Here is a 56165-nt window from a genome sequence, read left to right as displayed (position 1 = left end):
CATATAAGCGGTGAGAGGCACGGCGGGGTCGATATGGACATTTTCCATCGCGAAATTGTCGGCGGGGATGACACTATGCTCCTCCCAGCCGATAAAACCGCGCGCATAGTCGCCGGGTTTGAAGCCGGGATTGCGGGACTCGATCACCCGGCCCAGCACCATGGTCGGGATCAGGCCGCCCAGCGGCACGGCGGGCAGATAGCTGTCCTCCTTCTCGTCCAGCATTCCGCGCACGGCCGGATCGATGGCGAAGACCAGATTCTCGGTCAGCACCTCGCCGTCCTTCAGCGGCGCGATATCCTGTTCGATCAGGGAGAAATTGTCCTGCACCGGCACGCCGGAGGGGCGTGACGCCAGCACGATGCGACGGTTCTTCATGGGTCAGGCCTTTGGCTGCATTAGAGGACGGGCGGTTCGGCACCCGGTTTGCCGGAAACCAGATGGTCGACATATTTATGGAAAAACTGATTGCCGCGCTCATTGCGGCCGAAGATGACGGACTTGATCGCGCCTGAGGCGAGGCCCTTCTGAACCTGAAGCCCGACGCCGTAATCCTCCTTGTCCACGACATCGCGCAGCCAGTTCATCATGTCCTCGATCGCTGCCGCGTCCGCTTCGTCGCGGGGCGGATCACGGCGGATGAAGAGCAGGTTGGTGGTGTTCTGATGCGGCGTCGGACCAGGGATCAGCTGCGCCACCTGGGTAATTTCCGGTGCGAAGAAGATGGACACATTGGGGAAGATGGTGCGGACGAAATCATAGCCGCTATTTTCGATCTGCCCCCAATTGTCGCGGGGCGCGGCGCTCAGCTTCTCCTTGATCGCCACCTGCGGATAGCCGACGCGCATGTGCGGCCCCAGCGCAGTGAAATGCATGATGTTGCTGAAGCTGCGCGGATGGATGGTTTCAGGATGGGCGGCCGCGAAATGATAGCCCTCCAGATAGCCGTCATAGGCGATCTTCCAATTGGGACCATAGATGCGGCGCGACCCGCAAAAATGCCATTTCTCAAGATTGTGGACGGCGAGGTCCTCCATCATCCCGCCCAGATGCCCTTCGATGTCGATCTCCATGCCCGGCGTCAGGCAGACCCAGACGATCCCCGCCGCCTCGACGCAGGGCAGAGCGGTCAGACCGCGATCTTCCTTGCAGATCGGGCCGAACTTGCCGGGATCGGCAACGCCGATCAGCTTGCCGTCATTGGCATAGGTCCAGGCATGATAGGGACAGGAAAAGCGCTTCTTGTTCCCATGGCCTTCGGGCTGGAGGATCATGCCACGATGGGCGCAGACATTCATCATCGCCGCCACGCCGCCGTCGCTCCTGCGGGTGACGAGGATCGGCTTGCCCATCAGCTCCATCGCCTTGAAGTCGCCGGGCTGCGGGATTTCCGCCGACAGCGCGGCGAGCAGCGGCAGCTTCAGGAAGATCGTCTCCATCTCCCGGTCGAAATAGCCGGTGTCGGTATAGGCGGAGGCGGGCACTTCCATGGTCGATTCGGCGCTGTCGGTTGTCCCGGTCTCGACAAACTCCAGCATTTTCGCCGCTTCTGCCCCAAGCGTCTCATAATAGCCCATGCGCAAACCTCTGCCTTTGTCCTTCTGCAAGCAGGCTATCGGCAAGCGGCGCCCTACGGAAACTCTCCATCGTCATAGGTCGGGTGATTTTCTGTGAATTTGGCTAGTTGCCCGGCCTCGTCCTCCTCTTCAGCCTGCTAGATCGAACGGTCGCCGGGGCGCGCGTCATGCGCTACCATGGGCGGCAAAACAGACGATCAGGAGCAAGTGATGGCTGAAAGTGATCCGCGCATTAAGGGCGAACCGTTGCCCCGTTGTCCGGGGATATCGGTGCACGACCTCATGGCGGCGGACAGCAACCCGGTGCCGGAATTTCTCTATCGCGACGAATATGAGAATCTGGGGTCGAAGCCGATCCCGACGTCACGCTACACCGACCCTGCCTTCTTCGAGCTGGAAAAGGAGAAGATGTGGCCGCGCACCTGGCAGTTCGCGGCCCGCGAGGAGGAAATGCCCGAGGCGGGAGACCATGTCGTCTACGACAATGCGGGTAAATCCTTCCTGCTGGTGCGGCAGGACGACGGGTCGATCAAGGGCTTCTACAATGTCTGCCTCCATCGCGGGCGGCAGCTCAAGACCGAGGCCGGCTGGTCTTCCGCGCTGCAATGTCCCTTCCATGGCTTTACCTGGAACAATGACGGCAGCATGAAGACCATTCCCTGCCGCTGGGACTTCTCGCACCTCAAGGATGAGGACATGGCCCTGCCGGAAGTGACGGTCGGGCGCTGGGGCGGCTATATCTTCCTGCGGGAAGCGCGGGACGGGCCAACCCTGGAAGAATTCCTCGCCCCCATGCCGGAGCATTTCAGGCGCTGGAAACATGAGGAATGCGCCACCGCCATCTGGGTCGGCAAGGTGTGCCACGCGAACTGGAAGGTGGTGATGGAGGCTTTCATGGAAAGCTGGCACACCGTCGTCACCCATCCGCAGTTGCTGCCGTTCACCGGTGACGCCAATTCGATGTACAATATCTACGGCGACTATGTGAACCTGACGGTGACGCCCTTCGGCACCATGTCGCCGCATCTCGACCCGCAAGGCAGGTCGCAGCAGTGGATCGTTGACGAATTCGTCAAATATAATGGCCGTTCTTCCGACAATTATGAGGGCGGGGACGCGCCGGAGGGCGGCTATAACGTCCGCGTTCCCGACGGCAAGACGGCGCGGGAAGCCTTGGGCGAAAGTCTGCGCGCCACCACGACCAAGATGTTCGGCCACGACGTCGGCTTCGCCTCCGATGCGGAGATGATGGACGCGATCCTCTACAATGTCTTTCCCAACTGGTCGCCCTGGGGCGGTTTCCAGCCCAATATCGTCTATCGCTGGCGCCCTTGGGGCGATGTCGACCATTGCCTGATGGAAGTGCGGATCATCACCCGCGTGCCACCGGGGCAGGAACCGCCGCGCGCGCCGAAGATGAAGTTCCTCGGCGTCGACCAGAAATGGACCGAGGCACCCGAACTGGGCATCTTGGGAGATGTGTTCGAACAGGATATGGCCAATCTGCCCTTCGTCCAGGTCGGCCTCAAATCGAGCAGGAACGGCAAGGTTGAACTGGCCAATTATCAGGAGATCCAGATCCGCCAGTTCCAGAACACGCTGATGAAATATATCGATGGCGAGCTCTAGGCGGGGATGGGGCGGAGCTCCACGCTCCGCCCCCTTTTATCCTTCCCGCCCGGAGGTTCCGGAGGCCCAGTCGCGCGTCTGGCTGAAATCCTCGCCCTTTCGCCCGGAAAGGTGAATCTGCACCTGCTCCTGCAGGATGCCGTCGGTCGCCGGGTCCTGCCGCGCCCAGTCGATCAGTTCCCGGCGGCGCTGGATCGCCCATTTGCCGTCCTTCAGCATATAATCGTCGATGTAGCGGCCCGCCATCATGAGATCCCCGGCCTCGCCGAGCTCGCCGCTCTCCCCGACCCGGTGCCAGGCGAAGAAATACACCTCGCCGGTCGCCGTGCCCGCATCGACATCGACGTCCAGGTCGACCTGCCCGACGAGATGCTGGCTCGCCTTCATCTGCGCCAGCAGCCCTTGCGCGAAATCGGTATAGGCTGTCGGCCCGCCGCGCAGAAGGCCGCAATCGGCATCGGCATCGGCGTGAAAGGCGGAAAGCTGAAGCGCCGGGTCGAGCCGGTCCTGTCCGCGCATATAGGCATGAATGGCCTTGAGAATCTCCCGGCGGGCGACCAGATCGCGCACCTCCCGTTCGATATCCATTGCTCCGTCTCCCAAGAATAGCGGATTTTATATTTCTTTACTGTCGGCTTTCCTGACCTTGGATACACTGCGAGAAATACCAGAAATAGCGTCGGCCGCTCCGCAAACGTCATGGACCTGCATCTTTTGACAGGGTGACGCTGCTCCCTTTCAAAGGCATAAAATTACGGACGCGAACAGAAAATCTGGCGCGCAGAAAACAGCAATTATGGCCAGCAGGCCGTTTTTCGGGTGAGGAAAACATGCAGAACAATGCCGTGAAGCGCGAGTTGTTGCAAAGCGCTGCCATTCTTGTCGCTATCCTTTCCGCCGCTCCGGCGCTGGCGCAGGATGCCGCGCCGCAGGAACCGCAAGCAACGGCGGGCGGGCTCCAGGATATCGTCGTCACCGCACGCAAAAGGGCGGAAAGCGTGCAGGATGTCCCCGTCGCCGTCACGGCCATCTCGTCTGAAATGGTGCAGCGCCAGGACCTGACCTCCATCGAGAAAATCGCCGCGCGCACGCCGAACCTGAATGTCGGCCGCGCCTCCAACGGCTCGGGCGCGCAGCTGACCCTGCGCGGCATTGGCTCTTCCTCGACCTCGATCGGCATCGAACAGTCTGTCGCAGTGGTCGTGGACGGCGTCTATTATGGCCAGGGCCGCATCATCAACGAGGGGTTTTTCGACCTCGGCCGGGTGGAGATATTGAAGGGTCCGCAGGCGCTGTTCTTCGGCAAGAATGCGACGGCGGGCGTGATCTCGCTGACCAGCGCCGACCCGACCGACAAGGTCGAGTTCAAGGCCCGCGCCGGCTATGAGTTCAAGGCCGAACAGGCGCAGCTCGAACTGGTCGGTTCCGGTCCCCTGACCGACACGCTGGGCATCCGCGTCGCCGTCCGTGCGTCCAAGATGTGGGGCGGCTATTATCGCAACGTCGCCAATCCGGTGACCTATACGACCTTCGATATCGCCGACAATTCGCTCGAGGGCCATGTCGCCACGCCCGCATCCAGCGAAGCGCCGGGCGAAAAGGAATTGCTGGGCCGCATCACGCTGAAGTGGGAGCCGACCGACCGGCTGACCGCCACCTTCAAGGCGTCCGGCGCCTATAACAAGGTCGATAACAGCAGCTGGAACTATGTCGCCTACAATTGTCCTTCGGGGTCGAGCCAGCTGAACGGTTACAGCTGCCAAAAGGACTTCATCACCCATCAGAACAATATTCCAACCGATATCGCAGCTAATTTCCCCTTCTCGGAGCCGGATGGGCAGCTTTACAATCGCTATAAAAGCTATGCGCTGACGGCCAATATCGGCTATAAACTGGATAATGTGACGCTGACATCGGTTACCAACTACAATTGGAACAACAATCGCTGGGCCTGCGCCTGCGACTTCCAGTCGAGCGCGGCGGGAACCTGGGCGACGGAAAATTCCACTTTCCACGCCTTTTCGTCCGAATTGCGTGCGCTCACGACCTTTGACGGGCCGATCAACCTGATGATCGGCGGCCTCTATCAGAAGACGAAGCGCAATTTCGACCAGTTCATCATGTTCGCCAATATCGAGGACAGCACCCAGTCAGCCGCCAACCGCTATCTGGCGACGACCAAGACCAGTTTCACCAATGGCGAGACGACGGCGATGTTCGGTCAGGTCACATGGAAGGTGATCCCCACCGTCGAACTGGCAGGTGGCGTGCGCTATACCCATGAAACCAAGGACAGCTATTTCACCCAGCCCTATAACAATGCGGCGGTGACGACGATCTTCCGCGCTCAGAACGATCCCGACGGCCTTGGCCAGATCTTCGCGAACCAGAGCTTCAACAACTGGTCCCCCGAAGCGTCGATCACCTGGAAACCGACGCGGGACATCCTGGTTTATGGCGCCTACAAGACGGCCTACAAGTCCGGCGGCTTTTCCAATGGCGGCATCAATTCCAAATTCTCGGCCGATCCGCTCTCCGACCTGACCTTCGATCCGGAACGGGCGCGGGGCTTTGAAGGCGGCATCAAGACGACCTTGGCCGACCGCCAGTTGCGCCTGAACCTGGGCGTCTACAGCTATAAATATAAGGATCTGCAGGTCGACTTCTTCAACTCGCCGATCTTCGCTTTCCAGACGCTCACCGCCGACGCGCGGACCAAGGGCGCGGAACTGGAGTTCGAATTTGCGCCCCGCGCGGTCGAGGGGCTGAACATCCATGGCTCGATCAACTATAACAAGGCGAACTACACCAATTTCCCGCAAGCGCCCTGCTATGCGGGGGAGAGCCAGGCCGAGGGCTGCAACATCGTTCTGGCCGGTGGGGGCGTGCGGCAGGATCTGAACGGCAAGCCGCTGTCCGTCGCGCCCAAATGGACCGGCACGCTGGGCGCCTCCTATGACCATGCGATCGGCAATGGCCTGATGTTCGGCCTCAATGCGGACGTCCGTTACAGTTCCTCCTATCTGGCGTCGGGCTTCGGCAATCCGGACTCGCGGCAAAGCAGATATGCAACGCTGGACGCAGGCATTCGCCTTGGTGCCGAGGATGAACGCTGGCAGGTCGCCGTGATCGGCAAGAACCTCACCAACCGCTTCTATGTGACCGGCGTGGTGGATGGTCCATCGACCGGCGGCGCGTCGGGCGGCGTCACCCCGGCCCATGCCGACCAGCTCGGCTTCGGCACGTTGCCGCGGACCGTCATGGTGCAGCTGTCGACGAAGTTCTAGAACATTTTCCGGGCCAGCGGCGGCATCATCTGCTGGCTCTGAAAATGCGGAAAGCCCAAGGCAAATGGAGCATCGTGCGCAAAAGTGGGAACCGGTTTTGCGCTTAAATGGATGCGAGGAGAAAAAACCAGAGCGCGCTTGCGTCCGGTTTAACGCAGCGCGCTCTAGGGCGCGTCGACAGGTTCCAGAGAGGCAGCTCTTTACCAATTTCCGCCGGAAGGCCGCCGTTCCGGACACGCCGACAAAGCTACCTTTGGTTGCAGCCGCGACGCGACCAATTTTCAATCACTTAATGAATTTGTAAGAGACCAGCAGCTAGCTGATAGGCATGCGCACTTGGGTATATCGTATGACCGCAGCCGGCAGCTTGATGCTTGCGAGTTGTACGCCCTTCCAGCCGCAGTCAACACAAAATTCTGGTGCGGGTACACTGGCTGCGCCGGTCGCTCCTGCTCCCGAGGACTTAATAGCGTTGCGAGCATATCTGCCTGGGAGTGAAGGGTCTGTTGTCGCACTGGGTTACTTCAATCATGCTGAGGAGCGTGATCCGTCTTGGGAAGCTGCGCGACGCAATTACGTTCAGCAAGAGTCTTCGCAAAAATGCCAGACTGGAAGCCCGAGTATCAGGCGGGACATCCGCTGGTTTCCCGCGACTGCTGTGAGCGGTGAGGCTTGTGCCGTAATTGTTTATACCGCAGCTTGCCAACCGACAAATCCGGAATTCGAGCGCAGGCTAAGTCTCGACATTAAGAATTTGCTTGCCAGCGATCCCTATGAACCGATGGAGCGTTCCTGCGGTGAGAAGAGCAGGGCGAAGGTCCATTTCACAAAATGGACTCAGGAAATGGAAGACATGCGAGACGCGGCGAGGATCAGGGAAATGGTCTCAGCCGCCGCTAGATGCAAAGCAACGGATGACAATATTGCTTCACCAATCACCATCTACCCCGATACACTCATTTCTGTACGAACCCGCATAAACAAGGCCCTCCTTGGGCAGCTCGAAGACCGTCTTCGCGGATCGCCCTACATTACCGAAACAGAGTCGGCGTTAACGATCTTAGCATACCGGGACTATAAACAGGATCCCACAATCGCTCGATCGTCGAAGGTTAAGAGAAACGGACGCAACGTTTTTATCACGGAGACTTTCGGGCGTGGACATAACGCCAGCGGCTATTGTGTTCAACTCACCGCAGTCCAAGGCAAACAGCGTTGGTCCCGCTCGATCTGGCGGTCCACATTCCTTCCCAGAAACGGCTATGGAATGCTGGATCAGATGGGTTTGTCAAAAGACCCGGAGCACTACTGGGAGCCTTTCACAGATGCTCGGCAACTGGCGTTCGCGCTTGGTGAGGATATTGGATTTTAGGCTACGACGGAACGTTACACCCGACTTTCGCTAAATGAACTATTGCGGAGTGTGGAAACGTCCGCTTCCCCACTTTCCGGCCATTCACCGCGCAAAAATACCTCGCGATAGCGGTCGATCATTCATGTCCGAATTTGTCCATGCGGCCCAGGAGCGTTTTCGAAGCAGATGGCGTCGCCTGCTGGCTCGGATCATGCTCCATTGTGCAGACCGGAACCGCCGGTGGCGGCGCGCGCCGATGCGGAACTGCGACAATGGTCTGGCGCCGGTGGAGAAGATCATCGTGACATCCATCACCAGCGCGGGCCGGAAAGCGGAGCCGCTTCAGCGCATCGTCTCTCCATTGTCGATCACGATGTTGCTGCCGGTGATGTGGCGGCCGTCCTGACAGGCGAGATAGAGGACCATGTTCGCAATGTCGATCGGCTGGCCCATGCCATGGGCGGCGCTTTGTTCCAGCCCGGCGGAATCGGCGGGCAGTTCGGCCAACGCCTGCGCGGTCATGGGCGTGACGATGCTGCCGGGCGCGATCGAATTGACCCGGATGCGATAGCCCTGCTCCTGGCAGTGCACCGCGATGCTGCGGGTCATCGCGATGATGCCGCCCTTCGCTCCGGCATAGGCGGGAATGACGCTCATTCCCTTCATGCCGCCGATCGAGGCCATGTTGATGATCGATCCGGAACCGTCGCGGCTCATGCGCGGGATCGCTGCCTTGCAGCCCAGGAACGTGCCGTCCAGCATGACGTCGACCTGGATCTTGTAGTCGGCATAGCTCAGATCCTCGACCGTCGCGAAGCGGACCAGGCCGGCATTGTTGACAAGGATATCGAGGCGGCCGAAGCGCTCGATCGTGATGGCGACCACCCTGTCCCATTCGGCCTCGTTGCGCACGTCATGGTGAAGGTAAAGACTGCCCTGCAACTCCGCCGCCAGTGCTTCGCCCAGCGTGTCCTGAATGTCGGTGAGGACCACCTTCGCGCCCTCCGCCGCCAGCAGTCGTGCGTCGGCGGCACCCAGGCCTGAAGCGCCGCCGGTGATGATGGCAACCTTGCCGTCCAGCTTACCCATGATCGTCCTCTCCCGATGATAGCGACGCCCAATGGGCATAGACGGGATCGTCCTGCCCAAAGGCGCCGCGCGTCTTTAGCGGTTCATACATGCCGTCGAGCGCCATGCTGGCCGGATGGGCGGTGTTCCAGTCGGCGACGAAGGTACGGCTGACGATCTTCCAGACGCCGCCGCGCCGCTCATAGCGATCGAGATAGCGCCCGCCGGTCATCACATCCTGCCCGCCCGCCGACAGATGGGCGAGGACATAATGCTCGCCCACGCCATGATCGCCCTTCACCTCGATCCATTCATTGGCGACCGAATGGAAGCAATAGTCCAGATGGGCGCGGCAATAATCGGTGACGCCCGTGGCAAAGTCGGGCCCTGAGGCATTGACGATGCCGGAAACGACGCTGCTGTCCTCCCAGAAGATCGACGCCAGCAGATCCGCGTCGGCGCGGTCGACGCCGCGGCAATAGGTCATGACGAGATCATGGATGGCCAGGCGCGAAACGGCCTGGTCCAGCGCGGCGGGATCGGGCGTCATGGGCGTGGCTCCTTGGGCGGCGAGGGAAGCGGCATGGTGATGCGACAGCAGGGCAAGGGCAGTGTCGGCCGAACCCCTTGCACCGGCGGGGACGAAATGGTCCGGCGCCAGCGGAAGCGAAGCGGGCAGGGACGCGTCGGCCCGGTTGACGTTGCCGTCCATCACATAATGGCGATGGGTGATCCGCCATTCCCCCTCGCGCCGTTCCAGCCGGTCGAGATAGCGGCCGAAGATCAGCCGCTGGACGCCCGGCTCCTGCGCGGAGGCGACGACATAGGCTTCGCTGACGGCCCGGTCGCCCTTCAGCCGAAGCATCGGTGGCGCCGTGCGGTGCAATGTGGGGGGCGCGGCGGCCATGGCCCCGGCCAGCATGGGGGCGAGCGCTGATGCCTCTCCGACGAAAAAGCCGTAGTCGACGGTCGCGCCGGCATGGTAGGCGCTCGCGATCAGCGCGGCATGGGCGCGGTCAACGCCGCGGCTGTGCCGGGCAAGCGCGTTGCCGATCTGGTCATGGGCAATCAGCAGCTCTGCGGCCATGGGCGAATTCGCGGGCATGGGGGCAGCATAGCCGCTGCCGCCCGCCCGCGCTCCTTATCAGAAATTGCAGGTGACGGATGCGCCATATCGGCCGGCGAGGCATAGCCGCCAAACTCCCCGGACGGATGCTTCGTCACAGGATTGGAGGAAGCCGCCGGCTATGCTGGCGCCGCCATATCGGTCAGACCAGCTTGAGGATCATCTTGCCCTCATTGCTTCCCTCGAACAGCCGCAGAAGGGCATGCAGGGCATTGTCGATCCCTGCCTCGACATGCTCGTCATATATCAGCTTCCCCTGCGCCGCGAGACCGGCCATGGCGTGCACGCCCTCCGGGAAACGATGCACATATTGGCTGATGAGATAGCCGCGCATCGTTGCCGTCCGGACGATCAGCTGCCAGAGATGCCGGGCGCCGACCGGTTCCAGATTATATTCGGAGATCAGGCCGCACAGCAGGACCTGCGCGCCGTCCGCCAGGTTGAGCAGCGCGGCGTCGAGGCAGACGCCCCCGACATTTTCATAGACGAAGTTCACGCCACCGGGACAGCAGGCGGCGATGTCGGCGGCAAGGGCCGTCACATCCTTGCCCCGATGGTCGATGGCGGCGTCGAAGCCGTATCGATCCGTCAGTTTCGCGCATTTGGCGGGGCCGCCCGCGATGCCGACGACGCGGGTGCCGCGCATCTTCGCCAACTGACCCACCAGCGATCCGACGGCCCCCGCGGCGGCGCTGATCAGCAGCGTGTCGTCCGGGCCCGGCCGCATGATATCCTCCACGCCGAACCAGGCGGTCAGCCCGACCGCGCCCGCGACCGACAGATAGGCCGTGGGGGAGGAAACCGCGCGCAGGTCGATCCCATGGGTGAAGCCGTCCGCCCGCCCGAGCGAATGGGTCTCGATCTTGTTGAGGCCCATCACCCAGTCACCCGCCCTGACCATGTCGCACCGGCTTTCCAGCACCACGCCGACGGTAGAGGCGCGCACCGCGTCGCCGATCGGCACGGGCGGCATATAATTGCCCCCGGCGTCGAGCCAGCCCCGAATGGCCGGATCGATCGAGGCATAATGGTTGCGGATCAGGAACTCGCCCTCGCCAACGGCCGGGACCGGCTCATCGGCCAGCCGGAAATCGGACGGGCGGGGCAGGCCCTGCGGCCGCGCGGCCAGGATGAAGCGGCGGTTGACGCTCATGTCAGTCGTGGATCCCGCAGACGTCGTTCAGCTTTTCGTGGAAGAACTGGACCCGTTTTTCCTGATTGGCCAGAATGCCGCCGCGAAAGCCGCGCGAATGCAGTCCCTGTTGTTGCCCGATGGCGACCGACAGGTCCTGATCGGCCACGTCGCCCAATGTCTTCTCGCCAAAGACGATATGTTCGCGGTCCACCTGTTCGAAGGGCGTGGGGCCGTTGGGGCCGATGACGACATCGCTGTCGCCGATTGGGTGCGCAATGAACCAATGGTCGAACAGGCATCGCTCCGGATCGGTCGGATGCGGTTCGGAACGGAGCACCTGCGCCCCGTCCGGCCACATGGTGAAGGTGATGTTGGGCCAGAGGGTGAAATGGAAATAATCGACGATTTCCTCATCGCCCATCGCTGCATAATGGGCATAGCCCTTGGCCGCGCCCACGGCCCGCTTCCGGCGGATGATCGCGTCGCGTGCATCCATGGCGGTGTCCCGGTAATCGGCGGGGTCGAGGCCCCAATATTCGAGCGCCTGGGCCAGCGGAATGTCGAGCTTGTTGCGCGTGTCGTAGCGAGCGGAGGGCTGGAGCCCCTTCATCCGCATCATATTGTGGCCGGTCCGCGCATGGATGTGGAAGACGCAGTCGGTATGATCGTCGTTGATCACCGTCGAAATCTGCGGGTGCAGGGTCGGCAGGTGATAGCTTTCGTTGAAATTGTCGCGGATGATCTTCCAGTTGCAGGGCACGTCCGACACCACGGCATAGACGCGCGTCATCCTGTCCATCCGCCACTGTTCCAGATGGCTGGCGACCTTTTCACCCAGCCATGCGCGCAGCGGCCCGGCGTCCTTGTCCATGTTGAACCAGACGAAGCCGCCCCAGACCTCGCAGGCGATTTCGGTCAGGCGGTGCTTGCCGCAGGGGGAGCCGCCGGCAAAATCCTCCGGGTCCTGCACATGGGCCAGCATGCCGTCGGGATTGTAGCGCCAGCCATGATAGCCGCACACCAGCTGCGGAGCGCCGCCAATTTCCGTCCAGGCGAGGCGATAGCCGCGATGGAGACAGGCATTGTAGAAGGCGCGGACGGAGCCATCCTCCTGCTTCAGCATGACGACCGACTCGCGGCCGATATGATGGGTCAGGAAATCGCCGGGCTCGATCAGATCCGCCGCCATGCCGCCGATGTGCCAGACCCTGGTCCAGACCTTGTCCCATTCCGCGTCGGCCCACCGCTTGGCGTAGTAGCGCTCGCCCGTGATGGGATCGCCGCGCACCGGCGCGTCATAGTCCGCGACCTGGCGGTCCATCCGTTGTTCACCCGTCATGGCCCTCTCCGGCTGATTTTGCTTGAACGATCGACCAAATTTTGCGCTATGCTTGAGAAGAGTCAATATCTGCGTCACGCAAGGACGGGGGCGATGGGCGCTAATCTGATAGAAGTGACAGGTTCTTGAACCCATGGCACAGGTGAAGGTCGATCGGCGGCGAGCGCCGGAAACAGCGGCCCGAATACTCGATTCGGCGGAGATGCTGTTTTCCCTGCGGGGATTCTATGGTGTGAGCCTTCGCGAGATCGCGGCCCATGCGGGCGTGCAGCTGGCGCTGTCCCATTATCATTTCGGATCGAAGGAGAGCCTGTTCGGTGCGGTGATCGAACGGCGGGCGGAGGAACATGCCGGCGGCATAGAAGCCGCGCTGGCGGCAGCCTTGCAGGTCGAGGGTAGCCGCGCGGTTCGCAGGGAGGCCGTCATCCGCGCGCTCATCCGCCCGATCGCGGAACGCTCCATGCGGGGCGGGCCGGGCTGGAAAAACTATATCCGCCTGCTCGCCTTCGTCGCCAATCATCCGCAGGAGGAGGAATATGTCTCCCCCTTCCGCCAGCATTATGACAGGCTGATTGCATCCTTCGTCGAAGCGCTGGCCGCCATCCATCCGGAGATGGCGCCGCTCGACGTGCAATGGGGCTTTTTCTTCTATCAGGCCGCAACGACGCACATATTGGTGGAAAGCGGGATGCTGGACCGGCAATCGGGCGGGCTGCTGCGGTCCAGGGATCTGGACGCGATGATCGACCGGATGGTGCCCTTCTTCAGCGCGGGCTTTCTGGGGCTGGGCGCGCAGGACTGAGCCACCCCCTCTCAGAAAGTCGAGTTTGGGGAGATCCGCTCCGCCGCTAATCTCTTCCGCGCGACACAAGCGTCAGGAGTGGATATGGGCCGTCTGGAAGGAAAGGTCGCCGTCATATTGGGCGCGTCCAATGCCGAGAGCATGGGGGCGGCCACGGCGCGGCGCTTTGCGCGGGAGGGCGCGAAGCTCGTTCTGGCCGCGCGGCGGAAAGAGGCGGTGGAGGCCGTGGCGCGGGATGTGGGGGCGCTCGCTGTCGCCTGCGACATTGTCGTCGAGGAGGATCTGGCGTCGCTGGCGAAACAGGCCGTCGACCATTTCGGCCGTCTGGATATCGCGGTCAACTATGCGGGCGTCGAATCCGGCGGACCGTTGATCGAGACGAGCGCAGAGACGTTCCGTCAGGCGGCGGACGTGCATTTCGTGGGCACGGCGCTGTTCATCAAGCAGATGGCGCTCGCCATGGCGCAGGGCGGTTCGATCATCACCGCGTCCTCGCTCACGGTGCTGGTGCAGGCGCCGGGCCTCTCCGCCTATGCGGGGTCGAAGGGAGGCGCCGATGCGCTGGTCCGGATCGCCGCCAATGAACTGGGGGAGCGCAATATCCGGGTCAACGCCATCGCGCCGGGCTTCACGAGGAGCGCGATGACGGCAGGCTATTTCGCGGTGGAGGCGGTGACGCGGGCGTTCCTCAGGGAGATACCGCTGGGTCGCTTCACCACGGTCGAGGATGTCGCCAACAGCGCGCTCTGGCTGGCGAGCGACGAGGCGCTCGTCACGGGGCAGGTGATCGACGTCACCGCCGGGCAGTCGCTGCGCCGCACGCCGCGCCCGGACGAATTCGTCTGATGGGACGCCTGGCAGGCAAGCGGGCGCTGGTCGTCGGCGCGGCGGGGCGAGGCAATATGGGGCAGGCGATCGCCCGCCGCTTCGCCGCCGAGGGCGCGCGGGTCGCGGTTGCCGGGCGGCATCGCGATGTCCTGGAGGAACTGGCGGCCGGGATTGGCGGCGTGGCCGTGGATTGCGACTTTGCCGACGGCGTCTCGATCGGGGCGATGGTCGGCGCGGCGGCGGCCGGGCTGGGCGGGATCGACATTGCCGTCAACGCGACGGGCTGGGGATTGCTCAGGCCCTTTCTGGAAACGAGCGCGGAGGAACTGGACCGGATGTACGCGCTGCAATTGCGCGGGCCGTTCCAGTTCTTCCAGGCGCTGATTCCCCTGATGACCGGTCGGGGCGGTTCGATCATCCAGATCAGTTCCGCGACCGCCACCATCCTGTTCCACGACCATGACGCCTATATGGCGACCAAGGCGGGGACCGATCATCTGGTGCGCAGCGTCGCCAACCAGTTCGGCGAGCGCGGCATCCGCGTCAACAGCATTTCTCCAGGCGTGACCGAGACCCCCATGACCGCCGGCGCGCAGGCCGTGCCGGGGCTGATGGACGCCTTCCTCGAAAGCTATCCGCTGGGCCGCTATGGGACGCCGGAGGATATTGCGTCTGGCTGCGTCTGGCTGGCAAGCGACGAATGCTTCATGACCGGCCAGAATTTGCAGGTGAATGGCGGGCTGACGCTGCGCGGCAATCCTTCGGCCGCCGACATCGCGGCGTCGGTCGCGGCCGCGGCGGGCTGAGGCGATGGCACGCCACCCGATCGCCATGGCGTCGGGCATCATGCCGGAAGCGACTCCCGTGCAGCTGGTCGAATGTGCGGCCTGGGCGGGCTTCGACTATGGCGGCATGTGGGTGGAACCGGCCGGCTGGACGCCCGCCACCACCCGGTCGGTGCGGCGGGCGCTGGCGGCGACCGGCCTGCCGCTGCTGGACGTGGAGGTCGTCTGGATCAAGCCGGGACCGCCCGATCCCGATCACCGGCGGATCGTCGATATCGGCATGGAACTGGGCGCGCATAATGTGCTGTGCGTCAGCAGCGATCCCGATGCGGGCGCGACGCGCGACAAGCTCGCCGCGCTGATCGACCATGCGCAGGGCGGCATCCGGATCAATCTGGAGTTCGGCCTGTTCACCGAGGTGAGGACGATCCATCAGGCGAGCGCCATCCTGCGCGAGATCGGATCACCGGCCGGGGGGCTGCTCATAGACGCGCTGCATTGGACCCGGTCGGGCGGGACGCTCGCCGATGTGCGGGCGGTGCCGGTCGGTTGGCTGGGCTATTGCCAGCTCTGCGACGCTCCGATGCCGGGGGCCGATCCCGCCGATCCGGACGCCATTCTGATGGAGGCGATCGACGGACGCGTTCCGCTGGGGCAGGGGCAGCTTTCGATCGGGGGACTGCTGGACGCGCTGCCCGATGGACTGCCGGTCGCGATCGAGGAACGCTCGCGGCTGTTGCGGGAAACCTTCCCCGACCTGAAGGCGCGCGCCGCCCAATTGTTGCGCACCAGCCGCGAGTGGATGGCGGGGCGGCACGGACAAATTTGAAGCGGCAGCGGGCCATGGCGAAATGGACCATTCCGGGAAAGCTGTTGGCCCACATCAAAATGCTTGACAATAATAAGCCGACCAGTCATTTATTAATTCATGCCCAGACCAGCCAATCCGGAAACGCGTTCACGCCTTCTTGAAAAGGGGGGAGACCTTGTGAGCATCCAGGGCTTCAACGCGACCGGCGTGCAGGAGATTACCGCGGCAGCCGGGGTGCCCAAGGGGTCGTTCTATAATTATTTTGACAGCAAGGAAGCGTTCGCCGTCGCGGTACTGACCGAATATTGGGCGGCGGTTGTCGCTGAATATGGGGCGATTTTGGATCAGGACCGGAAGCCGCCCTTGTCGCGCATCGCGCGCTATTTCGCCGGGCTTGCCGAGTTTCACGAACGCCGCCGTTACGCGGTTGGCTGCCTGATCGGGAACATGGCGCTGGAGGTCACGCCAAAGAGCGAGGATGTACGGATCAAGCTTGCAGCGATCTATCGCGAATGGTCGACCGCGCTTGCCTCATGCTTGCGGGAAGCGCAAAAGAAGGGGGAGTTGTCGGCCGGAAAGAATCCAGAGCAGCTTGCCGTCGCGCTGATCGACACGTTCGAAGGGGCGGTCATGCGGGCCAAGGTGGAACGTAGCCGGGCGCCCTTCGACAGTTTCGAGCGCTTTGTTTTGCCGTCTCTGCTGACCTAGGCATTTTGATCAATTAATAGACGACTGGTCATTTAATTTACCGGCTTATCGCTGGACCGCCGCGCCGGCGAGCGACGACTCTCATCCGCGGCCAATCGAGAGGAACGGAACAATGTCCACGATCACTACTCCAGATGGCGTAACCATCTTCTACAAGGATTGGGGATCAGGCCAGCCGATCGTTTTCAGCCACGGCTGGCCGCTGACGGCGGATGATTGGGATGCCCAGATGATGTTCTTCCTTCAGCACGGATATCGGGTGATCGCCCACGACCGACGCGGCCATGGCCGGTCCGACCAACCCAGCACCGGCAACGATATGGACCACTGGGTTGCCGACCTTGCGGCCCTGACGGAACAGCTCGACCTGCGCGATGCGATCCATATCGGGCACTCGACAGGTGGCGGTGAGGTGGCCCGCTATGTCGCTCGCCATCAGGAGCGCGTCGCGAAGGCGGTGCTGGTCGCTTCGCTGACGCCGAACATGTACCGGAGCCAGGGCAACCCGTCCGGTCAACCGCCGGAGTGGTTCGAAGCGATCCGCGCAGGCGTGCTGGGCAACCGGTCGGAGTTCTACCGTTTCGTCCCCGAGAATCCGTTCTACGGCTATAATCTGGATGGGACGAAGCCTTCGGAGGCGATCATTGCGAACTGGTGGCGCCAGGGCATGGCCGGCGGTGCCCTCGCTCACCATGCGACCGTTGATTCCTGGCTCGAAGATTATACCGAAGACCTCAAGAAGATCACCGTGCCGGTGCTGGTGATGCACGGCGAGTCTGATCAGGTGGTCCCGTTCGCCAGTTCGGTGCCGCGTGCGGTCGACCTGCTGAAGAACGGGTCGCTGAAGACTTATCCCGGCTATCCCCATGGCATGCTCACCACGCATGCGGATGTCCTCAACCCCGACCTGCTCTCATTCATCAGGTCTTGACGACATCTCTCATTCGCTACCCCTATGATGGGGTATATATGGAGGAGGGTCTTGGGTTTCGCCGTAGCGACGAAGGAACGAACAAGAAGCCCAAACCCTCCTCGAAAATTGTCCGGCCAGGGTCCCGATCGAAGCGGCGGCCCTGGCGGCGTTGCTCGGCCTTGGCCGAGGTCCACGCCGCATGAAGCATGATCCGATCACGTTGAACCGGATCACGCTTTATTGTCATGCGTCTGCCGCATTTTCCGGGCCTGCGGATGATGCCACCTGCCGCGAAAATGCGCAGGCACTCTGGATGACCTTCCCCACTCATTCGATCAGCCGACCAGCAGTGCCGGCTCCTCGATCAGGCTTTTCAGCGTCCGCACGAAGTCGGCCCCGACCGCGCCGTCGATGGCGCGATGATCGCACGACAGCGACATCTCCACGATCGTCGCGAAGGCCAGGGCATTGCCGATCTCCACCGGCTGACGCGTGCCCGCGCCGACCGCCAGGATCGCGCCCTGGGGCGGGTTGATGATCGCGTCGAACTGGTCGATGCCGAACATGCCGAGATTGCTGATGGAGAAACTGCCACCTTGAAACTCCTCCGGCTGAAGTTTGCCGGTGCGGGCCTTGTCCGCAAGCGTCTTCACCTCGCGCGATATGGCCGCGACCGACAATGTGTCGGCCCCCCTCACGATCGGCGTGATCAATCCCTTGTCGGTGGCGACGGCAACCGCGATGTCGGCGCTGCCGAAGCGGTGGATCTCGTCGCCATGGACCTGCACATTCACGTCGGGATGCCGCACAAGCGCCAGCGCACAGGCGCGGACGATATAGTCGTTGATGCTGGGCGCTTCGCCCGTCGCGGCCCTGGCCTGCGCGCGCAGGCCAAGGATCGCGTCGATCCGCACTTTCGATCGCAGATAGAAATGCGGGATGGTCGACTTGCTGTGCGACAGCGCCTTGGCGATGGCCTTGCGCATGGGGGACATTCTGACGATGTCCGCCGTGCCCGCGGCCGGGCGGGTGAAGGCCATGGGCGTTATGGCCGGCCCTTCCGCCGGTTTCACCCTGGCCAGCACGTCGGCCTTGCAGATGCGGCCCCTGGGACCGGTGCCCGCCATGCCGCCAAGGTCCACGCCATGCTGGACGGCAAGCCGCCGCGCCAGCGGGCTGGCGAAGACCCCGTCCAGCCTGTTGCCGATGGGCGTCAGGTCCACCAGCGCGCCGCCGCCGACGCTGGCCGACGGCAGGCTGGCCTGCTGCACATCCTGGAAGGTGATGCGGCCCTGCGGCCCCGACCCGGCAATGCCGGAAATGTCGACGCCCTGCTCCTCCGCAAGGGCGCGGGCGGCCGGACTGATATTCGCGTCGGCGGCGATGCGGGCCGCCTTTTTCACCGGAGCCGCCTTCTCCGCTTCGGCAGGCGCGGGTGGGGGAGGCGGCGCTGCTCCCGCCCTGGACGCCGCCTTCGTTTCGGCTGGCCTGAACCCGGCGACGAAGGCGTCCACTTCATCGGCACTGGGGTTGTCGTCCGGTCCGGCGAGCACGGCGATCAATTCGCCGACCTGATAGGTGCCGCCCTTTTCCGCGATCAGGCGCGCGAACATGCCGTCGGCCTCGGCCTCGACCTCGTTGGTGATCTTGTCGGTTTCGATGAGCGCGAGCAGGTCGCCTTTCCTGAACGGCACCCCTTGGGCTACCATCCATTCGGCGACCACGCCCTCGGTCATTTCGATACCCCATTTGGGCATGGCGAATGCGCGCAGATTGGCCATGATGATTTATCCCCGCCGATAGGACATGAGCTTCACCGCCGCCGCCACGATCTTGTCGGGGGAGGGCAGATAGGCGGATTCAAGTTCTCGCGCGAAGGGCACCGGGCTGTGCGGCGCCGTCACCATCTCGATCGGGCTTTTGAGCGAGGCAAACGCCTTCTGCGCGACCAGCGCGGACAGATCGGTCGCGAGCGAGCAGCGGGGCGGCGCTTCGTCGACGATCAGCAGCCGCCCGGTGCGCTCCACGCTGTCGAGGATCGCTTCCTCGTCGAGCGGGCTGGTCGTGCGCAGGTCGAGCAGGTCGCAGCCGATACCGTCCTGCGCCAGATCGGCGGCCGCATTTTCGGCAAGGCCCACCATCATCCCGGTGGCGAGAATGGTGATGTCGTCGCCCTGAGTCACTTGCCGGGCATGGCCGAAGGGGATGACATAATCCTCGTCCGGCACCTCGCCCTTCACCCCGTAAAGCGCCTTGTGCTCCAGGAAGATCACCGGATCGTCGTCACGGATCGCCTGCGCCAGCAGCCCCTTGGTATCGGCCGGCGTGGTCGGCATGACCACCTTCAGGCCAGGCATCGCGGTGACCAGCTGGTGGATCACCTGGCTATGCTGGGGCGCGGCGTTGAAGCCCGCGCCATAGGGCATGCGGATGGTGATGGGGCAGCGCGACTTGCCGCCGAACATATAGCGGAACTTGGCGACCTGGTTCCAGATCTGGTCCATGCAGACGCCGATGAAGTCGGCGAACATGATTTCGGCAATGGCGCGCTTGCCGGTCAGCGCGGCGCCCGCCGCCGCGCCGATGATGGCGCTTTCCGAAATCGGCGTGTCGATGACGCGATCCGCGCCATATTTGGCCCAGAGGCCCCCGGACGTGCCCCAGATGCCGCCGATCGCTTCGGGTCCTCCGGCCGATCCGTTGCCGCCGACAATATCCTCCCCCAGCATGATGACGCTGTCGTCGCGCGCCATTTCGGCGTCGATCGTGTCGCGAATGACGTCGCGGATCATTTTCATGGCCATGATAGTCGATCCCCCTGGCGTCAGTAGTTGATGTAGACGTCTTCGACGACTTGGGCGGCGGTCGGCCGGGCCGCGCTCCTCGCCTCTGCCACCGCGCGCTCGATGAGGTCGGTGACCTCTGCATCGACCCTGTCCAGTTCCGTCCCATCGAGCAGCTTCGCCTCCGTCACCCTGGCGCGGAAGGTCTTGAGGCAATCCCTCTCCTCGCGGATCCGGTCCAGTTCGCCGGGGCCGCGATAACGCTGCGGATCGCCCTCGAAATGGCCATAGAAGCGCTCGCAGTCCAGTTCGATGGAGGCCGGGCCGTTGCCTCCCTTGCACCATTCGATCAGTTCTCGCATTGCTTCATGGACCGAAAAAAAGTCGATCCCGTTCGCCTTGATCGCCTTCATGCCGAACGCGGCGGAGCGGGCGGTCATGCTCTCCGCACCCACGGCATAGGCTTCGCCGGTATGTTCGGAATAATGATTGTTCTCGAACACGAAGATGACCGGCAGCTTCAGCACCACCGCCATGTTCATCGCCTCGAAGGTGGTACCCTGATTGCACGCGCCGTCGCCCGAAAAGGCGATGGAGACGGTGCCGTTGCTCTTGGCCGTGATCCCTGCGCCCACCGCGATAGGGGCGCCCGCGCCGACGATGCCGTTGGCGCCCAGCATGCCAACGCCCACGTCGGCGATGTGCATGGAACCGCCCTTGCCCTTGCACAGGCCGTCTCGCGATCCGTAAATCTCCTTCATCATGTCGATCACGTCGCAGCCCTTGGCGATGCAATGGCCATGACCGCGATGGGTCGAGATGATGTAATCCTTCGGGCCCAGATGCTCGCACACGCCCACGGCACAGGCCTCCTGTCCCGCATAAAGATGGGTGAAGCCGGCAATCTCGCCCAGCGCGATCTCGTCGTGCAGGCGTTCCTCGAACATACGGATGGTCTTCATCTGGCGATAAGCCCGGATCAGGGCTTCGCGGCTGAGTTGCATATCTCTCTCCGTACTTTCCTATATTCTGGGCTCATATTGTGGATCATAGACCCAATACGGTTTTGGCGATGATGGTACGCTGGATTTCGTTCGTGCCACCGAAAATGGTCCAGGCGAGACTGTTGAGATAGCGGGGCGCGGCCAGCTGCGCCGCCTTGCTGTGGATCGGCGCCGGCGCCGCCTCGCCATAAAGCGGGCGTCGCGGCTCCAGCGCAAGCCCGGCATAGCCGTAGAGCCGCACCGCCATGCCGTCGACCTGCTGCCGCAGGGTAGAGGCGATCATCTTCGACAGCGAGGTCTGCGGGCCGGGTGGCAGCCCCTTGGCGATTTCGGCCAGTACCCGCAGCTCGGTCATCTCCAGCGCCTGCGCGGTCAGCTCGATGCGGGCAAGGGCGGCCATGAAGGCGCTGTCATCCGCCATGGTGCCGCCTTGGCCATCCGGCTCCAACGCAGCATTGCGGCGCAGTTTCTGGATGTCCGACAGCAGCTTGGGTGCGTGGCACGCGCCGCCGCGCTCATTTTCGAGCAGGAATTTGGCGATGGTCCAGCCCATGCCTTCCTCACCCACCAGATTTTCGGCGGGGGTCACGACCTCGTCCAGAAAGACTTCATTGACCTCATGATCCCCGGCAAGCCCCTTGATCGGCCGCACCTCGACGCCGGGCTGGTTCATGTCGACCAGCAGGAAGCTGATGCCGCGCTGCGCCTTCGCTTCGGCATCGGTGCGGACCAGGCAGAAGATCTTGTTCGCGTGATGCGCATGGGTCGTCCACAGCTTGCGGCCGTTGATGACATAATGGTCGCCGCGCCGCTCCGCCCGCGTTCTGAGGCTGGCAAGGTCGGAGCCTGAGCCCGGTTCGGAAAAGCCCTGACACCAATAATCACTGCCGTCGAGAATGCGGGGCAATAGGCGCGCCTTCTGTTCCGCGGTACCGAAGCGGCAGATGACCGGGCCGAGCAGCTTGAGGCTCAGCACCGGCAGGCTGGGTGCATCGGCGAGCGCACATTCCTTCTCGAAAATATAGCGCTGCACCGGAGTCCAGCCGGTGCCGCCGCTTGTCACAGGCCAATTATAGGCAAGCCACCCCTTTTCATGCAGGATGCGCTGCCATTCCCGGCCGATATCGGGTTCGACGAAGACGCCGGGGGTCGCCGCCATGCCCTCGCGCAGATGCCCGGGGAGATGCGTGTCGAGAAAAGCCCGCACGCTCTGGCGGAAGTCCTCATCCTCTGGGGTGAAATGCAGGTCCATCTCTCTTATCGTTCCAAAATGGTGACGCCCGAAATGCCCGGCGCTCCATAGACATGGGTATAGGCCGTGCGGGGATTGCCGGGCACCTGACGTCCGCCGCCCGCGCCGCGAAGCTGCAAGACATTTTCATAGACCTGCCGCAGCCCGGAGGCGCCGATCGGCTCCCCGCAGGCAAGACAACCGCCGTCGGTGTTGACCGGCAGCCGCCCGCCGATCCGGCTCCAGCCCTCGGCCAGCCATTCTTCCTGCTCGCCATCCTTGCAGAAGCCGTTTTCGGCCATGTGCATGATCTCTGCGCCCGACTCTGTGTCCTGAAGCTGGGCGACGTCGATATCCTGCGGCCCGATACCCGCCATGTCGAAGGCCGCCGCGGACGCGAGCAGCGTCGGCGCGCCGCCACGCTCGATCGAAAGGCTGGGGGAGAAGACCTCGAAGGAACCGGCCGGCCGGGAGCGCGTCACCGCCGCCTTGATCCGGATATCCGCCCGGCCCAGTTCACGCGCCTTCTTCTCGCTGGCGAGGATCAGCGCGACGCCGCCCTCGGCAGGCGAACAGAACATATATTTGGTGAGCGGATCGGAGATCATTGTGCTGGTGAGGATCGTGTCCAGATCGACCGGCGAGCGCCGCCAAGCATGTGGCGCATGGACGGCATTGTCGAACGCCTTCTGCGCGACCCGGCCCAGCGCTTCATGGCTGATGCCATATTGCGCCATGTAGCGTTGCAGCTTCATGGCGAAAAACTGGGTCGTCACCATCATGCCCACTTCGCCATACCAGTCGGGCAGGCTGTATTCGGACGGCATGGCGTTGAACGCGCCCCGCGGATGCTTGTCGAATCCGAACGCGACGCCAAGATCATATTGCCCCGACGCGATGCCCTGCCATGTGCCGATCAATGACGATCCGCCAGTGGCGCAGCCATTGCGGACATTGATGATAGGGATGCCCGTCAGGCCCATTTCATTGACGATGGTGTCGGCATTGCCGCTGCTCTCCGAACCGCCGAAGCCGAACTGCATGTCGGCCCATTCGAGCCCGGCATCCCTCAGCGCCTTGCCGACCGCATAGGCGCCCTGTTGCAACCCGGAGAGGGCGTCGGTGCGGCCGAAGGGGTGGATGCCGATGCCGACGATGAAGACGTCCGCCATGGCTCAATCCTTCCCGACGGGGGCGAAGGCGAAGGTGCGGATCTTACGCCCCTCGGCATCTTCGTTGAATAGGATGAGGACGGTTTCCATTTCCATGCCGATCTTCAGATCTTCGAAAGCGACAGCGGTGAGGGGCGTCTCCACGATTACCGCACCGGGCAGCTCGACATAGCCCAGCGCGAAGGGGACGAAATCCTCCGGTCCCGCATAGGGCGGGGTCTTGGGGCGGAAGCGCTGAACCGTCCAGGACCAGAGCGTGCCCCGGTGCGGCAGACGGATCGGTTCATAGTCGCCGGTACCGGTCGGGCAGGGGAAGACGATGCGCCCCGTCGCCTTGTGCCGTCCGCCCAGCAGCGCTGGCTGAGGTTCTGCGACGAACAGTCCTTCCGCAATGTCGATGACCTCACCCATGAACGGCCTCTCCTTCCTTGGCCGACTATGGAAAGAGTGCAGCTCGATGGCTGCTGTAGAAAAGAATAGGTTGGAAATAGTGAGAGGCGATCGTGGAGATAGGCACAAAACAGAAACCCCCGCCCGTGACCGGGCGGAGGCATCAAGGGGCACCGGAAAATGCCTTTACGCGTGATGGTGCTGGGGGGATGAACGAACCGCCGCGACGCTGCCCAGATAGCCCAGTTGGGTCGCCTTGAAGACCGTCTGGCTGCGGTTGACCGCCTCCAGCTTGATTGCGGCATTGTGAATGTGGAAGCGCACCGTGGCGCAGCTGCGGCCAAGGATCATCGCGATCTCGACGTCGGTCTTGCCCAGCGCCGCCCAGCGCAGACATTCGACTTCTCGCTTTGACAGGCGGCAGTTTCGCGGAATCCAGGGGCGCTGACTGGTGACGCGGGAATAGCCGTTGATGAAACGGCGGCTCTGATACTCCAATATATCGGCATAGAGGTCGAACTCGCCCGACAGGTCGCTGCGTCCCGGATCCATCGGAGAGAAGCTGACCACGCCGATCTGGCCGAAGGGCAGATGGACGGGAATGACGATCACAGCGTCGGCATTCACCTCATCATGGAAATGCGACAGGTCGATCTGGTCGAGCAGGGGATTGGGCGCGCGGGTGTGGATGCCCTCCGCATTGGCCCAGAAGGGTTCGCTTTCATAACGACAGGCGAAGGTGAGGGGGGAACTGAGCGCGAGCAGCGGCTTTTTCCACCACTGGTCCTTCGATCCCGGCCAGCCGAAGATGGAGGACGCCAGCGCGTTGCCGTCGGCGTCGGTCATCGGCATCTTGGAGGCGATGTTGGCGCAGGCTGCGACACGGAAATTGCTCAGTTCCCTGGCAAGATCGCGTATGGCTTCAGCCGCGGGTCGAACATCGTCGATCGACGCGATGAAGATGGCGCCCTGCCTGCGGGACCGCAAATCGACCGGGCTTATGCTCTCTTGGTCGACATGATCCATGCAGGCGACGAATGAGTCGTCTGATCTCTCCATGGAGGGAAGCTACGCCCGCCAAGATGCTTAGACAAGCGTTCAAATCCTATGATTATTGATAGGTGCCGGAACCCTCCCGCGTGCCCGGTTTTGGTGGGCGAACTAGTGGAAAGGGCAGTCGGCTGGACCGCCGTCATCATGCTTTAACATGACCGGACGCCGGCTTGCGGCGAAAAAACGGATTATGGAGAGTAGGGGACATCAGCGTGAACTTCGATCTCAACGAAGATCAGCGCTTGCTGCGCGATCTGGTCGAAAGGTTCGTCGCGGATCATTATGATCCGATCCGCCGCCTTTCCTATATTGCCGAACCATGGGGCTTTTCGCGGCAGGGGTGGCGGATATTGGCCGAAACCGGCCTGCTGGCCCTGCCCTTTTCGGAAGAGCATGGCGGGTTGGGCGGCGGCGCGGTCGAACTCATCACCGTGGCTGAGGCGCTGGGAAGGGGCGTCGCCACAGAGCCGGTGCTGCCGGTCATCCTGACCGCTGCCTCGCTCGTCGACCGGGGCGCATCGGATGCCACAAAGGCGCAGTTGCTCCCGCGCATCATTGCGGGGGAAAGCCTTCCCGCGCTGGCGCATCTGGAGCCAGGCGCGCGTTTTCTGGCGACGAAGCCGCAGACACGGGTGCTGCGCCGTGACGGGCAGATTCGGATTGATGGCGCCAAAAGCTGCGTCATGGGCGGCGGCTATGCGGACATATTGCTGGTGACCGCCCGCGAAGAGAATGGGACGCCCGGCGTCTATCTGGTCGATGCGTCGGCCGATGGCATGACGCGGACCGATTACCGGCTGGTCGACGGATCGGTCGCAAGCGACATCCTGTTCAGGGATGTGCCCGCGATCCTGCTGCCGCAAGGGCAGGCTGCCCTGGAAGGGGTGCTGGATCAGGCGCGGCTTGCGATCGTTGCCGAACTGATCGGGCTGATGGGCCATATGTTCGACGCCACGGTCGACTATGTGAAGACACGCCAGCAGTTCGGCCAGCCGATCGGCCGGTTTCAGGCGGTGCAGCATCGTCTGGCGGACGGCTATGCGATGGTCGAACTCAGCCGCTCGCAACTTTATCGCGCCGCGGCCCAGAATCCGGGCACGGCGGAGGCGCATGCCGCGGTCGTCGGTGCCAAGGCCTATATCAGCGGCTGCGCCATGAAGATCGCGGAAGAGGCGGTGCAGCTGCATGGCGGTATCGGCACGACCGAGGAACTGATGGTCGGACAGGCGTTCAAGCGGACGATGCTGCTGGCGGCACTGCTGGGTGACGCGGACTGGGATTTGCGCCACTATGTGCAGCTGACGGCGGCCGCCTGACCGCCATGTTCACGCGCGTCACTTTGCTGAAACGCAGGCCCGGCCTAACGGTCGAGGCGTTTCGCGACCATTATGAACTTCATCACCGGCGGATCGGGGAGCGCGTGCTCTCCGGCCATGCGCTGCGCTATGTGCGCCGCTATGTCGCGCCGATCGATGCCGGTGCGCCCACCCCCGATTTCGATGTGGTGATGGAAATCGGCTTTGCCGATCGCGCCGCGCATGACCGCTGCCTTGCCGCTCTGGCCGAACCGGCGGTAGCACAGGAAATAGCGCAGGACGAGGAACGGCTGTTTGACCGCGCTGCCATCTTGTCGTTCACCGTCGAGGAATGCGAAAGTGCCCTGGGCCCGAGGGATGCTTGACCGGATATCTTCAATCAGGATCGAAACAGGAATGTCGCAGAATTTCTACCGGGTGGCCAGGGCGGAGGAGATTGCCGACCGATCCTTGCAGGCCTTTGTCGTCAATGGCTGGCCGGTTCTGATCGTGCGGGAAGAGGGCAAGCTGTACGCCCTCATCAACCGCTGCTCGCATCAGGCGGCGAGCTTCGCGCCCGATGGACGGGTGCGGCGTGGGGCGATCATGTGCCCACTGCATGGCGCGCGGTTCAAGCTGGAAAATGGCGAATGCATGGGCGGGGCCGACTATAAGCCGTTGATGCGCTTCGACCTGCGCGAGGATGGAGAAGGCTGGATCGAAGTCGCGGTGCCGGATGAAGCGCCCGGCGCGGAACATCTACCGGTGACGTCGCTGGCTTGAGGTGCCCATCCGCGCAGGAGAGGATTTCAGCTGCGCTTCTTGCCGTCCTTCGCCCATTCGATGCCGCGCCGCAGCAGATCGTAAAAGACCGGCAAATCCCAGGCGCAGCGGTCAACCTGCGGCCACCAGTCCAGCGTGGGTTGCATGTCATAATGCCCCCGGCAATGGCCCAGCGTATTGTAGAGTATGGCACCCTCGCCCTGCGGCTTGATATAGAGCACCGGATGCCGGTCATGCGCCCATTCATGCTCGTCAAAGCCGGTGGCGTCGCCCTCGAATTCGGTTTCCAGCAGGACATGCAGGTCGCCATGCCGCTCCATCAGATAGAGCTCGTCCGTCGTCTCGAACGGCTCCACCCCCTTCGTCAGCGGGTGCCCGGCATCGGCGACCGTCACCTTGTAAGGCGCGATCGGCGGATGGGCTATGAACTGCGTCCCCAGCGTCTCCATCATCAGCGGCGCCCAGCGCGGGCTGCCGTAAAGGCCGTTGTCAAACAGGCGCAGCACCGAGTTGGTGCCGTGCAGCGCATACCAGCGCCCACCATCCTTCACCCAGTCCCGCAGCGCCTCCTGCACCTCCAGCGGCGGGATGACGTCGCAGGTATAGGTGATCAGGAAATCCGCCTCGCGGATCGCGTCCACCTGGCTGTAATCCTCGAACACGCGGGTGCGCACGCGCGGGTCTTCGCCCAGCAGCTTCAACAGCTCCAGCCGGGCGAAATCGAAATCGTGATACAGCCCGCCCGCTATCAGGACGCAGTTGATCCGCGTCGGTCTTTCCTCGCTCATCCTTGCTCTCCGGTCAGAACTGCACCCGCCTGGTAAAGCCGCCGTCGATGACCAGGCTGGCCCCGGTCATGAAGCGGCAGGCGGGCGAGGCGACGAAGGCGACGGCGCGGCCAATCTCTTCGCCGGTGCACATGCGGCCCATGGGAATTTGCGAGAGAATGCCGTCGTAAAATTCCGCCATATTGGCCTTGATCGCGGCCCATGGGCCATCATCGGTATAGATGGGCCCGGGGATCAGGCAATTGACGCGAATGCCCTCCGCCGCATGTTTCTGCGCCAGCGCATTGCTGTAATTGATGACCGCCGCCTTGAGCGCATTATAGGGCTGCGGCCCCATGAAGTCTTCCACCGCGCCCGTCGAGGACAGGGTAACGATCGACCCCGCATCGGATTTTTGCAGGAAGGGGAGCGCTGTGCGGATACCGCGCGAAAGGGGCAGAATGTCGGCGTTCATCACGGCCTGCCATCCCTCGTCGCTGTCGACACCCAGATTGGTGGAGACGAAGGAAATGAAGATGTCGCAACCCCCCAGGGCGGCCGCTGCCTCCTGGATGAAGGCAGGCAAGGCGACCGCGTCGCTGGCGTCCACCGCCTTGCCGAAGGCCTGAACCTCGAAGCCCCTGACCGTCTCGACCACGCGGTCGACCTTTTCCTGCGTGCGGCCGCAAAGGGCGACATGACAGCCCTCCTGCGCCAGAACCTCCGCCGTATGCCGCCCGACGCTGGCATTGGCACCGATCAGGATCGCTTTCCTGCCCTTCAGCCCCAGATCCATTGCACTCTCCCGATCGTAAAACCGCTTGTCGCCCGGCAACATAATCCTCCTGTCGCTCCAGGGCACTGATGGTTTCGCCAGTATGGGGCCAAACCATGGGAATTGAGAGGGGTCGACATTGGCGTGAAGCCTTAAGGAAGGGAAGAGGAGGCATTGCTGCGCATGAAGACGATCGGCGGATATGTGCGGGACCATGGTGCCCGACGGAGCGGCGAGGTTGCGCTGGTCTTCGAGGAGCGGGAAACCAGCTATGGAGAGCTGAACCGGCGCGCCAGCCGCATCGCCAACGGCTTGGTGGCCATGGGTCTTCAGCCTGGTGCGCGGGTCGCCTATCTCGGCAAGAACAGGGACATTTATTTCGAATTTTGGATGGGCGCAATTCGCGCAGCCATGGTGATGGTGCCGATCAACTGGCGGCTCGCCCCGCCGGAGGTGGCCTATATCCTCGATGATTGCAGTCCGGCGCTGCTGGTGGCTGATCCGGAATTTCTGGCGCGGCTCGATCCCGCCCCCGGCTGCCCCGTGCTGCTGACCGAAACAGGGGAGGGGGAGCCATTCGCGCGGTGGCGCGACCGGCAGGCCGACGGCGATCCGCAGGCCGACGGCGGTTATGAGGATGTGGTGCTGCAACTTTACACTTCTGGCACGACCGGCAATCCCAAGGGCGCGATGCTGACCAACCGCAGCCTGCTCGCGCTGCGGGACGCGCTCCCGCCCGACGCGCTGCCCGGCTGGTATCGCTGGAGTGGGGAGGATGTGGCGCTTGTCGCCATGCCGATCTTCCATATCAGCGGATCGGGCTGGGGCCTATGGGCGCTCCAGCATGGCGCCAAGGCCGTCGTGGTGCGGGATTTCGACCCGCATCAGGTGCTCGACCTGCTCGTCCGCTATCGCATTACCAAGCTCATGATCGTGCCGACCGCGCTGCGGATCATGTGCGACGATCCCAAGGCGGCGGAGACGGATTTCAGCTTCCTGGAAACCATCTGCTATGGCGGTTCCGCCATTCCGCTCGACCTGTTGCGGCAGGCGATCGGCCTGTTCGGCTGCGGCTTTGCGCAAATGTACGGGATGACCGAAACAGCGGGCACCATCACCGGCCTGCCGCCGGCGGATCATGATGTGGACGGCAACGTCCGCATGGCCAGCGTCGGCCTGCCCCTTCCGGGCGTGGAGATTCGTATCCTTGGCCCAGAAGGCGCAGAACTGCCGCGTGGGGAGGTGGGCGAGATCGCGATCCGCGCCGCCGCCAATATGACAGGCTATTATAACCGGCCGGAGGCGACCGCCGAAACCATCGATGCCGATGGCTGGCTGCGAACCGGCGATGCGGGACGGATGGATGCCGACGGCTATGTCTATCTGGCCGACCGGATCAAGGACATGATCATCACCGGCGGCGAGAATGTCTATCCGGCCGAGGTTGAAAATGCGCTGTTCGGTCATCCCGACGTCCATGATGTCGCGGTGATCGGCGTGCCCGATGTCAAATGGGGCGAGGCGGTGAAAGCGATTATCGTACCGGTCGAGGGCCGCGAGCCCGATCCCGCCGCGATCATCGCCTGGGCACGGGCGCGGATCGCCGCCTACAAGGCGCCCAAGTCGATCGCCTTCTGCGACGCGCTCCCGCACAATCCATCGGGCAAGGTGCTGCGACGCCTGCTGCGCGACCAATATCGCTGACCTGCGATTTTCAGGAGTATTGAAGAAGCGCGAAGCCGCTTAGCCTGCCTGCCAAAGAAAAGGAGAGGGCGCTTGAGCCGCAATTATTCAGGACCGCTGGAAGATCGCATCGCCATTCGCGAGCTGATGGAGAGCTATGCCGACGCGGTCAACCGGCATGACCGCGACCTGATGGCAAGCCTCTGGGCCGAAGACGGCCACTGGGATCTGTCTCACTATCCGGAGTTGGGCATCGTGTCCGGTCGCGACAAGGTGATGGACCTTTGGTCGAGCGCAATGCCTTCCTATCCCGAACTCTCCTTCATCGCCATGCCGGGCATGATCCGTGTCGACGGCGATACGGCCGAAGCGAGAACCTATTTTTCCGAAGTCTATAGCGATCCGGAAAATGGCAGAGATAAGCGGGCGCGCGCCTGCTACACCGACAGGCTCGTGAAGCGCGACGGCGAGTGGCAATTCCAGGAGCGCATCTTCGGGATCATCCACCAGACCTGATCGCCCTTTTCATCCCCATCAACAGGATATACGGCCCATGATCGTCGTGACCGGTCTTATTCATACCGACCTTGAAACCCTGCCGCATCTCCATGCCCGCCTCCAGGCCCTGTGCGAACCCTCCCGCGCGGAGGATGGCTGCATCTTCTATCATATGGGGATGGAGGATGAGCGGAAAGGCACCCTCATGGCCATGGAGGCATGGCGCGACATGGACGCGCTGACCGTTCATCTCGCACAGCCGGCCATCCTTCAGCTACTGGCGGATTTCGAGGGCAAGTACAGTAACGACGTGTCGGTGCACATGGTCAGCGAAACACAGAAGTTTGGCGCCTGAACGCCGTCAGGACACCACCGGTATCGATCTCTCCATAACCGAGCCGGTGGAGGGAAGGCCTGGGTTCCGGCCGGGACCCAGGCCTTCTTTCCGGGGGCGTGTCGGCTCCCCGGCTCTCTCAACGGGCGGTCATGCCGCCGTCGATCACCAGTTCGGATCCCGTCATGAAGCTTGCTGCCGGGCTAGCGAGATAGGCGATGCCCGATGCGATCTCGTCCGGCTGACCCATCCGCCCCAGCGCATGGCCGGCCGACACCGTCGCGCGCGCCGTTTCCTCGTTAGGGAACACGCCTTCGGCCACATAGCGGGCATAGATGGTGTCCATCATCCCCGTGTCGACGCCACCGGGATGGACGCTGTTGACACGGATCGGCTGCTTGAGCAGCGCAAATTCCAGCGCGGCGGACTTGCTGAACAGCTTGACCGCGCCCTTGCTCGCGCAATAGGTCGACATCCAGGCTGCGCCCCGCAGGCCGCCCACCGACGAGAGATTGACGATCGAGGAACCGCCCGCCCGGTCCGCGCCGCTGCGCGCCAGCATCGCCTGAGCGGCCCGGGTGCCCAGGAACACGCCCTCGACATTGATCGCCATGCATTTGCGGAATTCGGCCAGGCTGGTGGCGGCGATGCTGTTGGTGACGGAAATGCCCGCATTGTTGACGAGTATGTCGAGCCGGCCGAACTCTGCCTCGATTTGCTCGATCATGCCCGTCCATGCTGCTTCGTCGGTCACGTCGAGCGGGGCATAGAGCGCCGCTCCCGGCACATCCGCCTGGGTACCGATATCGGTGGCGATCACCTTGGCGCCGGCTTCCGCCAGCGCGGCCACGGTCGCGCGGCCGATGCCACCGGTGGCGCCCGTCACCAGCGCGACTGCGCCGTCAAGGTCGGTCCTGCCTGTCATCATCCTGTCTCTCCTGCTTTCAACGCGCGGTCCACCCGCCGTCCACCACCACTTCGCTGCCGGTCATGTAGCTGGCATCGTCGCTGGCAAGGAAGGCGACCACCTTCCCGATCTCGACAGGTTGCGCCAGCCGCTTGACCGGCGTCGTTTCCGCCATCTTGGCGATCAGTTCATCGGCGGTAACGGTGCCGTCCCGCTCCGCCCAGCGCTCGAACCCCTTGCGCAGCAGCGGCGTCTCGACAAATCCGGGATGGACGCTGTTGACGCGGATCGGGATGCCCGCATCGGCAAATTCCAGCGCGTTCGATTTGGAAAACAGCCGCACGCCGCCCTTGGACGCATTATAGGCCGCGACTTCACCCATGCCGACCAGCCCCATGATCGAGCTGATGTTGACGATGCTCGCGCCATAGGGTGTCGCTGCGCCGCCCTTCGCCAGCAGCGGCTGGAAGGTCTTGGTACCCAGAAACACGGTGTCGAGGTTGAGGGTGATCAGCCGCCGCCAATCCTCCAGCTTCAGATCCTGAACCCTGCCGGTCAGGTCGGCGCCGACATTGTTCACCAATATGTCCAGACGGCCGAAATCCCGCTCCACCTGCATCCGCGCTTGCTGCCATTCCCTCTCGCTGGTGGCGTCCAGCGGCAGATAACGGGCGCCGGGCATCTGTTCAGGCACCGCCCGCGCGTCAGGCGAGCCGGATGGGTCGAGGTCGGTCACATGGACGATCGCCCCATCCGCGCTCAGACATTCACAGATTGCCCGGCCGATGCCGCGCAGCCCCCCGCTGACCAGTGCGATCCTGCCTTCCAGCCTGCCTGCCATATCGCATCCTCTCATACTGCCGTCCCATCCTTTCTCCTCGCGCGGGCGCGTACAAGCACCTGCTCTTTTTTGCAGGGTGACGGTGGCGGGCGAAGGTTGCATGGATTGGACCTCAAAAAACGAGAGGACCGCCATGGACATGGAGCGTTATGCCGCAATCAAGGCGATGGTGGAGCGCATCTATCAGCTGACCGGCACCGGCCAGTGGGACGCGGTGGAAGCCATGCTGACCGACGATTTCGCGATTAGGGAAGCCGACAGCCTGCCCTATGCTGGCACCTATGGCGGCAAGGATGCGCTTCAGAAGCTCTACATGAAGGTCTTTGCCTATTGGGAGGATGCGTCGCTGGAAACCGGCGATATCTGCGTGGGTGAGGATCATGCGATCGTGCTGGTGAAGGTCACGGCCACGTCCCGGCATAGCGGCGAGCGGCTGGAAATGCCGCTGACCGAAGTTTTCCATATCCGCGGTGACAGGTTCAGCGGCATTACGCCATATTATTTCGACACGGCCTCGATCGCACGGGCCACCGGGCTGCTGCCCGCCTGAAGGAAGAGAGGAAGGGCATGGCGAATCTGAGCGGCAAGGTCGCGCTCGTAACCGGCGGCACTGCGGGCATCGGGCGGGCGACGGTCAGGCGCCTCGTCGCTGACGGGGCCAGGGTCGTCTTCACCGGCTCCAACGCCGACAAGGCTGCAAGCCTCGCGCGGGACACTGGCGCGACCTTCGTGCGCGCGGCGGTGCAGGACCCGGGCGATTGGGCAATCGCCGAACAGATGATCCGGCACGATTTCGGCCGGCTCGACATCGCCTTCGCCAATGCCGGCACCGAAAGGGGCGATGGCGATATAGAGACGGTCTCGCTGGAAGCGTGGAACGACATCCTTGCCATCAACCAGACGGGGGTGATGCTGACGGTCAAGTCGGCAATCGCGCTGATGAAGGACAATCCCGGCGGATCAGGCGGGTCGATCATCGTCAACAGCTCAATGAACGCCAACCGCGCGCTCAGCAACTATGTCACCTACAGCGTCAGCAAGGCGGCGGTGATCGCACTGGTGAAGTCGGTCGCCATTCATTGCGGGCTGCGACGGCTCGATATCCGCTGCAACGCGATCCTGCCGGGCGTGGTCGAAACCGAACTGATCACCAACATCATCGCCAGTTGTCCGGACACCGCCGCCGCCCGCGCCGCCTATGAGGGCATGTCGCCGATGGGCCGCATGGGCCGGGTGGAGGAGATTGCCGGGCTGGTATCCTGGCTTGCGTCGGACGAGGCGGCGTTCGTGAACGGGGCGGAATATGCCATTGATGGTGCCACCACGGCGGGCATGACCGGAGTTTGATGTCCTGTGCCGGGTCCGGGCGCTTCTTCATTCGTGCGCGAAGGAGGACGGGAAGAGGGCGAATGCGGACACCGGGACAATGCTGCTCGGCACCGGGCTCCTCGTTGACGACGGCCTCACGGCGCCATGACCGCCACGCGAAAGGAGAGCGCGATGGGACAGATGAATATCCACACCCTGACGATCGACGGGCGCGATCCATCCATATTGCGGGGTGATCCCATCACCGGGGACCGTTATACCTCGCGCGACTTTGCGCAGAGGGAGTGGGACCATATGTGGACCCGCATCTGGCATGTGGCGGGCCGCACGGCGGAGCTGGAGGAGCCGGGCGACTATATCGTCCACGACTTCATGCGTGAAAGCGTCTTCTGCGTGAAGCAGGAGGACGGCTCGATCAAGGCCTTCTACAATGCCTGCCGCCACCGCGGCCAAAGGCTGGTATGGGACAGCAGTTCAGTGAGCAGCTTCCAATGCCCCTATCATGGATGGATCTGGGGCAAGGACGGTGTGCTGCAACAGGCGCAGGACGAGCATGATTTCCCGCAGGGCAATCCTTGCGGCAAGCTGAAGCTCAAGGAGTTGCGCTGCGCGATCTGGGGCGGCTTTGTCTGGTACACGATGGACGACAAGGCGCCGGAACTGCTCGACTATCTGGCGCCGATGCCCGACCTCTATAAAAATTATCCGATGGACACGGCGGTGCGGGTCTTCTGGATGAAGATCGACCTCAACACCAACTGGAAGTTCGCGACCGACAATTTCTCCGAAAGCTATCACACCCGCACCGCCCATCCGCAGGTGCCGCCATGGATCGATCAGGATGTCGATACCGCCCGGCATGAAATGTATCCGGGCGGTCACGGCCGCACCGTCCAGCCTATGCGCCCGTCGCTATCAGACCGGCTGCCGGAGGGCGTGCCGCATCCCTTCGATTTCATCCTGCGCCAGTGGGACATCGATCCCGACGCCTATCCCGATTATGAAACGAAGGCGATGCAGGGCTGGCTCGATCTCAAGGCCGCCAAGCGCCGGCTGTGGCAGGAGCGCGGTTATGTTCATTATGCGCATATGGACGATGAGGAGATCACCGACAGCCCGCATACGGTCATCTTCCCCAATGTCACCATATCCTTCCTGCCGGACAATCTGATCTTCTTCCGCACCGAGCCGCATCCCGAGGACCCGAACAAATGCACCTTCGACCTGTGGTGCATGGCCTTCCCGGTTGCCGGGCAGACAGAGGTGGAATCGATCATGGCCGGGCGCCAGCCGTTACGCGAGGCGGAGTTCCAACATCGCGCATTCGACAATGGACGGGGCGTACCGGAAATCGAGGGGCAGATCGTCTATCAGGACATGATGCTGGCCGAGGGGCAACAGCGTGGCATGTATTCGCGCGGTTATGACGACGCTTATCTGACGGCGCAGGAAACCCGCGTCCGCTTCTTCCACGAAGTGCTGAACGACTATCTGGAAGGACGGCGATAGGCCCAGGGGCCAGTATGGCGCCCGGTCTGCTCAAAGACGTGATGGTGGGCCCGATGATACCATGGCGAAAGTGGACAATGTCGAAATTCCCAATGTCAATGCGCGCACGGTGAACAAGCATCTGGCACAGAATGTTCGTGAAATGGGCATGGAAACCGAGCGGCCGCTGCGGCGGCGGCTACACATGTGGCGCTGGACTATGGTGACCATTGATTAGGCGTCACGGTTCTACCGTGTAACCGTAGCCACGAGGCGCAATTGACGCCATCACGACGAACTATCGAGCAAGAATTTTTTTCGGAGTTCATAGCCCAGCGCGTCAATGTTTGGCGTGCAATGGATTGCATAGCGTTCAGCGACAATGTCGATATTGCCCTTGCGCCAAAATCCGTCCGGACAGCATAAGATCAACCTTCCACTGCTGGCATATAGGCCCATTTCCAACAGGCTGATCGGTGCCAGGGATCCAGGCGCGAGATAGAGCGCAATGATATCCGCCCGATCGAGACCACTCAGTTCCCATTCGACCTGATGCCGGAATTCTGGATCGTCTGCCTCGGCACGCCAGCGTTCGTCCCAGAGCTTGCGGCGCGGGTTGAATATCGTCACGGGAAGGTCAGCCAGCATGGCAATGATTTTGACCTGCCAGTCCGGGGCGTCTCCCTGGTCGATGCTTCCGGCCAGGAATATGCTCGGCCGATCATTGCCGATCGGCAGCGGCGCCGGTGGCGTCACCACCAGCGCCTGCCCTTGAACGCCGCCGTTCATGCGGCTGCTCTTTCGCGGATCTGTTCGAAGTCATGGCGCACCAGCAACGCGCCATTGCGCCATACCGGGACCAGCAGGTTCTCCGCCGGATCAATCGCGTCCTGTCGTGCAGCGACGAGCTTGCCGTCGCGCACGACCGTTGCCTGACGACCGGCCTTGCTGGCCTTGGCCATGTCGGTCGCGGGACGCTTGGCAATATCGTACCAGACGCCCTGATCGTCCTGCATGGCGTTGGCCTTCATGGCGAAACCCAGAGTGTCGCGATTGGCATGCTGCAGCAGGCCGCCGCCCATGCCGAACGCGATATTGTCGATGGCAAAGCCCTCCTCGATCAGGCGGGCGGTCAGCCGCGCGATGCTGTCCAGCGTCATGCCATCGCCCTGGATCACCCGGACATGGGGATCGAGCAGGCGAAAGCCCTTGCCGTTGACGGTGCCGCCAAAGGCATCCCACAGCGTCTTCAGGGTGCGAACCGGCGTCTCCACCGGATCGCCGCTGTCGGGCCGGATGACCAGCGTGCCGCGATGGCGCAGGACTTTCTCCTTGAGGCTGCCGCCCCAGATATGGGCAAGCGCATTGTCGAGGTCATAGCTGTCGGATACGACCGCCACCAAAGTGCCGTCTCCCTCGAACCGGTCGAGCATATTGGCGTAGGCGGCTTCCTCGCGGTCCCGGCCCCAGCTCGTCATCGTGCTGTGCTCTGCTGCGGGTATGGAGAAGCCGGGCATGGTGGCCCCATAATAGCGGCGGGCGGCGAGCAGGCCCTCCATGGTGTCGGTACCTGCGAAATTCACCAGATGCGCCATGCCACCCAATGCCGCGCTCTCCCCGGAGGACACGCCGCGCGCGCCGAAATCATGCAGCTTGAAGGGCAACTGTCCTTGCCAGTCGTCGGATGTCCGTTGCAGCGCCTCCCGGATCACCAGCTTCACCTGCCGGCTGATGGTGGCGACCGTCGTCGGGTACCAGAGCGCGCGCAGCAACGCCGTCTCGATGAAAGTGGTGAGCCAGGGCATGGTTGGGTCGGTATTTTCGACCTGCATCACCGGAACACCGACCGGCACGATCATGCCTTCCGGCAATGCCTTGATCTCCAGCGGCAGATAGCCGCCATGACGGTTCAGGATCGCATCCCATCCGGCACGGTTGAATGGTACGCCATGGGCAGCGCAGATCGCTTCGCCTTCCTCGATGTCCGCCGACACGATCGGCTTGGCCAGATAGTCGATCAGATAGGCCTGCAATCCGAAGAACAGGATGTCCTCGGCGCATTTGTTTGGTCGCGCCTCGGCATAGGCGCTGATGATGCGTGCTTCCGGCGGATATTGCAGAAAGTGGCTCTGCTTGTAGCTGTCGGTCGCCAGGATGAGATTGGTCATGATGTGAACTCCTCACATTTTCGGGTCCGGCGGGGCTCCCCCGCGCGGATCGGTCAGAGGTCGGCCATTTCTTCGATGATCGACCAATGGTCTTCGAACAGCATGTCCGGGCTGAGGTCGCCGAAGCGATACCAGCGGGCATGGGCTGCATCGTCGCCGCTCTTCACCGCGAACAGCTTGCGGCGTTCGGGCAGGCGGAACAGGAAGGCGTGGGTGACGATCCGGCCGCGCAGCGACCGGGTCGGCGCGTCGAACACGCGGGTGCGCGAATCCTCGATGAAGCTGGCCAGCATCGCAGGCGGGATCTGCCCCTTGCCGTCGCTGATCGCCGTCTCCTCGCGCAATTCCCGGATGGCGGCATCGCGGATGCGCTCGGCCGGGTTCACGAAACCGCCCGGCAAGGCCAGCAGTCCTTTGCCCGGCGCCTGTCCGCGCTCGACCAGCAGGATATGGCCCGATTGCACCACCACCGCGTCGGCGGTGATGAAGGGGCCTACGCCCCATTGGGCCGGATAGGCCTCCAGATACTCGGCCTCCTCCAGCAGGCCGCGGAAGATTTCACCCAATGCGAAGCCGCGCAGGAACTCGGCAACCCCGTTCGACAGGATTGTGGCGGCAATCTCGGGAATGCGCTGGAAATAGCGGCGGCGCACGTCGGTCGACGAAAAGGTACCGTACTGGCTGTCGATCTGGAGATTTTCCCATTCGGGGAAGAGCTTCAAATAATAGGAGGATGCATCCTTGCCATAACCGGTCAGTGCCACGCGGAAGTCGGTAAGACCCCGGTTCTGGAAGCCATGATGATTGCCATGGTCCAGCACGATGGCGCGCACCTTGCGCTGCACTTCGGCGACCCAGGCCGTGTCGGAATAGAGGTGATCGTCGAGCGGTGCAACGATCAGCCGCCCCTCCGCCATCTCGTATCGAAAGGCGGAACGCAGCATGGCCTCGCGCTCGGCAAAGCTGAAGGGATTGCGGGGATCGCGCGCGACATTGGTCGATCCCACCAGCACGATCAGCCGGTCCACCTGCTCCAAAGCGCGGGCTATGACATGTTCATGGCCGACGTGCAGCGGCTGGAAGCGTCCGATGAAGACGCCGAAATCGATCCTGTTCATATCCGAGGCTCCCTCGAAAGCTGATGCGAACCGAACTCCTCGACTCGCCTTGGGCACCTTATATGCATTTGACATATATCTAGTCAACGCATAACTAATGCCAATATGCCATACGCCCTTCAACCTTATGATCCAGCCGCCTATCCACCCGTTGCCGTGACGGTCGACCTGGTGTTGATGACCGTCCTGAAGGGGCAACTGGCCGTTCTCCTGCAACGTCGCGGGCAGGAGCCGTTTGCGGGACAACTGGCCTTGCCGGGGAGTTTTGTGGGGCCGGAAGAGAATCTGGAAATGGCAGCCCGGCGGGTACTGGCCGAGAAAGTCGGTATGACGGAAGGCTGGCTGGAACAGCTTTACAGTTTTGGCGAACCGGATCGCGATCCGCGCATGCGGGTGGTTTCCATCGCTTATTTCGCGCTGCTCCCGGTGGGTTCTCTGGAGGCAGCCGTGGGTGGCCGTGCCGATCTGACTTTGGCATCGGCCGATGTGCATGAAATGCCTCTCGCCTTTGATCATGTCACGATCATCGCCCATGCGCGGGCGCGCCTGCGGGGTAAACTGGCCTATTCTCCGGTAGCGCTCGCCTTGTTGCCCGATTCATTCACCCTGCGTGACCTGCAGGCCGTGCATGAGGCTATCCTTGGGACCAGCCTCAACAAGCCCGCCTTTCGGCGACGCATGATGGACAGCGGCTGGATCGAGGGAACCGGCGAAAGGGAGCCCGCCGCCGCTTTTCGCCCTGCCGAACTCTTTCGTCGGACTGACCGTCATCGATCCCGACATCGGCCGTGAGCAAGGAGGCGACGGTCCGCAACTGGAAACAGGAGGCCAGCGGCTGAACGGCCGGAAGGGCCGTCATCATCAGGGCAGCGCGTAGGCGATCACTTCGTCGCCCACCGGCGTCTCCATGAAGTGATGGCCTCCGGCATAAATCACCACATATTGCTTGCCGCCGCTTGAATAGGTCATCGGGGTCGCCTGACCGCCTGCGGGCAGCACATCGCTCCAGACCATGTTGCCCGTGCGGAGATCGATCGCCCGGATGACGTTGTCGGTGGCGGCGGCAATGAAGACCAGCCCGCTCGCGGTGACGACGGCCCCACCATTATTAGGCGTGCCGATGTCGAGCGGCAGCATGGAGGGTATGCCGAACGGGCCGTTGGTCCGTGCCTCGCCCAGTGGGCGGTCCCAGATGGTCTTGCCGGTCGCCATGTCGATGGCACGGATGCCGCCATAAGGGGGTTGCTTGCACAGCATGCCGGTAAAGGGCAGCCGCCAGCCTGCATTGACGTTGATCGCATAGGGAGTATGCGCCTGCGGGTCGCCCGCGCCTTCCGCTCCGCCGATGTGGCCGCGTGCCTGGTTGCGCGGCGCCCAGCCGCGGCGGTTGGCTTCTGCGCGCGGCACCAGCCGGTTATAGTTGGGCATGTCGTTATAGTTGGCCAAGATCACGCCCCGCCGAGGATCGACCGCGATGCCGCCCCAGTCCGTGCCGCCGTTGTAGCCGGGATACTCGATCGAGTGGCGCTGGGTTTCGGGTGGCGTGTAAAATCCCTTATAGGCGGCTTTGCGGAACTGGATGCGGCAGACCATCTGATCGATCGGAGACATCCCCCACATGTCGCGCTCGGTGAGGTCCGGCTTGCGCAGCGTGTGCCACAGGGACACGCGCTGGGTGGTCGCACGTTGGGCTGGTTCCACGCCGCCGCGCGGCGCGCGGATTTGTCCGACGGGTGTCAACGGACGACCGGTGCGGCGGTCGAGCACATAGATGTCACCCTGCTTCGATGGCAGCACAAGCGCGGGTATCCCGCGATAGTCGACCAGCGTCGCTTGCGCACCGAAGTCATAGTCCCACACGTCGTTGCGCACCGCCTGAAAATGCCAGCGCGGCTTGCCGGTTGTCACGTCAAGCGCGACAAGGGAGGTGGCGAAATCCTTTTCCTGCGGACGGCGGAGGCTGGAATAATAGTCGGCGGCCGCATTGCCCATCGGCAGGTAGACGAGGCCCAGAGCCTCGTCCCCACTCGCGATCGTCCACATATTGGGTGTGCCCCGGGCCCAGATCTGCCCTTCGGGCGGATAGCCGTGCCAGCCGGGATGCATCATGTCCCAGGCCCAGCGCAGCCGGCCCGAGACTGCGTCAAAACCGCGAATGACGCCCGACGGGGCCCAGCGGTCCTGTCCGTCGAGCACCTGATGACCCGTGACAACGACGCCGCGAACGATGGTGGGTGGCGAGTTTATCGATACATAGCCGGGCGGTGTCTCGCCCATGCCGGCTTTGGTGTCGATCTCGCCGTTGGTGCCGAAGCGCGCGCAGCGCCGGCCCGTATGCGCATCGAGGGCAAAGAGCCGCGCGTCGAGCGTGCCGAAGATGATGCGATTGGCGCAGGCCTCTGCCGCGTCAGCGCCCGGCACGGCATAATAGCTCACCCCGCGACAGGCGGCCGTGTAGGGAATGGCTTGGTCCGGCACCTTGGGATCGAAGCGCCAGCGCTGTCGGCCTGTCGCGGGATCAAGCGCGATAACGATGTTCTTTGGAGTGCAGACATATAGCGAGTCGCCGACCTTGAGCGGAGTATTTTCCGCGCCGTAGGTGCCCTTGGCGGCATCGGAGGGCAGATCGCCGGTATGGATCAGCCAGGCGCGCTTGAGCGATCCGACATTGGCCGGAGTGATCTGGGTCAGCGGAGAAAAGCGCCGCGCGCTGTAGCTTCCGCCATAAGCCGGCCAGTCGTCGCCGGCCTGCATCGTTGCATTGTCACCCCCCGCGGATGCGAGCGCTGGGAGTGTTCCTATGGGTCTTGCCGCATCAATCCGCCCGATTGCGACCGCCGCTACTGCTGCGATGGCCACCGACAGCATGCTGGCTCCGATCCCTAGCCGCCAGCGCAGGCGAGAGACCGACAGGGTGGGCATGACCAGCAGCACGGCGATCAGCAGGACCAGCGGCGCCACGACCCGCGGCACCAGCGCCCATCCGTTCGCACCGACTTCGGCAAAGGCCCAGATCAGCGTTGCGACGAAAACCGCACCATAGAGCCAGCCGCCCCCTATATTTCGCCGAAAGAGCAGAGCACCCGACGCAACCATGGCGATGCCGGTGAGCAGATAATAAGGCGAACCGCCCAAAACCGCGAGCCAGGCACCGCCGATCGCCAGAACCAGGCCGATGACAGCGATTATCACTCCAAGGACCAGCGGGGCGACTGGGCGGCGGGGCGTGGTGGAGTGGCTCGCCATGGGTGCTTCCCCTATCGGACATGGAAGTCCTGTTAACGGGACGTTGCTGGCGGTGTTCCCTATTGGGACGAAATAGTTTGGCTCTGGCGACCTAAGCCGGTCTCCGCTCGGCCTTCACGATCGTCGCCGCATCCTCGCTTCGCTCGGGTCGGATGTAGATGGATGACAGCAGCGGCAGCTTGGCCTTGAGATCGGCCTCTACCCTTTCGATAAGGGCTTCGCCTTCGCCCATCGTCAGCGCGTCATCAAAATCCGCGCTGATCGCGACGAACACGGCCTGCGGTGCGGTATGGATCGTGCGCACATGGTTGACCGCGCTTATTCCCGGCTGCGCGGTCACTATCCGCCTCACCTCTTCGACCACGGCATGGTCTGCGCGCTCGCCGATAAGCAGGCCCTTGGCCTCCCGCAGCAACAGCATGGCGACGCAGGCCAGAATGATGCCGATAACCATCGACGCGGCGCCGTCGATACGCGGTTCGTTCCAGTGATGCGACGCCCAGACACCCCCCGCCGCGATCGCAAGCCCGGCAAGCGCCGCGCTGTCCTCGAACAGCACGATGAAATTCGCCGGGTCCTTGGATTCGCGAATTGCCTGCCACCAGCTGGTGGAACCTTTGGCGCGTCCGAACTCCCGCACGGCGATCGTCCATGACGAGCCCTCCAGCAGGAAGGCGACACCCAGTACGAGATAATTGACCATTGGGTCGCGCATAGGTTCGGGCTCTCGCCAATGCACCCAGCCTTCGTAGAAGGACAGGCCAGCGCCGAGCGAAAAGATCAATATCGCGACGATGAAGGACCAGAAATACAGCTCCCGTCCATAACCGAAGGGGTGCAGCGCATCGGGCGGCCGCTTGGCCTTGTGGCCGCCATAGAGAAGCAGGATCTGATTGCCGCTGTCGACCAGCGAGTGAAATCCCTCCGACAACATCGAAGACGATCCGGTGACGCTGGCGGCGACGAACTTCGAGATCGCGATGCCCACATTGGCAGCCAGTGCGCCGAAGAGAACCATATTGGCTTTCATCAGGGGCAGGAGGCGGCGCGCGTTCATGCCGGTCCAGCGCCGGACGGGCCTTCGAGTTCCATCCTGCCCATGGCTGATCGGTTCCGGAACGATGAACTTTTACCGGGGCTTGCCGCCGGGCATCCTCATCTTGAGCTTCTCGCAATCGTCAGCGATCGAGGCGCCTCCACGCGTTGTGCACTTGCTGTCGGGCTTCGTTCGCTATATGTTCTAACCATGGACTCCATAGCAATATCGTTCGATTCCAAAGCGCCGGGACGTCGCCGTGCCATCATCCGGCGCGATCCCCATGATTGCCAAGAGATTGAGATGGACCAAGCCGGTGCAGACGAGCTCTGCCCTTTGATGGTCGTGATCCGATGACCATGATGCTCCCATTGGACTTGCCGCCGGATGCGTTCCCGACGGCGGGGCCAGTTCTGCCCGGACTGCGCCAGAAGGAGGACTTCATCACGCCGGGGGAGGAGCAAGCGCTCATCGCCGAAATGGATCGTGCCGGCCTGGCGCCATTCCTCTTCCAGCAATGGACCGGAAAGCGGCTGACCAAAAGCTGCGGATGGAGCTATGATTTTCAGACCGGGATCTTCGCACGCGCCGAGCCCATCCCGGATTGGTTGACGACACTCAAGGCGCGGGCCGAGCGGTTCGCCGGTCTCGCGCCGGGCGATCTCGAACAGCTTTTGCTGATCCGCTATGATCCGGGTGCGGGGATCGGCTGGCATCGTGATCGGCCGGCATTCGAGCATGTGGTCGGCATCTCGCTGGGGGAGCCTGCCACGATGCGGTTCCGGCGGCGCTCGCAAGCCGGATTCAAACGCGCCAATGCCCCGCTTTTCCCGCGCTCCATTTATCATTTGAGCGGCGAGGCCCGGCATGATTGGGAGCATAGTATCGTGCCGATGAAGGGGCTGCGGTGGTCCATCACCTTCAGAAGCCTCAGAAAATCCAGCCTTTAGAGAGATGCAGTCGTAAGGCCTGGAACTCAATGGGGCGATGCCCGTTTCCTGCTCATCGATCCGCTTCATTGCCCCCCGCTCACGCGGTTCGATGATCTCGGCGGCCCGTCAGTTCCCCCGACTGACGGGCCGTCTTGATCTGGCAAATGGCTCGCTATGGCGCCCAGACTGAAACTCTTCCGGATGCCGATCGGCTTTCACGACGCCTATGTCGCGGCGTCCAGCCAGAAGGCTGCGCTGGAAGCCTGGGGCGCCGACGCAGATCTGTTCGCCAGGGGCATGGCTGAGCGCGTCGAAAACCCCCAGCTTCTGGCGGAAGCGTCCGACAAGCCGGGCACGGTTATCAAACGTGCCCGCGGCACGGCCCTGGAGCATCTCGCTTCCGCCCGGGATCCGGGCGCCCGGCCGCCCGGGAGGGGGCGGACAGGGGCCAAGGCACCGCGCGCGAGACCACGGCCCCGCCCCAGCCGAAAGGCGCTTGATCGGGCAGAACAGAAACTGGAGGAGCATCGGCATGGGGTGGAGGCGCGGGTCGAAGATCTGGAGGCAGAGCGCGCCCGGATCGGGGCGCTGATCGTCCAGACCAGGGAAAGGGGAGAAGGGGAAGCTGCCAGGTTACAGGCGGCAATCGACAGGGCGCGAGCGAAATATGAGGAAGCGCTGGACCGGTGGCGCGGGGAGGACGGATAGAATGGTCACTGGCCACAAGCAGGAATCGAGAGAATGAGCGAGCGGCAACGATGTCCGCGCATGGGCCTGCTTACATGCTGCTTATCAGATCTGCCGCACGAATTCTCGCGGCATCCGCTACCGCGATATAGTGCCGACGCTCGGCCTCCGCATCAGCCAGGGCCCTATGGGCGGGAGCCGCGCTTCCTGCTCGCACATCAACATGTGCCAGAAGGTCCATGACTTCTTGCTCAAGCCGTTCGGCCGGCACAATGGGCGAAAGTATGGCGGTTGCCACCTCGCGATGAGCATCGCCACTGCGCCGGAGCCGAAGGCTGTGGCGGGGAAACCCCGCCGCGCGCAGGATCGTGCTCAGCCATTTGCCATCCCAGCTCGGCGCGCTTGCGAGCAGGTCGTGTCCACCGAGCGTGTGCATCATGATCCGTGCCACCCTGTCGTGGGGGATACCGTTGTCCTTCAGTTCCTGCCGGGTGATGCGGTGGATGGCCGCAGCTGCCGGGTCCCAATCCAGCCAGTGCGGCGCCGGGCGAATGAGGTAGCTCGCCTTGCGGCCGTCCTCGAAAGCCCATCCGACTTCAATCGGGTGGCTTTTCTTGCCCAGCGAGGACGCCTCAAAATCCAGAAAGACAAGCATCCTGCCTCAATCAGTGAAACCAGCAGAGGTTTCATTCAACAGGATTGGCAAGATGACGCAATGGGATAAGACATGCCCTCGCAATTGGTGTTCGCGGCCGCCGGTAGATCGGCGTCAGGCCCCTCACTCGTCGCTTGCATATCGGATGGGATTGAAGGCGACGCTTGAATATGGGGTAGCAAAATGCTACCTCATGACTTGGAGGTGATCCATGGCCCAGTCCATCAAGCTTGGTGACGACATCATGAAAATCGTGCGTCGCGAATCCGAGTTGCAGAGCCGTTCGATCGCTGGGCAAATCGCTCATTGGGTGCGTATCGGCCGCGCCATCGAAAAATCCGGCAATTTCGATCATGCCCGCATCACCGCTGCGCTCGCCGGCGAGATCGAGACGACCGACCTCACCGAAGAGGAGAAGGATGTCTGGCTCGACAGCTTTGTCGAGAAAATGGGGCAATCCGGGTCCGATGAGGATGCTTTTTTTGGCCGGCGGCGCCAACTGGGGCTGGGCGTCGGCCTTGATGCGGCCGGCAACCTCCTGCGTGAGAAGGCCACTCCCAAGGCATGAAGCCAACGATGATCGTGCTTGCCGGGCCGAATGGTGCCGGCAAGTCCACCCTCTACCAGACCCGCGTTGCGCCGAGCTTTGCGGGACCTTTCATCAATGCCGACATCATCCAGCGCGACGAACTGCGCGATGCTTCACCGGCTGCGTCCTACGAAGCGGCCGGCATCGCCTCTTCGCGCAGGGCCGACTGTCTGGTCCGGGGCCGGGATTTCGTGACCGAGACCGTCTTCTCGCATCCCTCCAAACTCGAACTCATCGACGAGGCGCGCGCCAGAGGTTTCACCATTATCGTGATGCATATCGGCGTCGATACGCCCGACCTGTCCGTTGCGCGCGTCGGTACGCGGGTCGAGGAGGGCGGGCATGTCGTCCCGGAAGACAAGATCCGTGTCCGTTATGCACGTGGCGCACCTTTCATCCGTGCCGCGGTTCTCAAGGCAGATCGCGGCATGGTCTTTGACAATTCCAGCCTCAACCGCCCGCCCGGCCATTGCCTGACATTTGCGAACGGGCGATTGGTCTTTGCGTTGCCGTTCATGCCGGGCTGGATCAGATCGGTTTATACGACAGAGCTGGAAATCTGAGGGTGCGGATGTCGTAACCTTCCCCCTGACTTCGACAGGCAGCCATTGGGCGTCGCGCTGCGTACCCTTGCCTGATCGTCGTCGGGCTGCTGATCCTCGGCACGCTGCCGGTGCTGGACCGCGACAAGCTCAGCCTAGACGCCTGTCAGTCGGTTGCGGCCTTCGGCGCTGGCAAAGGCGGCGCTCCATTTCCCAAGGTCGCCAGATAGCGGATCACGGCCGCCCGATCTTCGGGCCGGCGCAGCCCGGCAAAGCCCATCTTCGTCCCCGGCACGTCGCGCCCCGGGGAAGCGAGGAATTCGAACAGCTTGGCATAGCTCCACGCGCCGCCATGCGCCTTCATGGCGGATGAATAGGCAAAGCCCGCATGGCTCGCCACCGGGCGACCGACCACGCCCCAGAGGTTGGGGCCGATCCGGTTCGGGCCGCCCTGACTGAGGTCATGACAGCTGGCGCAGAGCTGGACCTTCGCCTTGCCCGCATCGGGATCGGCACTGGCGAGCAGCGTTCCCAGGTCCGCTGGCGGGGCGGCGGCGGTGACGTCGGCATCAGCGCCGGCCGAGGGCAGGGGCGCCTTCCCGCGCATGTCACGATGATAGGCGATCAGCCGATTGCCATCCGCCGGATCGTCGAGGCTCGCCGGCCAGTCGCGCTGCACCGATGCCATATCTATGCGCGGCGGCATGTCGTCGGGCTTGTAGGCAAGGTCGCCGGCGTTGGCACGCGAATAGAGTTGACCCGAAAACCAGTTGAAGCTCCAGGCCGACGCCGCGGCCCCCGCGACGCACAGCCCCGTCACCACCCAGTGCATCCGCCCCATGGTTCAGCCTCCCCCGCCCATGAAGATCGCCCTTGTCCAGAAGGCATAGTGTGCCTCGATCGTCATGATCCGCACCAGCACCAGCAGCACCAGCGGCGGCGTCAGTATCGCGTAGATCAGCGACAGCCGTTCCCATGCGAGATGCATGAATATGGACAGGATCAGCCCCGCCTTCAGCAGCATGAACAGCAGGATCAGCGTCCAGCGGACGATCCCCTGCACATGCATATAGTCGACCAGATAGGACAGCGTGCTGAGCACGAAAAGATAGCCCCAGACCTTGAGATAAAGGCTGATCGGATGATGTATCCGTTCATGCGCAGCCTGGACATCGGCGTCGGACAAGTCCCGCTTCATGGCGCTCACCACAGGTAGAAGAATGCGAAGATGAAGACCCAGACGAGATCGACGAAATGCCAGTAGAGCCCCGCAATCTCGACCGCGCTGTAATCGCCCGTCCGGTCATAATGGCCACGCGCGACCTTCGACGCGATGATCAGCAGCAGGATGACCCCGCAGGTGACATGCAGCCCGTGAAAGCCGGTGATCATGAAGAAGGAAGCGCCGAACTGCGGCGCGCCCATGGGGTTGTACCAGGGCCGCACGCCCTCTTCGAAGATCAGCTTGGTCCATTCGAACGCCTGCATGGAAAGGAAGGTCAGGCCGAACAGCGCGGTTAGCAGCATCAGCGCCGCCGTCTTGCGCCGGTCGCGCCGGTAGCCGAAATTCACGGCCATCGCCATCGTGCCGCTGGAACTGATGAGCGCGAAGGTCATGATCGCGATCAGGACGAGCGGAATGTCCCGCCCGCCGATATGGAGCGCGAAAACCTCCGCCGTGTTGGGCCAGGGCAGCACGGCCGAAGCCCGCATCGTCATGTATCCGGTCAGGAAGCAGGAGAAGATGAAGCTATCGGACAGCAGAAAGATCCACATCATCGCCTTGCCCCAATGGGTATGGCGAAACACCTCCTGATCCGCCGACCAGTCGGCCGCGATCTCGCGCAGGATGGGGGTTATGACTTCCTTGTCTCTGCGATCCTGCGTGGTTTGGAGCATGGCGCGAACCTCAAGTCAGCAGCAGCAGGACGGCGATCGCCATCCAGATGAGCAGCAGCAGATGCCAGTAGAGCGCGCACAGCCGCACATGCGGCAGGGTCCGCGAGGCCAGCACCCATGCCGCGGCGACCAGCCCGCCTGCGATATGCACCCCATGCAGCGCGGTCAGCAGGTAGAAGAAGGCATTGGCCGGGTTGCTCGCGAGATAATAGCCCGCTGCCTGATAATGCCGCCAGAGCAGCCACTGCCCGCCGAGAAAGCATAGCCCCAGCGCCCCGCCCAGGAGCGGCGCCCTGCTCGCCTCGCCCCGCTCCGCGGCTCGCCGCGCCACTTCCCAGGCGACGCTGCTCATGACCAGAACCGCGCTGTTGATCCAGAGCAGGGGCGGGTGGGGCATCGCCACCCAGTCGTCCGCATGACCCATGGCCGCGTGCAGCCCCATGCGCATGACATAGGCGACCATCACCAGCGAGAACATGACGGCCATCACCGCCGCATAGGCGGCAAGCCCGACCGCGCCCGCCGAAGGGCGGTGCGACAGGTCCAGCCTGTCGCTCGCCGGTTCCCAACTGCGTTCGGAAAGGCGCGCGATCAGGTTCATGCGCGCGGCTCCGTCTGCGGGATGAAGTCGCGTTCGGCGCCGGGGACACTGTAATCATAGGCCCAGCGATAGACGATGGGCAGCTTCGGCCCCCAATTGCCATGGGCGGGCGGTGTCTGCGGCGTCTGCCATTCCAGGCTCGCCGCGCCCCAGGGATTGGGATCGGCCTTCGGGCCTCGGAACAGGCTCCAGATCATGTTGAAGAAGAACAGGCTCTGCGCCGCGAACACCGCCAGCGCCGCGATGCTGATCCACTGGTTGGCCAAATGCACCGATGGCGGGATGAAGTCCGCTTGCCCCAGTGCGTAATATCGGCGCGGCACGCCCAATATGCCGAGATAATGCATCGGCAGGAAGATCGCGTAGACGCCGAGGAAAGTGATCCAGAAATGGAGCTTGCCCAGTGTCTCGTTCCACATCCGGCCCGTGATCTTGGGATACCAGTGATAGATGGCGCCGAAGATCACCAGCACCGGCGACACGCCCATGACCATGTGGAAATGCGCCACCACGAAAAATGTGTCCGACAACGGTACGTCGACGCTCACATTGCCCAGGAACAGCCCTGACAGGCCGCCATGGATGAAGGTGAAGATGAAGGCGATGGCGAACAGCATCGGCACGCGCATATGGATGTTGCCGCGCCACAGGGTCAGCATCCAGTTATAGACCTTGATCGCGGTGGGAATGGCGATGATCAGCGTCGATGTGGCGAAGAAGAAGCCGAAATAGGGGTTCATGCCCGACACATACATATGATGCGCCCAGACGAGGAAGCTGAGCGCGCCGATGATCACGATCGCCCAGACCATCATGCGATAGCCGAAGATATTGCGTCGCGCGTGGACGCTGACCAGGTCCGACACGATGCCGAAGGCGGGAAGCGCGACGATATAGACCTCCGGATGGCCGAAGAACCAGAAGAGGTGCTGGAAGAGCAGCGGGCTGCCCCCCTGCGTCGATGTGATCGCGCCGGCCGACTGCATCGTCGGCATGAAGAAGCTGGTGCCGGCAAGATGATCGAACAGCATCATGATCGCGGCGACGAACAGTGCGGGGAACGCCAGCAGGCCCATGACCGAAGCGGTGAAGATGCCCCACACCGACAGCGGCATCCGCATCAGCGTCATGCCCCGCGTCCGCGCCTGAAGCACCGTCGTCACATAGTTGAGGCCGCCCATGGTGAACGCCGCGACGAAGATCGCGAGGCTGACGAGCATGGTGACGATGCCCCATTGATGTCCGGGCGTCCCTTCGCTGATCGCCTGCGGCGGATAGAGCGTCCAGCCCGCGCCGGTAGGCCCGCCCGGCACGAAGAAACCCGCCACCAGCACGATCACCGAGAGCAGGTAAAACCAGTAGCTCAGCATATTGACGAAGGGAAACACCATGTCCCGCGCGCCGATCATCAACGGGATCAGATAGTTTCCGAAGCCGCCGAGCAGCAGGGCGGTGAGCAGATAAACGACCATGATCATGCCGTGCATCGACACGAATTGCAGGTAATTATCCGGCGTGATCGCGGGAAAAGCGCCAGGGAAGCCCAGCTGCAATCGCATCAGCGCCGACAGCACCAGCGCCACCAGCCCAATGGCGATGGCGGTGCAGCTATATTGGATGGCGATGACCTTGTGATCCTGGCTCCAGATATACCGGGTGACCCAGCTATGCGGATGATGCAGCGGGCGCAGGTCGTCGGCCAGGGTGGTAGCCATCAGCGGATGCTCCAGGAGGCGGGGACCGTGCAGGCGTTCGCCTTGATCAGCAGGATCGACATGGCGGCCGGAGGCGCCTCGGCCAGTATCTGCCCAAAGCTGCTCTGTTGCGCCTGCCAGGCGGCGAACGCCTTGGGCGTCTCGACCACCACCTTGCCGCGCATTTGATGATGGCCGGTGCCGCACAGTTCGGCGCAGAGTATATCGAACGTCCCGGTCTTCGTCGGCGTCATCCAGAAATAGGTGACGATGCCGGGCACCAAGTCCATCTTCGCGCGAAATTCCGGCACGTAGAAGTCGTGCAGAACGTCCTTGGACCGCAGCAGGATCTTCACGGGCTTGCCCAAGGGCAGATGCAGGTCGCCGGTTTCGATCAGCAGGTCGTCGCGGCCATAGGGATCGAGCGGATCGAGTCCCAGCACATTGTCCGGCGTCACATATTTGACCGCTGCGGCACCCAGCACACCATCGGGGCCAGGGTAGCGGAATGACCATTGCCATTGCTGCCCGACCGCCTCGATGATCGTCGCATCCTTGGGCACCGATACAAATTTGCCCCAGGCGGCCAGCCCTGGCGCCAGCATCCCGGCGATACCGATGGCCGTCCAGAAGGTCAGCCGTTTTTCGAGCCGACTATTTTCCGGTTCGTAATGGGCGTGATGGCCGGGCCGGTGCCGATATCGCACCAGCGCCCAGGCCAGGAAGAGATTGAGAAGGACGAACGCCGCCGCGCAAATCCACAGCGTCACGTCGAGCGCGGAGTCTATGGATCCCCAGTTGGACGCAATCGGCGTTCGCCACCATGGACTGAGCAAGTGGAAGGCGACCGAACCAAACACCAGCACGGCGATGGCGACCGCAATCGGCACAGGCCCTCTCCCACCCATGGTGAGGCGGCTCTGGCCGAGCGGGTTGTCGACCTTGCGAGTCGCCTTCGGATAACAACCGTTTGTCGCAATCTACAGAAAAATGGGACATTTTGAAAGTATTGACCGGACGATACTTTCCCCTGCCGAATGTCGGCGGATTTTCATCTGAGTGCATGTCTGATGCGGGCGGCTCGCCTCAGAAGCGCGCGTCCGCCATTTCTTCGGCTCGCCGGTCAGCTTCGGGGCACGATTGCGCGGATAACGGACATTGGCGGCGTGGCGGCGCATTTCCACTGGGTGCCATTTTGATCGGTGGTGCGTACAGATATGTCTGAAACATCCGTCAATTGCACGGGGATCAAGAGGAAATCTGTCGCAGCCGGCGCTCAGAACAGGTCGGTCCCAGCCTGCCGGATCTCGCTCGTGCGAAATCCGGCAGGCATGCGCTATCAAAAGTCGAAGCGTACCGAAGCCCCGATCGTCCGCCCATTGATGGACCGGGCGCGGACAATGCCGTTCGTCGGGATCGACGCGTCCTCAGCCTCCGTGAAGCCCTTGACGTTGAAAAGATTGTTGGCGTTGACGTTCACAGTCACATTATTGACGGGCCGTACGGACAGGAAGGCGTTGACCTGCGTGTAGGCCGGCAGCTTCAGCTGGTTCACCGGCTGCGTGTAGCTTGACGTCGTACCGATGATGTTGGCGCCCAGAGTGACGCGGCCAAAATCAAGCTGCGGTGTTGTCTGATAGACAAACATCGCCTGACGCTGCGGACGATTGCCATCGAGCGCGGCATTGGTCGCATCACTCTTGATCGTCGAGTCGGTATAGGTGCCGCTGGCCGTGATCGAGAAAGGCCCAGCCCGATAGCGGCCTTCGACCTCAACCCCGGTCGCGCCATAGCGGCGGCTGGTGAACTGTTGTTCCGATAACAGATAGTTGGTTTCCTGCGTGTTCGCATGGAACAGGGTGGCGTACAAGGCGACCGGACCGCTGGAGAATTTCACGCCGCCTTCGGCCTGCTTTACGAAGTCGTAGGGCTTCGCGCCGTTCACAAGACCGCCGGTCGCCGTGTTGATGAGCGGACCGAACAACAGGCGGTCGGCATTCGCACGACCGCCACGGCTATAGCGCGCAAAGAGCGAGACCGAATCCGACAGGCGGTAGTTCGCACCGACCGAATAGGACAGATAGCTGTAATTATAGCGAACCGACGCGGTCGTCCCGGCAGGGATATAGGCCACTGACCGTTCGGCGGGGGAAATCACGCCATCGCCGTTGATATCGAATGTTTCGACACCCGGCACGCCGGTCAGTTCGGCACCCGACACGCTGCCGCGTGCGCGACCGAAGTCATAGCGTAAACTGCCGTCGACATTCAGGCGACCGATCTCGTAACCGAGCTGTGCGAATGGCGCGTTGGTATCATATCGCATATCATAGCTGCGGCGGCAGCAATTGCCGAAGAAGGCGGCGGAATAGAGCAGGCCGTTCTGGGTCTGGGAAACACCTGCCGCGTTGCGGATGTCGACGAGGACCGAATTGCCATGTCCTTCGACCGTCTGGAAAAAGGATGTCCACAACCAGTCGGTGTTCACATATTGGCGCGACTTGTAGAAACCTGCCGTCACGGTCAGCTTGCCGCCGCCCAGAGCCACGTCGCCATTGATGCGGATGTCGTTGGTGATGTTATCGAGCTTGTTGAGATCGACATCGAACAGTACGACATTGGCCAGCAAGCCGTTGCCGCCAATCGTGGCGGGATTGGTTACACGCTGTCCTGAGAGCGGCCCGCTGGCGTAGAAAAGCTGCGCACCTGTGCCTGCAAAGCTGTTGGCTGCGGTCTGCGCATCGCCGACCGATGCCGGAAAGGGTGAAACAAAATTGCCCGATATGCCGGAATAGCGGAAGCGTTCGGTAATATTCCAACCATCGGCGATTTCCACCTGACCTTCCAGACCGAGCGATTTCACGACAGGATGCATGCCGTCGGAAATATCGCGCGTGGTAGGACGGTTGCTGCCGTCCAGCGTCAAGATCTGGTTGATGTAGCGGCTGTGCAGCGAATCCCGGTTGATCGAGAAATTGGGCAGGCTGGAATAATCGGGACTGCCGTTGCTTCCCGTGACGAGGACGGGGTTGGGCAGGTAGGAAATGCTGCGATCGTCCAGATATTTGCCATAGAGGCGGATGTAGCCGCCGGTAAATTCCTTCGTGATGTTGGCCTTGATCTGGCCGCCGCGCATGGCGTCATAACCCACCCGGCGCGGCCCGTCGCCGATGCGGTAGAAGCCGCTCAGTTCATAACGGGTGGTCGCATCGATATGACCGCCATAGGCAAAATCCGTGCGGAACTCGCGATAGTCGATGCCGCTCGACAGCTGGAAGGATCCGCCATCCTGTTCACCCGTCTTGGAAATGAAGTTGATGATGCCGCCCGGCGAGTTGGACGCGAAAGTGGATGCGGAACCGCCACGCACCGACTCAATGCGCGATAGCGACAGGTCGTTGCGAATGAAGATGTCGGCATTGCCGAAGATGATGTCGCCGAATTCCAGGACAGGCAGGCCATCTTCCTGCAGCTGCAGGAACTTCGCGCCACCCGAAGCGACCGGCAGGCCGCGGACGGAGATATTGGCGTTACCCTCACCGCCCGATGCCTCGACTCGCACACCCGGCAGGTTGCGCAGGATTTCCGCGGTGTTGCGGGGCGGCACCTTTTCCGTGAGGTCGGAGCCGATCGAACTGACGGAGATCGATGTATTGAGACGGTTCACTCCGCGCGCGACGCCGGTTACGATGATGTCGGCGCCGCTGGCTTCTCCTGCGGCCTGCTGCGCGGCGGTGTCGGACGCATCCACCTGCGTGGAGTCCGCCTGGGCTGAAGCAAATTGCGGGATGGCAAGCAGAGCACTGCCGGCAAGCAGATAAGCGATACGCATCGATTCCTCCCCATAAGGCATGTTGTGATTGCAGTGGATAGCATTTAAGCAAACCTTTGCAAGGGAAAATTGCAAACGTATGCCTTATGGTGCACAAGCGCCTCCTCGGAGCAGTGGCTGAACCGAATATATGGACTGAGAGGGACTATGGGCGGAATTTCGCGCAGGGCATTGCTGGCGGCGGCAACTATGCTGACGGGGTGGATGAAAAGCCCTGTGAATGCCTTGGCGCAGACCATGGCGGCACCTTTGTCTCCGCATCTGGAGGGCCTGATCGCGCAGATGAACGTGCAGGAAAAGGCCGGACAACTCACGCTCATGTTCGCGGCCTGGCGCGGCGGTGCTGCGGCCGCGCTCAACCCGGCAGATCTGCTTGCGGATTTCGGCCGGCAGCTTGACGAGGTGAGACAGGGTAGCCTGGGCGGCATTTTCAACGGCCATGGCGCACAGATGGCACGGCAGATGCAGCGCGTGGCCGTCAAGGAAAGCCGATTGGCCATCCCTTTGGTATTCGCGGCCGATATCATCCATGGTTGCCGCACGATCTTTCCGGTGCCGCTGGGCGAAGCGGCGAGTTTTGAACCGGCGTTGGCTGAACAGACTGCGCGCGCCGCTGCGGTGGAAGCGGCTGCCCTGGGCATAGACTGGGTGTTTGCGCCCATGGTCGACATCGCCCGGGATCAACGGTGGGGCCGGGGCGTGGAGGGAGCCGGCGAGGATATTCTGCTTGGGCGGCTGTTTGCCGCGGCGCGCACCAGGGGCTTTCAGGGAGGAGACCTCCGCAACTTGGACGCGGTGATGGCTTGCGCCAAGCATTTCGCTGCCTATGGCGCGGCAGAAGCCGGACTGGACTATAATAGCGTCGACCTGTCGGAAAGGACGCTGCGTGAAGTCCATTTCCCACCTTTCCAGGCCGCGCTGGAGGCTGGTGCGGGCACGATGATGGCGGCCTTCAACGAACTGTCCGGCATTCCGGCTACGGGCAATCGCTGGCTGCTGACCGATATATTGCGTGGGGAATGGGGGTTCGACGGTCTGGTCGTGTCGGACTATGAGGCGGACAAGGAGATGATCGCGCACGGCTTTGCCGCCGATGCCCGTGAAGCGACGCGGCTGGCGTTCATGGCAGGGGTCGACATGTGCATGCAGAGCGGCTTTTACCGCGATTATCTGCCCACGCTGGTACATTCGGGGGAGGTGCCCATGGAAAGGCTGAATCAGGCAGTGGGCCGTGTCCTCCAACTCAAGGAAAGGCTGGGGCTTTTCGATGATCCGTTCCGGCGCATCGATCCGGCGCGCGAGAAGAAGGCGGTTTTTACCCCGCAATCCCGCGCCCTGGCGAGGAAGGCGGCGACCCGGTCGATCGTCCTTTTGAAGAATGACGGAGACATATTGCCACTTCGCCGGTCCGGGCAGCGGATTGCGCTTGTCGGCCCTTTCGCCGAGGGCCTGCACGACCTCGTCGGGCCAT

The 56165-nt window shown here is 62.8% G+C and carries 56 protein-coding genes (1 of these 56 running past the window's edge); 25 read left to right on the top strand and 31 right to left on the bottom strand.

All coding sequences use genetic code 11. The annotated features are described in order from the left end of the window. Together MJ601_RS18065 and MJ601_RS18060 are read right to left on the bottom strand one after the other, a co-directional pair. On the bottom strand, positions 1–378 hold part of the coding region annotated (locus MJ601_RS18065) for an NADP-dependent oxidoreductase (protein ID WP_242128987.1) (this coding region is incomplete at its 3' end). Its footprint begins 666 nt before the window's first position; 378 of 1044 annotated nt are visible. Positions 379–398: 20 nt separating this feature from the next. Continuing rightward, positions 399–1577, bottom strand: coding sequence for an aromatic ring-hydroxylating oxygenase subunit alpha (locus MJ601_RS18060; protein ID WP_242128985.1), 1179 nt, complete (start codon positions 1575–1577; stop codon positions 399–401). A 210-nt stretch (positions 1578–1787) separates the two neighbouring features. On the opposite strand from MJ601_RS18060, the gene MJ601_RS18055 reads away from it, so the two are divergent. Then, positions 1788–3206: an aromatic ring-hydroxylating oxygenase subunit alpha gene (locus MJ601_RS18055; protein WP_242128983.1), complete on the top strand. Its 1419-nt coding sequence runs from the start codon at positions 1788–1790 to the stop codon at positions 3204–3206. Positions 3207–3242: 36 nt separating this feature from the next. Here MJ601_RS18055 and MJ601_RS18050 read toward each other — a convergent pair whose 3' ends face one another. Next, a complete protein-coding gene (locus tag MJ601_RS18050; RefSeq protein ID WP_242128981.1) occupies positions 3243–3794 on the bottom strand; it encodes a nuclear transport factor 2 family protein in 552 nt (183 codons plus the stop codon). Between the two features lie 242 nt (positions 3795–4036). Here MJ601_RS18050 and MJ601_RS18045 point away from each other — a divergent pair, with 242 nt between their 5' ends. After that, entirely contained in the window at positions 4037–6493 is a 2457-nt protein-coding gene (locus MJ601_RS18045; protein WP_242128979.1) for a TonB-dependent receptor, read from the top strand. 349 nt (positions 6494–6842) lie between these two features. Next, a complete protein-coding gene (locus tag MJ601_RS18040) occupies positions 6843–7865 on the top strand; it encodes a hypothetical protein (protein WP_242128977.1) in 1023 nt (340 codons plus the stop codon). A gap of 324 nt (positions 7866–8189) precedes the next feature. Here MJ601_RS18040 and MJ601_RS18035 read toward each other — a convergent pair whose 3' ends face one another. The 4 genes from MJ601_RS18035 to MJ601_RS18020 all read right to left on the bottom strand — a co-directional run bounded on the left by MJ601_RS18035 (position 8190) and on the right by MJ601_RS18020 (position 12515). Then, positions 8190–8936, bottom strand: a complete 747-nt coding sequence (locus MJ601_RS18035) for an SDR family oxidoreductase (protein ID WP_242128975.1) — start codon at positions 8934–8936, stop codon at positions 8190–8192. Next, on the bottom strand, positions 8929–10020 hold the full coding sequence (locus MJ601_RS18030; RefSeq protein WP_242128973.1) for a nuclear transport factor 2 family protein: 1092 nt from the start codon (positions 10018–10020) through the stop codon (positions 8929–8931). The genes MJ601_RS18035 and MJ601_RS18030 overlap by 8 nt, the downstream gene beginning before the upstream one ends. A gap of 163 nt (positions 10021–10183) precedes the next feature. Further along, the gene (locus MJ601_RS18025; protein WP_242128971.1) at positions 10184–11194 is read right to left on the bottom strand and encodes an NADP-dependent oxidoreductase; all 1011 of its coding nucleotides are present in this window, start codon (positions 11192–11194) and stop codon (positions 10184–10186) included. A gap of 1 nt (position 11195) precedes the next feature. Then, complete coding sequence (locus tag MJ601_RS18020) at positions 11196–12515, bottom strand: aromatic ring-hydroxylating oxygenase subunit alpha (protein WP_242128969.1); 1320 nt, start codon at positions 12513–12515, stop codon at positions 11196–11198. Positions 12516–12648: 133 nt separating this feature from the next. Here MJ601_RS18020 and MJ601_RS18015 point away from each other — a divergent pair, with 133 nt between their 5' ends. From MJ601_RS18015 to MJ601_RS17990, 6 genes are all read left to right on the top strand, one after another. Then, positions 12649–13317, top strand: a complete 669-nt coding sequence (locus MJ601_RS18015) for a TetR/AcrR family transcriptional regulator (protein ID WP_242128968.1) — start codon at positions 12649–12651, stop codon at positions 13315–13317. A gap of 84 nt (positions 13318–13401) precedes the next feature. Further along, a complete protein-coding gene (locus tag MJ601_RS18010; protein WP_242128967.1) occupies positions 13402–14163 on the top strand; it encodes an SDR family NAD(P)-dependent oxidoreductase in 762 nt (253 codons plus the stop codon). Then, positions 14163–14951 (top strand): SDR family NAD(P)-dependent oxidoreductase, encoded by a 789-nt coding sequence (locus MJ601_RS18005; protein WP_242128965.1) that lies wholly within the window; start codon positions 14163–14165, stop codon positions 14949–14951. The genes MJ601_RS18010 and MJ601_RS18005 overlap by 1 nt, the downstream gene beginning before the upstream one ends. Positions 14952–14955: 4 nt before the next feature. After that, positions 14956–15759, top strand: coding sequence for a sugar phosphate isomerase/epimerase family protein (locus MJ601_RS18000; protein WP_242128964.1), 804 nt, complete (start codon positions 14956–14958; stop codon positions 15757–15759). Between the two features lie 159 nt (positions 15760–15918). Then, complete coding sequence (locus MJ601_RS17995) at positions 15919–16449, top strand: TetR/AcrR family transcriptional regulator (RefSeq protein ID WP_242128963.1); 531 nt, start codon at positions 15919–15921, stop codon at positions 16447–16449. Positions 16450–16561: 112 nt separating this feature from the next. After that, on the top strand, positions 16562–17380 hold the full coding sequence (locus MJ601_RS17990) for an alpha/beta fold hydrolase (RefSeq protein WP_242128962.1): 819 nt from the start codon (positions 16562–16564) through the stop codon (positions 17378–17380). A 317-nt stretch (positions 17381–17697) separates the two neighbouring features. Here the strand turns inward: MJ601_RS17990 and MJ601_RS17985 are convergent, their stop codons facing one another. From MJ601_RS17985 to MJ601_RS17955, 7 genes are all read right to left on the bottom strand, one after another. Then, positions 17698–19143, bottom strand: coding sequence for a dihydrolipoamide acetyltransferase family protein (locus MJ601_RS17985; protein ID WP_242128960.1), 1446 nt, complete (start codon positions 19141–19143; stop codon positions 17698–17700). Between the two features lie 6 nt (positions 19144–19149). After that, complete coding sequence (locus tag MJ601_RS17980; RefSeq protein WP_242128958.1) at positions 19150–20166, bottom strand: alpha-ketoacid dehydrogenase subunit beta; 1017 nt, start codon at positions 20164–20166, stop codon at positions 19150–19152. Between the two features lie 20 nt (positions 20167–20186). Beyond that, positions 20187–21149, bottom strand: a complete 963-nt coding sequence (locus MJ601_RS17975; RefSeq protein ID WP_242128956.1) for a thiamine pyrophosphate-dependent dehydrogenase E1 component subunit alpha — start codon at positions 21147–21149, stop codon at positions 20187–20189. A gap of 43 nt (positions 21150–21192) precedes the next feature. After that, positions 21193–22401 carry an acyl-CoA dehydrogenase family protein gene (locus MJ601_RS17970; protein ID WP_242128955.1) on the bottom strand — a complete coding sequence of 403 codons (1209 nt, stop codon included), beginning with the start codon at positions 22399–22401 and terminating at the stop codon, positions 21193–21195. Between the two features lie 5 nt (positions 22402–22406). Continuing rightward, positions 22407–23552, bottom strand: coding sequence for a thiolase family protein (locus tag MJ601_RS17965; protein WP_242128952.1), 1146 nt, complete (start codon positions 23550–23552; stop codon positions 22407–22409). A gap of 3 nt (positions 23553–23555) precedes the next feature. Further along, positions 23556–23963 carry a Zn-ribbon domain-containing OB-fold protein gene (locus MJ601_RS17960; protein ID WP_242128951.1) on the bottom strand — a complete coding sequence of 136 codons (408 nt, stop codon included), beginning with the start codon at positions 23961–23963 and terminating at the stop codon, positions 23556–23558. A gap of 165 nt (positions 23964–24128) precedes the next feature. Then, positions 24129–25001 (bottom strand): helix-turn-helix transcriptional regulator, encoded by an 873-nt coding sequence (locus MJ601_RS17955; RefSeq protein WP_242128949.1) that lies wholly within the window; start codon positions 24999–25001, stop codon positions 24129–24131. A gap of 206 nt (positions 25002–25207) precedes the next feature. Between MJ601_RS17955 and MJ601_RS17950 the strand changes: the two genes are divergently transcribed. From MJ601_RS17950 to MJ601_RS17940, 3 genes are read left to right on the top strand one after another with little or no spacing between them, the layout of a single operon-like run. After that, a complete protein-coding gene (locus MJ601_RS17950) occupies positions 25208–26311 on the top strand; it encodes an acyl-CoA dehydrogenase family protein (protein WP_242128947.1) in 1104 nt (367 codons plus the stop codon). 5 nt (positions 26312–26316) lie between these two features. Continuing rightward, positions 26317–26676: an EthD domain-containing protein gene (locus tag MJ601_RS17945; protein WP_242128945.1), complete on the top strand. Its 360-nt coding sequence runs from the start codon at positions 26317–26319 to the stop codon at positions 26674–26676. Positions 26677–26707: 31 nt separating this feature from the next. Further along, on the top strand, positions 26708–27073 hold the full coding sequence (locus tag MJ601_RS17940; RefSeq protein ID WP_242128943.1) for a Rieske (2Fe-2S) protein: 366 nt from the start codon (positions 26708–26710) through the stop codon (positions 27071–27073). 26 nt (positions 27074–27099) lie between these two features. On the opposite strand, the gene MJ601_RS17935 is transcribed toward MJ601_RS17940, so the two are convergent. Together MJ601_RS17935 and MJ601_RS17930 are read right to left on the bottom strand one after the other, a co-directional pair. After that, positions 27100–27861 carry a ThuA domain-containing protein gene (locus MJ601_RS17935; protein ID WP_242128942.1) on the bottom strand — a complete coding sequence of 254 codons (762 nt, stop codon included), beginning with the start codon at positions 27859–27861 and terminating at the stop codon, positions 27100–27102. A 13-nt stretch (positions 27862–27874) separates the two neighbouring features. Continuing rightward, positions 27875–28636 (bottom strand): SDR family NAD(P)-dependent oxidoreductase, encoded by a 762-nt coding sequence (locus MJ601_RS17930; protein ID WP_242128939.1) that lies wholly within the window; start codon positions 28634–28636, stop codon positions 27875–27877. A gap of 162 nt (positions 28637–28798) precedes the next feature. Here MJ601_RS17930 and MJ601_RS17925 point away from each other — a divergent pair, with 162 nt between their 5' ends. The 3 genes from MJ601_RS17925 (at position 28799) to MJ601_RS17915 (ending at position 31151) form a co-directional block, all read left to right on the top strand. Further along, complete coding sequence (locus tag MJ601_RS17925) at positions 28799–30319, top strand: long-chain-fatty-acid--CoA ligase (RefSeq protein ID WP_242128937.1); 1521 nt, start codon at positions 28799–28801, stop codon at positions 30317–30319. Between the two features lie 72 nt (positions 30320–30391). After that, complete coding sequence (locus tag MJ601_RS17920; RefSeq protein WP_242128935.1) at positions 30392–30814, top strand: nuclear transport factor 2 family protein; 423 nt, start codon at positions 30392–30394, stop codon at positions 30812–30814. Positions 30815–30851: 37 nt separating this feature from the next. Beyond that, positions 30852–31151: a putative quinol monooxygenase gene (locus MJ601_RS17915; protein ID WP_242128934.1), complete on the top strand. Its 300-nt coding sequence runs from the start codon at positions 30852–30854 to the stop codon at positions 31149–31151. 118 nt (positions 31152–31269) lie between these two features. On the opposite strand, the gene MJ601_RS17910 is transcribed toward MJ601_RS17915, so the two are convergent. Together MJ601_RS17910 and MJ601_RS17905 are read right to left on the bottom strand one after the other, a co-directional pair. After that, positions 31270–32058, bottom strand: a complete 789-nt coding sequence (locus tag MJ601_RS17910; protein WP_348635601.1) for an SDR family NAD(P)-dependent oxidoreductase — start codon at positions 32056–32058, stop codon at positions 31270–31272. A gap of 16 nt (positions 32059–32074) precedes the next feature. Continuing rightward, positions 32075–32878 carry an SDR family NAD(P)-dependent oxidoreductase gene (locus MJ601_RS17905; RefSeq protein ID WP_242128931.1) on the bottom strand — a complete coding sequence of 268 codons (804 nt, stop codon included), beginning with the start codon at positions 32876–32878 and terminating at the stop codon, positions 32075–32077. A 133-nt stretch (positions 32879–33011) separates the two neighbouring features. Here MJ601_RS17905 and MJ601_RS17900 point away from each other — a divergent pair, with 133 nt between their 5' ends. The 4 genes from MJ601_RS17900 (at position 33012) to MJ601_RS17885 (ending at position 35933) form a co-directional block, all read left to right on the top strand. Beyond that, the gene (locus tag MJ601_RS17900) at positions 33012–33428 is read left to right on the top strand and encodes a nuclear transport factor 2 family protein (protein ID WP_242128929.1); all 417 of its coding nucleotides are present in this window, start codon (positions 33012–33014) and stop codon (positions 33426–33428) included. 17 nt (positions 33429–33445) lie between these two features. Continuing rightward, complete coding sequence (locus tag MJ601_RS17895) at positions 33446–34225, top strand: SDR family NAD(P)-dependent oxidoreductase (RefSeq protein ID WP_242128927.1); 780 nt, start codon at positions 33446–33448, stop codon at positions 34223–34225. Positions 34226–34378: 153 nt separating this feature from the next. Next, positions 34379–35716 carry an aromatic ring-hydroxylating oxygenase subunit alpha gene (locus MJ601_RS17890; protein ID WP_242128925.1) on the top strand — a complete coding sequence of 446 codons (1338 nt, stop codon included), beginning with the start codon at positions 34379–34381 and terminating at the stop codon, positions 35714–35716. A gap of 61 nt (positions 35717–35777) precedes the next feature. After that, on the top strand, positions 35778–35933 hold the full coding sequence (locus MJ601_RS17885; protein ID WP_242128923.1) for a hypothetical protein: 156 nt from the start codon (positions 35778–35780) through the stop codon (positions 35931–35933). 50 nt (positions 35934–35983) lie between these two features. Here MJ601_RS17885 and MJ601_RS17880 read toward each other — a convergent pair whose 3' ends face one another. Genes MJ601_RS17880 through MJ601_RS17870 form a run of 3 tightly spaced genes read right to left on the bottom strand, consistent with a single transcriptional unit; the run spans position 35984 to position 38981 of the window. Beyond that, positions 35984–36484: a nucleoside 2-deoxyribosyltransferase domain-containing protein gene (locus tag MJ601_RS17880; RefSeq protein WP_242128921.1), complete on the bottom strand. Its 501-nt coding sequence runs from the start codon at positions 36482–36484 to the stop codon at positions 35984–35986. Beyond that, entirely contained in the window at positions 36481–37863 is a 1383-nt protein-coding gene (locus MJ601_RS17875) for a nicotinate phosphoribosyltransferase (RefSeq protein ID WP_242128919.1), read from the bottom strand. The genes MJ601_RS17880 and MJ601_RS17875 overlap by 4 nt, the downstream gene beginning before the upstream one ends. 53 nt (positions 37864–37916) lie before the next feature. Continuing rightward, positions 37917–38981 (bottom strand): bifunctional nicotinamide-nucleotide adenylyltransferase/Nudix hydroxylase, encoded by a 1065-nt coding sequence (locus MJ601_RS17870; protein WP_242128917.1) that lies wholly within the window; start codon positions 38979–38981, stop codon positions 37917–37919. A gap of 156 nt (positions 38982–39137) precedes the next feature. Here MJ601_RS17870 and MJ601_RS17865 point away from each other — a divergent pair, with 156 nt between their 5' ends. Then, the gene (locus tag MJ601_RS17865; protein WP_242128915.1) at positions 39138–39773 is read left to right on the top strand and encodes an NUDIX hydrolase; all 636 of its coding nucleotides are present in this window, start codon (positions 39138–39140) and stop codon (positions 39771–39773) included. Between the two features lie 69 nt (positions 39774–39842). Here the strand turns inward: MJ601_RS17865 and MJ601_RS17860 are convergent, their stop codons facing one another. Both MJ601_RS17860 and MJ601_RS17855 read right to left on the bottom strand, forming a co-directional pair. Next, complete coding sequence (locus MJ601_RS17860; protein ID WP_242128912.1) at positions 39843–42227, bottom strand: membrane-bound PQQ-dependent dehydrogenase, glucose/quinate/shikimate family; 2385 nt, start codon at positions 42225–42227, stop codon at positions 39843–39845. A 91-nt stretch (positions 42228–42318) separates the two neighbouring features. Then, entirely contained in the window at positions 42319–43245 is a 927-nt protein-coding gene (locus MJ601_RS17855; protein ID WP_242128910.1) for a cation diffusion facilitator family transporter, read from the bottom strand. A 371-nt stretch (positions 43246–43616) separates the two neighbouring features. On the opposite strand from MJ601_RS17855, the gene MJ601_RS17850 reads away from it, so the two are divergent. Beyond that, positions 43617–44213, top strand: a complete 597-nt coding sequence (locus tag MJ601_RS17850; RefSeq protein ID WP_348635600.1) for an alpha-ketoglutarate-dependent dioxygenase AlkB — start codon at positions 43617–43619, stop codon at positions 44211–44213. A 156-nt stretch (positions 44214–44369) separates the two neighbouring features. After that, the gene (locus tag MJ601_RS17845; RefSeq protein WP_242128908.1) at positions 44370–44903 is read left to right on the top strand and encodes a hypothetical protein; all 534 of its coding nucleotides are present in this window, start codon (positions 44370–44372) and stop codon (positions 44901–44903) included. A 70-nt stretch (positions 44904–44973) separates the two neighbouring features. Here the strand turns inward: MJ601_RS17845 and MJ601_RS17840 are convergent, their stop codons facing one another. Next, positions 44974–45537 carry a 3'-5' exonuclease family protein gene (locus tag MJ601_RS17840; protein WP_242128906.1) on the bottom strand — a complete coding sequence of 188 codons (564 nt, stop codon included), beginning with the start codon at positions 45535–45537 and terminating at the stop codon, positions 44974–44976. A gap of 211 nt (positions 45538–45748) precedes the next feature. Here MJ601_RS17840 and MJ601_RS17835 point away from each other — a divergent pair, with 211 nt between their 5' ends. Together MJ601_RS17835 and MJ601_RS17830 are read left to right on the top strand one after the other, a co-directional pair. Continuing rightward, a complete protein-coding gene (locus tag MJ601_RS17835) occupies positions 45749–46105 on the top strand; it encodes a ParD-like family protein (protein WP_242128904.1) in 357 nt (118 codons plus the stop codon). A gap of 8 nt (positions 46106–46113) precedes the next feature. Next, on the top strand, positions 46114–46689 hold the full coding sequence (locus tag MJ601_RS17830; RefSeq protein ID WP_242128903.1) for an ATPase: 576 nt from the start codon (positions 46114–46116) through the stop codon (positions 46687–46689). A gap of 145 nt (positions 46690–46834) precedes the next feature. On the opposite strand, the gene MJ601_RS17825 is transcribed toward MJ601_RS17830, so the two are convergent. The 7 genes from MJ601_RS17825 to MJ601_RS17795 form a co-directional block, all read right to left on the bottom strand. Then, complete coding sequence (locus tag MJ601_RS17825) at positions 46835–47509, bottom strand: c-type cytochrome (RefSeq protein WP_242128901.1); 675 nt, start codon at positions 47507–47509, stop codon at positions 46835–46837. A gap of 3 nt (positions 47510–47512) precedes the next feature. After that, the gene (locus tag MJ601_RS17820; protein ID WP_242128899.1) at positions 47513–47854 is read right to left on the bottom strand and encodes a cytochrome C oxidase subunit IV family protein; all 342 of its coding nucleotides are present in this window, start codon (positions 47852–47854) and stop codon (positions 47513–47515) included. A 17-nt stretch (positions 47855–47871) separates the two neighbouring features. Then, positions 47872–48567, bottom strand: a complete 696-nt coding sequence (locus tag MJ601_RS17815; RefSeq protein ID WP_242128897.1) for a heme-copper oxidase subunit III family protein — start codon at positions 48565–48567, stop codon at positions 47872–47874. Positions 48568–48577: 10 nt separating this feature from the next. Beyond that, positions 48578–49168: a cytochrome c oxidase subunit 3 gene (locus tag MJ601_RS17810; RefSeq protein WP_242128895.1), complete on the bottom strand. Its 591-nt coding sequence runs from the start codon at positions 49166–49168 to the stop codon at positions 48578–48580. Next, a complete protein-coding gene (locus MJ601_RS17805) occupies positions 49165–50883 on the bottom strand; it encodes a cytochrome c oxidase subunit I (protein ID WP_242128893.1) in 1719 nt (572 codons plus the stop codon). The genes MJ601_RS17810 and MJ601_RS17805 overlap by 4 nt, the downstream gene beginning before the upstream one ends. After that, positions 50883–51752 carry a cytochrome c oxidase subunit II gene (locus MJ601_RS17800; protein ID WP_242128891.1) on the bottom strand — a complete coding sequence of 290 codons (870 nt, stop codon included), beginning with the start codon at positions 51750–51752 and terminating at the stop codon, positions 50883–50885. The genes MJ601_RS17805 and MJ601_RS17800 overlap by 1 nt, the downstream gene beginning before the upstream one ends. A 449-nt stretch (positions 51753–52201) precedes the next feature. Then, positions 52202–54694, bottom strand: a complete 2493-nt coding sequence (locus MJ601_RS17795; RefSeq protein WP_242128889.1) for a TonB-dependent receptor — start codon at positions 54692–54694, stop codon at positions 52202–52204. Positions 54695–54841: 147 nt separating this feature from the next. On the opposite strand from MJ601_RS17795, the gene MJ601_RS17790 reads away from it, so the two are divergent. Next, the coding region (locus MJ601_RS17790) for a glycoside hydrolase family 3 N-terminal domain-containing protein (protein WP_281061360.1) at positions 54842–56165 on the top strand (1324 nt) is incomplete at its 3' end.

Origin of the sequence: Sphingobium trunci (genome assembly GCF_022664535.1) — a bacterium.
In the GTDB taxonomy this organism is placed as follows: Bacteria; Pseudomonadota; Alphaproteobacteria; order Sphingomonadales; family Sphingomonadaceae; genus Sphingobium.
This window is presented reverse-complemented; position numbering and strand designations above follow the sequence as displayed.

Bases quoted from the DNA above. Each gene is read 5' to 3' on its own strand.
- MJ601_RS18060 (WP_242128985.1), bottom strand. From the start codon at position 1,577: ATGGGCTATTATGAGACGCTTGGGGCAGAAGCGGCGAAAATGCTGGAG.
- MJ601_RS18055 (WP_242128983.1), top strand. From the start codon at position 1,788: ATGGCTGAAAGTGATCCGCGCATTAAGGGCGAACCGTTGCCCCGTTGT.
- MJ601_RS18050 (WP_242128981.1), bottom strand. From the start codon at position 3,794: ATGGATATCGAACGGGAGGTGCGCGATCTGGTCGCCCGCCGGGAGATT.
- MJ601_RS18045 (WP_242128979.1), top strand. From the start codon at position 4,037: ATGCAGAACAATGCCGTGAAGCGCGAGTTGTTGCAAAGCGCTGCCATT.
- MJ601_RS18040 (WP_242128977.1), top strand. From the start codon at position 6,843: ATGACCGCAGCCGGCAGCTTGATGCTTGCGAGTTGTACGCCCTTCCAG.
- MJ601_RS18035 (WP_242128975.1), bottom strand. From the start codon at position 8,936: ATGGGTAAGCTGGACGGCAAGGTTGCCATCATCACCGGCGGCGCTTCA.
- MJ601_RS18030 (WP_242128973.1), bottom strand. From the start codon at position 10,020: ATGCCCGCGAATTCGCCCATGGCCGCAGAGCTGCTGATTGCCCATGAC.
- MJ601_RS18025 (WP_242128971.1), bottom strand. From the start codon at position 11,194: ATGAGCGTCAACCGCCGCTTCATCCTGGCCGCGCGGCCGCAGGGCCTG.
- MJ601_RS18020 (WP_242128969.1), bottom strand. From the start codon at position 12,515: ATGACGGGTGAACAACGGATGGACCGCCAGGTCGCGGACTATGACGCG.
- MJ601_RS18015 (WP_242128968.1), top strand. From the start codon at position 12,649: ATGGCACAGGTGAAGGTCGATCGGCGGCGAGCGCCGGAAACAGCGGCC.
- MJ601_RS18010 (WP_242128967.1), top strand. From the start codon at position 13,402: ATGGGCCGTCTGGAAGGAAAGGTCGCCGTCATATTGGGCGCGTCCAAT.
- MJ601_RS18005 (WP_242128965.1), top strand. From the start codon at position 14,163: ATGGGACGCCTGGCAGGCAAGCGGGCGCTGGTCGTCGGCGCGGCGGGG.
- MJ601_RS18000 (WP_242128964.1), top strand. From the start codon at position 14,956: ATGGCACGCCACCCGATCGCCATGGCGTCGGGCATCATGCCGGAAGCG.
- MJ601_RS17990 (WP_242128962.1), top strand. From the start codon at position 16,562: ATGTCCACGATCACTACTCCAGATGGCGTAACCATCTTCTACAAGGAT.
- MJ601_RS17985 (WP_242128960.1), bottom strand. From the start codon at position 19,143: ATGGCCAATCTGCGCGCATTCGCCATGCCCAAATGGGGTATCGAAATG.
- MJ601_RS17980 (WP_242128958.1), bottom strand. From the start codon at position 20,166: ATGGCCATGAAAATGATCCGCGACGTCATTCGCGACACGATCGACGCC.
- MJ601_RS17975 (WP_242128956.1), bottom strand. From the start codon at position 21,149: ATGCAACTCAGCCGCGAAGCCCTGATCCGGGCTTATCGCCAGATGAAG.
- MJ601_RS17970 (WP_242128955.1), bottom strand. From the start codon at position 22,401: ATGGACCTGCATTTCACCCCAGAGGATGAGGACTTCCGCCAGAGCGTG.
- MJ601_RS17965 (WP_242128952.1), bottom strand. From the start codon at position 23,552: ATGGCGGACGTCTTCATCGTCGGCATCGGCATCCACCCCTTCGGCCGC.
- MJ601_RS17960 (WP_242128951.1), bottom strand. From the start codon at position 23,963: ATGGGTGAGGTCATCGACATTGCGGAAGGACTGTTCGTCGCAGAACCT.
- MJ601_RS17955 (WP_242128949.1), bottom strand. From the start codon at position 25,001: ATGGAGAGATCAGACGACTCATTCGTCGCCTGCATGGATCATGTCGAC.
- MJ601_RS17945 (WP_242128945.1), top strand. From the start codon at position 26,317: ATGTTCACGCGCGTCACTTTGCTGAAACGCAGGCCCGGCCTAACGGTC.
- MJ601_RS17940 (WP_242128943.1), top strand. From the start codon at position 26,708: ATGTCGCAGAATTTCTACCGGGTGGCCAGGGCGGAGGAGATTGCCGAC.
- MJ601_RS17935 (WP_242128942.1), bottom strand. From the start codon at position 27,861: ATGAGCGAGGAAAGACCGACGCGGATCAACTGCGTCCTGATAGCGGGC.
- MJ601_RS17930 (WP_242128939.1), bottom strand. From the start codon at position 28,636: ATGGATCTGGGGCTGAAGGGCAGGAAAGCGATCCTGATCGGTGCCAAT.
- MJ601_RS17925 (WP_242128937.1), top strand. From the start codon at position 28,799: ATGAAGACGATCGGCGGATATGTGCGGGACCATGGTGCCCGACGGAGC.
- MJ601_RS17915 (WP_242128934.1), top strand. From the start codon at position 30,852: ATGATCGTCGTGACCGGTCTTATTCATACCGACCTTGAAACCCTGCCG.
- MJ601_RS17910 (WP_348635601.1), bottom strand. From the start codon at position 32,058: ATGATGACAGGCAGGACCGACCTTGACGGCGCAGTCGCGCTGGTGACG.
- MJ601_RS17905 (WP_242128931.1), bottom strand. From the start codon at position 32,878: ATGGCAGGCAGGCTGGAAGGCAGGATCGCACTGGTCAGCGGGGGGCTG.
- MJ601_RS17900 (WP_242128929.1), top strand. From the start codon at position 33,012: ATGGACATGGAGCGTTATGCCGCAATCAAGGCGATGGTGGAGCGCATC.
- MJ601_RS17895 (WP_242128927.1), top strand. From the start codon at position 33,446: ATGGCGAATCTGAGCGGCAAGGTCGCGCTCGTAACCGGCGGCACTGCG.
- MJ601_RS17890 (WP_242128925.1), top strand. From the start codon at position 34,379: ATGGGACAGATGAATATCCACACCCTGACGATCGACGGGCGCGATCCA.
- MJ601_RS17885 (WP_242128923.1), top strand. From the start codon at position 35,778: ATGGCGAAAGTGGACAATGTCGAAATTCCCAATGTCAATGCGCGCACG.
- MJ601_RS17880 (WP_242128921.1), bottom strand. From the start codon at position 36,484: ATGAACGGCGGCGTTCAAGGGCAGGCGCTGGTGGTGACGCCACCGGCG.
- MJ601_RS17875 (WP_242128919.1), bottom strand. From the start codon at position 37,863: ATGACCAATCTCATCCTGGCGACCGACAGCTACAAGCAGAGCCACTTT.
- MJ601_RS17870 (WP_242128917.1), bottom strand. From the start codon at position 38,981: ATGAACAGGATCGATTTCGGCGTCTTCATCGGACGCTTCCAGCCGCTG.
- MJ601_RS17860 (WP_242128912.1), bottom strand. From the start codon at position 42,227: ATGGCGAGCCACTCCACCACGCCCCGCCGCCCAGTCGCCCCGCTGGTC.
- MJ601_RS17855 (WP_242128910.1), bottom strand. From the start codon at position 43,245: ATGGTTCTCTTCGGCGCACTGGCTGCCAATGTGGGCATCGCGATCTCG.
- MJ601_RS17850 (WP_348635600.1), top strand. From the start codon at position 43,617: ATGACCATGATGCTCCCATTGGACTTGCCGCCGGATGCGTTCCCGACG.
- MJ601_RS17845 (WP_242128908.1), top strand. From the start codon at position 44,370: ATGGCGCCCAGACTGAAACTCTTCCGGATGCCGATCGGCTTTCACGAC.
- MJ601_RS17840 (WP_242128906.1), bottom strand. From the start codon at position 45,537: ATGCTTGTCTTTCTGGATTTTGAGGCGTCCTCGCTGGGCAAGAAAAGC.
- MJ601_RS17835 (WP_242128904.1), top strand. From the start codon at position 45,749: ATGGCCCAGTCCATCAAGCTTGGTGACGACATCATGAAAATCGTGCGT.
- MJ601_RS17830 (WP_242128903.1), top strand. From the start codon at position 46,114: ATGATCGTGCTTGCCGGGCCGAATGGTGCCGGCAAGTCCACCCTCTAC.
- MJ601_RS17825 (WP_242128901.1), bottom strand. From the start codon at position 47,509: ATGGGGCGGATGCACTGGGTGGTGACGGGGCTGTGCGTCGCGGGGGCC.
- MJ601_RS17815 (WP_242128897.1), bottom strand. From the start codon at position 48,567: ATGCTCCAAACCACGCAGGATCGCAGAGACAAGGAAGTCATAACCCCC.
- MJ601_RS17810 (WP_242128895.1), bottom strand. From the start codon at position 49,168: ATGAACCTGATCGCGCGCCTTTCCGAACGCAGTTGGGAACCGGCGAGC.
- MJ601_RS17805 (WP_242128893.1), bottom strand. From the start codon at position 50,883: ATGGCTACCACCCTGGCCGACGACCTGCGCCCGCTGCATCATCCGCAT.
- MJ601_RS17795 (WP_242128889.1), bottom strand. From the start codon at position 54,694: ATGCGTATCGCTTATCTGCTTGCCGGCAGTGCTCTGCTTGCCATCCCG.